Annotated in this window: 57 protein-coding genes and 1 riboswitch; of the genes, 28 read left to right on the top strand and 29 right to left on the bottom strand. The window is 60.7% G+C overall.

The window, feature by feature from the left end; genetic code table 11:
- Positions 1-131: 131 nt before the first annotated feature.
- The 6 genes from AC2FEE_RS09715 to ubiT form a co-directional block, all read right to left on the bottom strand.
- Positions 132-1235 carry a site-specific integrase gene (locus AC2FEE_RS09715; RefSeq protein ID WP_496864746.1) on the bottom strand — a complete coding sequence of 368 codons (1104 nt, stop codon included), beginning with the start codon at positions 1233-1235 and terminating at the stop codon, positions 132-134.
- A gap of 297 nt (positions 1236-1532) precedes the next feature.
- Complete coding sequence (locus tag AC2FEE_RS09710) at positions 1533-1727, bottom strand: tyrosine-type recombinase/integrase (RefSeq protein WP_496864954.1); 195 nt, start codon at positions 1725-1727, stop codon at positions 1533-1535.
- A 167-nt stretch (positions 1728-1894) separates the two neighbouring features.
- Entirely contained in the window at positions 1895-3142 is a 1248-nt protein-coding gene (locus AC2FEE_RS09705; RefSeq protein ID WP_496864745.1) for an NnrS family protein, read from the bottom strand.
- Positions 3139-4050 (bottom strand): ubiquinone anaerobic biosynthesis protein UbiV, encoded by a 912-nt coding sequence (ubiV, locus tag AC2FEE_RS09700; protein ID WP_496864744.1) that lies wholly within the window; start codon positions 4048-4050, stop codon positions 3139-3141. The genes AC2FEE_RS09705 and ubiV overlap by 4 nt, the downstream gene beginning before the upstream one ends.
- Before the next feature lie 3 nt (positions 4051-4053).
- Positions 4054-5031, bottom strand: a complete 978-nt coding sequence (gene ubiU / locus AC2FEE_RS09695) for a ubiquinone anaerobic biosynthesis protein UbiU (RefSeq protein ID WP_496864952.1) — start codon at positions 5029-5031, stop codon at positions 4054-4056.
- Positions 5031-5573 (bottom strand): ubiquinone anaerobic biosynthesis accessory factor UbiT, encoded by a 543-nt coding sequence (gene ubiT, locus AC2FEE_RS09690; RefSeq protein ID WP_496864743.1) that lies wholly within the window; start codon positions 5571-5573, stop codon positions 5031-5033. Before ubiT ends, ubiU begins: the two co-directional genes overlap by 1 nt.
- A 140-nt stretch (positions 5574-5713) precedes the next feature.
- On the opposite strand from ubiT, the gene AC2FEE_RS09685 reads away from it, so the two are divergent.
- Both AC2FEE_RS09685 and AC2FEE_RS09680 read left to right on the top strand, forming a co-directional pair.
- Positions 5714-7222, top strand: a complete 1509-nt coding sequence (locus AC2FEE_RS09685) for a UbiD family decarboxylase (protein WP_496864742.1) — start codon at positions 5714-5716, stop codon at positions 7220-7222.
- Positions 7219-7827 carry a UbiX family flavin prenyltransferase gene (locus tag AC2FEE_RS09680; RefSeq protein ID WP_496864741.1) on the top strand — a complete coding sequence of 203 codons (609 nt, stop codon included), beginning with the start codon at positions 7219-7221 and terminating at the stop codon, positions 7825-7827. Before AC2FEE_RS09685 ends, AC2FEE_RS09680 begins: the two co-directional genes overlap by 4 nt.
- Here AC2FEE_RS09680 and AC2FEE_RS09675 read toward each other — a convergent pair.
- Genes AC2FEE_RS09675 through AC2FEE_RS09660 form a run of 4 tightly spaced genes read right to left on the bottom strand, consistent with a single transcriptional unit; the run spans position 7802 to position 10922 of the window.
- On the bottom strand, positions 7802-8815 hold the full coding sequence (locus AC2FEE_RS09675) for a FecCD family ABC transporter permease (protein ID WP_496864740.1): 1014 nt from the start codon (positions 8813-8815) through the stop codon (positions 7802-7804). The genes AC2FEE_RS09680 and AC2FEE_RS09675 overlap by 26 nt on opposite strands.
- A 1-nt stretch (position 8816) precedes the next feature.
- Positions 8817-9764 carry an ABC transporter substrate-binding protein gene (locus AC2FEE_RS09670; RefSeq protein WP_496864739.1) on the bottom strand — a complete coding sequence of 316 codons (948 nt, stop codon included), beginning with the start codon at positions 9762-9764 and terminating at the stop codon, positions 8817-8819.
- Between the two features lie 19 nt (positions 9765-9783).
- Positions 9784-10569 (bottom strand): ABC transporter ATP-binding protein, encoded by a 786-nt coding sequence (locus AC2FEE_RS09665; protein ID WP_496864738.1) that lies wholly within the window; start codon positions 10567-10569, stop codon positions 9784-9786.
- Complete coding sequence (locus tag AC2FEE_RS09660) at positions 10566-10922, bottom strand: DUF1636 family protein (protein WP_496864737.1); 357 nt, start codon at positions 10920-10922, stop codon at positions 10566-10568. The genes AC2FEE_RS09665 and AC2FEE_RS09660 overlap by 4 nt, the downstream gene beginning before the upstream one ends.
- 94 nt (positions 10923-11016) lie before the next feature.
- Positions 11017-11206: riboswitch (cobalamin riboswitch) on the bottom strand.
- Between the two features lie 142 nt (positions 11207-11348).
- On the opposite strand from AC2FEE_RS09660, the gene AC2FEE_RS09655 reads away from it, so the two are divergent.
- The 3 genes from AC2FEE_RS09655 to AC2FEE_RS09645 all read left to right on the top strand — a co-directional run bounded on the left by AC2FEE_RS09655 (position 11349) and on the right by AC2FEE_RS09645 (position 12786).
- Positions 11349-12113: a DUF3299 domain-containing protein gene (locus tag AC2FEE_RS09655; RefSeq protein ID WP_496864735.1), complete on the top strand. Its 765-nt coding sequence runs from the start codon at positions 11349-11351 to the stop codon at positions 12111-12113.
- Positions 12110-12421, top strand: a complete 312-nt coding sequence (locus AC2FEE_RS09650) for a hypothetical protein (RefSeq protein WP_496864733.1) — start codon at positions 12110-12112, stop codon at positions 12419-12421. Before AC2FEE_RS09655 ends, AC2FEE_RS09650 begins: the two co-directional genes overlap by 4 nt.
- 131 nt (positions 12422-12552) lie before the next feature.
- Positions 12553-12786, top strand: coding sequence for a hypothetical protein (locus tag AC2FEE_RS09645; protein ID WP_496864732.1), 234 nt, complete (start codon positions 12553-12555; stop codon positions 12784-12786).
- A 128-nt stretch (positions 12787-12914) separates the two neighbouring features.
- On the opposite strand, the gene AC2FEE_RS09640 is transcribed toward AC2FEE_RS09645, so the two are convergent.
- Complete coding sequence (locus AC2FEE_RS09640; RefSeq protein ID WP_496864731.1) at positions 12915-13055, bottom strand: hypothetical protein; 141 nt, start codon at positions 13053-13055, stop codon at positions 12915-12917.
- 74 nt (positions 13056-13129) lie between these two features.
- On the opposite strand from AC2FEE_RS09640, the gene AC2FEE_RS09635 reads away from it, so the two are divergent.
- From AC2FEE_RS09635 to AC2FEE_RS09605, 7 genes are all read left to right on the top strand, one after another.
- Positions 13130-13543, top strand: coding sequence for a hypothetical protein (locus tag AC2FEE_RS09635; protein ID WP_496864729.1), 414 nt, complete (start codon positions 13130-13132; stop codon positions 13541-13543).
- Complete coding sequence (locus tag AC2FEE_RS09630; protein WP_496864727.1) at positions 13540-14187, top strand: hypothetical protein; 648 nt, start codon at positions 13540-13542, stop codon at positions 14185-14187. The genes AC2FEE_RS09635 and AC2FEE_RS09630 overlap by 4 nt, the downstream gene beginning before the upstream one ends.
- 628 nt (positions 14188-14815) lie before the next feature.
- On the top strand, positions 14816-15244 hold the full coding sequence (locus AC2FEE_RS09625; protein ID WP_496864726.1) for a hypothetical protein: 429 nt from the start codon (positions 14816-14818) through the stop codon (positions 15242-15244).
- Positions 15241-15906 carry a MotA/TolQ/ExbB proton channel family protein gene (locus AC2FEE_RS09620; protein ID WP_496864725.1) on the top strand — a complete coding sequence of 222 codons (666 nt, stop codon included), beginning with the start codon at positions 15241-15243 and terminating at the stop codon, positions 15904-15906. The genes AC2FEE_RS09625 and AC2FEE_RS09620 overlap by 4 nt, the downstream gene beginning before the upstream one ends.
- 31 nt (positions 15907-15937) lie before the next feature.
- The gene (locus AC2FEE_RS09615; RefSeq protein ID WP_496864724.1) at positions 15938-16264 is read left to right on the top strand and encodes an ExbD/TolR family protein; all 327 of its coding nucleotides are present in this window, start codon (positions 15938-15940) and stop codon (positions 16262-16264) included.
- A complete protein-coding gene (locus tag AC2FEE_RS09610; protein WP_496864722.1) occupies positions 16261-16638 on the top strand; it encodes an ExbD/TolR family protein in 378 nt (125 codons plus the stop codon). Before AC2FEE_RS09615 ends, AC2FEE_RS09610 begins: the two co-directional genes overlap by 4 nt.
- Entirely contained in the window at positions 16635-17795 is a 1161-nt protein-coding gene (locus AC2FEE_RS09605; protein ID WP_496864721.1) for a TonB family protein, read from the top strand. The genes AC2FEE_RS09610 and AC2FEE_RS09605 overlap by 4 nt, the downstream gene beginning before the upstream one ends.
- A gap of 12 nt (positions 17796-17807) precedes the next feature.
- On the opposite strand, the gene AC2FEE_RS09600 is transcribed toward AC2FEE_RS09605, so the two are convergent.
- The 5 genes from AC2FEE_RS09600 to AC2FEE_RS09580 are packed head-to-tail and all read right to left on the bottom strand — an operon-like array spanning position 17808 to position 22014.
- Complete coding sequence (locus AC2FEE_RS09600) at positions 17808-18350, bottom strand: DUF3833 domain-containing protein (RefSeq protein WP_496864720.1); 543 nt, start codon at positions 18348-18350, stop codon at positions 17808-17810.
- Positions 18347-18964 (bottom strand): DUF3833 domain-containing protein, encoded by a 618-nt coding sequence (locus tag AC2FEE_RS09595; protein ID WP_496864719.1) that lies wholly within the window; start codon positions 18962-18964, stop codon positions 18347-18349. The genes AC2FEE_RS09600 and AC2FEE_RS09595 overlap by 4 nt, the downstream gene beginning before the upstream one ends.
- Entirely contained in the window at positions 18961-20184 is a 1224-nt protein-coding gene (locus tag AC2FEE_RS09590; protein ID WP_496864718.1) for an MFS transporter, read from the bottom strand. Before AC2FEE_RS09590 ends, AC2FEE_RS09595 begins: the two co-directional genes overlap by 4 nt.
- Complete coding sequence (locus AC2FEE_RS09585; protein WP_496864716.1) at positions 20184-20729, bottom strand: hypothetical protein; 546 nt, start codon at positions 20727-20729, stop codon at positions 20184-20186. The genes AC2FEE_RS09590 and AC2FEE_RS09585 overlap by 1 nt, the downstream gene beginning before the upstream one ends.
- Positions 20680-22014, bottom strand: a complete 1335-nt coding sequence (locus tag AC2FEE_RS09580) for an NAD(P)/FAD-dependent oxidoreductase (protein WP_496864950.1) — start codon at positions 22012-22014, stop codon at positions 20680-20682. Before AC2FEE_RS09580 ends, AC2FEE_RS09585 begins: the two co-directional genes overlap by 50 nt.
- Positions 22015-22181: 167 nt before the next feature.
- On the opposite strand from AC2FEE_RS09580, the gene AC2FEE_RS09575 reads away from it, so the two are divergent.
- Positions 22182-22907, top strand: coding sequence for an SDR family NAD(P)-dependent oxidoreductase (locus tag AC2FEE_RS09575; protein WP_496864715.1), 726 nt, complete (start codon positions 22182-22184; stop codon positions 22905-22907).
- 18 nt (positions 22908-22925) lie between these two features.
- Here the strand turns inward: AC2FEE_RS09575 and AC2FEE_RS09570 are convergent, their stop codons facing one another.
- Both AC2FEE_RS09570 and AC2FEE_RS09565 read right to left on the bottom strand, forming a co-directional pair.
- Positions 22926-24578, bottom strand: a complete 1653-nt coding sequence (locus AC2FEE_RS09570) for a DUF6504 family protein (protein ID WP_496864714.1) — start codon at positions 24576-24578, stop codon at positions 22926-22928.
- 61 nt (positions 24579-24639) lie between these two features.
- Complete coding sequence (locus tag AC2FEE_RS09565; RefSeq protein ID WP_496864713.1) at positions 24640-24924, bottom strand: I78 family peptidase inhibitor; 285 nt, start codon at positions 24922-24924, stop codon at positions 24640-24642.
- A 130-nt stretch (positions 24925-25054) separates the two neighbouring features.
- Between AC2FEE_RS09565 and AC2FEE_RS09560 the strand changes: the two genes are divergently transcribed.
- The gene (locus AC2FEE_RS09560; RefSeq protein WP_480664907.1) at positions 25055-26167 is read left to right on the top strand and encodes an S-(hydroxymethyl)glutathione dehydrogenase/class III alcohol dehydrogenase; all 1113 of its coding nucleotides are present in this window, start codon (positions 25055-25057) and stop codon (positions 26165-26167) included.
- A 50-nt stretch (positions 26168-26217) separates the two neighbouring features.
- Here the strand turns inward: AC2FEE_RS09560 and AC2FEE_RS09555 are convergent, their stop codons facing one another.
- The 3 genes from AC2FEE_RS09555 to AC2FEE_RS09545 form a co-directional block, all read right to left on the bottom strand.
- Positions 26218-27156 (bottom strand): DMT family transporter, encoded by a 939-nt coding sequence (locus tag AC2FEE_RS09555; protein WP_496864711.1) that lies wholly within the window; start codon positions 27154-27156, stop codon positions 26218-26220.
- 146 nt (positions 27157-27302) lie between these two features.
- Positions 27303-27716 carry a group III truncated hemoglobin gene (locus tag AC2FEE_RS09550; protein ID WP_496864709.1) on the bottom strand — a complete coding sequence of 138 codons (414 nt, stop codon included), beginning with the start codon at positions 27714-27716 and terminating at the stop codon, positions 27303-27305.
- A 48-nt stretch (positions 27717-27764) separates the two neighbouring features.
- A complete protein-coding gene (locus tag AC2FEE_RS09545; RefSeq protein ID WP_496864707.1) occupies positions 27765-30683 on the bottom strand; it encodes an error-prone DNA polymerase in 2919 nt (972 codons plus the stop codon).
- Between the two features lie 234 nt (positions 30684-30917).
- On the opposite strand from AC2FEE_RS09545, the gene AC2FEE_RS09540 reads away from it, so the two are divergent.
- The gene (locus tag AC2FEE_RS09540; RefSeq protein ID WP_496864705.1) at positions 30918-31508 is read left to right on the top strand and encodes a peptidoglycan recognition protein family protein; all 591 of its coding nucleotides are present in this window, start codon (positions 30918-30920) and stop codon (positions 31506-31508) included.
- A 41-nt stretch (positions 31509-31549) separates the two neighbouring features.
- On the opposite strand, the gene AC2FEE_RS09535 is transcribed toward AC2FEE_RS09540, so the two are convergent.
- On the bottom strand, positions 31550-32542 hold the full coding sequence (locus tag AC2FEE_RS09535) for an ABC transporter ATP-binding protein (protein ID WP_496864948.1): 993 nt from the start codon (positions 32540-32542) through the stop codon (positions 31550-31552).
- An 87-nt stretch (positions 32543-32629) separates the two neighbouring features.
- Here AC2FEE_RS09535 and AC2FEE_RS09530 point away from each other — a divergent pair, with 87 nt between their 5' ends.
- From AC2FEE_RS09530 to polA, 4 genes are all read left to right on the top strand, one after another.
- On the top strand, positions 32630-32809 hold the full coding sequence (locus tag AC2FEE_RS09530; RefSeq protein WP_496864946.1) for a zinc-finger domain-containing protein: 180 nt from the start codon (positions 32630-32632) through the stop codon (positions 32807-32809).
- Between the two features lie 81 nt (positions 32810-32890).
- Positions 32891-33553, top strand: coding sequence for a YrbL family protein (locus AC2FEE_RS09525; RefSeq protein ID WP_496864703.1), 663 nt, complete (start codon positions 32891-32893; stop codon positions 33551-33553).
- Positions 33554-33697: 144 nt separating this feature from the next.
- Positions 33698-34021 carry an SH3 domain-containing protein gene (locus AC2FEE_RS09520; RefSeq protein WP_496864701.1) on the top strand — a complete coding sequence of 108 codons (324 nt, stop codon included), beginning with the start codon at positions 33698-33700 and terminating at the stop codon, positions 34019-34021.
- 102 nt (positions 34022-34123) lie between these two features.
- Entirely contained in the window at positions 34124-36919 is a 2796-nt protein-coding gene (gene polA, locus AC2FEE_RS09515; RefSeq protein ID WP_496864700.1) for a DNA polymerase I, read from the top strand.
- A gap of 43 nt (positions 36920-36962) precedes the next feature.
- Here the strand turns inward: polA and AC2FEE_RS09510 are convergent, their stop codons facing one another.
- The gene (locus AC2FEE_RS09510) at positions 36963-37193 is read right to left on the bottom strand and encodes a DUF2798 domain-containing protein (protein WP_496864698.1); all 231 of its coding nucleotides are present in this window, start codon (positions 37191-37193) and stop codon (positions 36963-36965) included.
- A 62-nt stretch (positions 37194-37255) separates the two neighbouring features.
- A complete protein-coding gene (locus tag AC2FEE_RS09505; protein WP_496864697.1) occupies positions 37256-38011 on the bottom strand; it encodes a hydroxypyruvate isomerase family protein in 756 nt (251 codons plus the stop codon).
- A gap of 182 nt (positions 38012-38193) precedes the next feature.
- Here AC2FEE_RS09505 and AC2FEE_RS09500 point away from each other — a divergent pair, with 182 nt between their 5' ends.
- Complete coding sequence (locus AC2FEE_RS09500; protein ID WP_496864696.1) at positions 38194-39129, top strand: DMT family transporter; 936 nt, start codon at positions 38194-38196, stop codon at positions 39127-39129.
- On the opposite strand, the gene AC2FEE_RS09495 is transcribed toward AC2FEE_RS09500, so the two are convergent.
- On the bottom strand, positions 39126-39704 hold the full coding sequence (locus tag AC2FEE_RS09495; RefSeq protein WP_496864695.1) for a DUF1285 domain-containing protein: 579 nt from the start codon (positions 39702-39704) through the stop codon (positions 39126-39128). The genes AC2FEE_RS09500 and AC2FEE_RS09495 overlap by 4 nt on opposite strands.
- Positions 39705-39768: 64 nt before the next feature.
- On the opposite strand from AC2FEE_RS09495, the gene AC2FEE_RS09490 reads away from it, so the two are divergent.
- Genes AC2FEE_RS09490 through AC2FEE_RS09475 form a run of 4 tightly spaced genes read left to right on the top strand, consistent with a single transcriptional unit; the run spans position 39769 to position 46446 of the window.
- Positions 39769-40776 (top strand): AAA family ATPase, encoded by a 1008-nt coding sequence (locus tag AC2FEE_RS09490; protein ID WP_496864694.1) that lies wholly within the window; start codon positions 39769-39771, stop codon positions 40774-40776.
- Positions 40773-41648, top strand: a complete 876-nt coding sequence (locus tag AC2FEE_RS09485; RefSeq protein WP_496864692.1) for a DUF58 domain-containing protein — start codon at positions 40773-40775, stop codon at positions 41646-41648. Before AC2FEE_RS09490 ends, AC2FEE_RS09485 begins: the two co-directional genes overlap by 4 nt.
- Positions 41645-44407 carry a DUF4159 domain-containing protein gene (locus AC2FEE_RS09480; RefSeq protein WP_496864691.1) on the top strand — a complete coding sequence of 921 codons (2763 nt, stop codon included), beginning with the start codon at positions 41645-41647 and terminating at the stop codon, positions 44405-44407. Before AC2FEE_RS09485 ends, AC2FEE_RS09480 begins: the two co-directional genes overlap by 4 nt.
- Positions 44404-46446, top strand: coding sequence for a hypothetical protein (locus AC2FEE_RS09475; protein WP_496864690.1), 2043 nt, complete (start codon positions 44404-44406; stop codon positions 46444-46446). The genes AC2FEE_RS09480 and AC2FEE_RS09475 overlap by 4 nt, the downstream gene beginning before the upstream one ends.
- Here the strand turns inward: AC2FEE_RS09475 and AC2FEE_RS09470 are convergent, their stop codons facing one another.
- Positions 46447-47211, bottom strand: a complete 765-nt coding sequence (locus AC2FEE_RS09470; protein ID WP_496864689.1) for a 2-keto-4-pentenoate hydratase — start codon at positions 47209-47211, stop codon at positions 46447-46449.
- Between the two features lie 202 nt (positions 47212-47413).
- On the opposite strand from AC2FEE_RS09470, the gene AC2FEE_RS09465 reads away from it, so the two are divergent.
- Together AC2FEE_RS09465 and AC2FEE_RS09460 are read left to right on the top strand one after the other, a co-directional pair.
- A complete protein-coding gene (locus AC2FEE_RS09465) occupies positions 47414-49621 on the top strand; it encodes a response regulator (protein WP_496864688.1) in 2208 nt (735 codons plus the stop codon).
- 9 nt (positions 49622-49630) lie between these two features.
- A complete protein-coding gene (locus AC2FEE_RS09460; protein WP_496864686.1) occupies positions 49631-50089 on the top strand; it encodes a VOC family protein in 459 nt (152 codons plus the stop codon).
- On the opposite strand, the gene yaaA is transcribed toward AC2FEE_RS09460, so the two are convergent.
- From yaaA to AC2FEE_RS09445, 3 genes are all read right to left on the bottom strand, one after another.
- Positions 50080-50850, bottom strand: a complete 771-nt coding sequence (yaaA, locus tag AC2FEE_RS09455; protein WP_496864685.1) for a peroxide stress protein YaaA — start codon at positions 50848-50850, stop codon at positions 50080-50082. The genes AC2FEE_RS09460 and yaaA overlap by 10 nt on opposite strands.
- A gap of 33 nt (positions 50851-50883) precedes the next feature.
- Positions 50884-52923, bottom strand: a complete 2040-nt coding sequence (gene recQ / locus AC2FEE_RS09450) for a DNA helicase RecQ (protein WP_496864683.1) — start codon at positions 52921-52923, stop codon at positions 50884-50886.
- Positions 52924-53001: 78 nt separating this feature from the next.
- Positions 53002-53289 (bottom strand): YggT family protein, encoded by a 288-nt coding sequence (locus tag AC2FEE_RS09445; protein WP_496864682.1) that lies wholly within the window; start codon positions 53287-53289, stop codon positions 53002-53004.
- Positions 53290-53419: 130 nt separating this feature from the next.
- Here AC2FEE_RS09445 and AC2FEE_RS09440 point away from each other — a divergent pair, with 130 nt between their 5' ends.
- Together AC2FEE_RS09440 and mepA are read left to right on the top strand one after the other, a co-directional pair.
- Complete coding sequence (locus AC2FEE_RS09440) at positions 53420-54787, top strand: MFS transporter (RefSeq protein WP_496864681.1); 1368 nt, start codon at positions 53420-53422, stop codon at positions 54785-54787.
- The coding region (gene mepA, locus AC2FEE_RS09435) for a penicillin-insensitive murein endopeptidase (protein WP_496864680.1) at positions 54784-55482 on the top strand (699 nt) is incomplete at its 3' end. The genes AC2FEE_RS09440 and mepA, both read left to right, overlap by 4 nt.

Genomic DNA, 55482 nt, shown 5'->3' with positions numbered 1-55482 from the left:
TCACGAAGGGTGCATGTTGCGACATCCTTCACTAGACGACTTAAGACCAACTCGCTGACGGCTTTTAAGGGCGCACAACGAACGTCCTTGCGCACAGCACGCGCGAGCCGAGCCGCAACTGATCCTGCCGCTCACTGGACGGCATCATCTGCCAGATGCGCATAGCGCAGGGTCGTCGTCAGGTTCTTATGGCCCATAATCTCCTTAAGAGTGAATGGGTCGATCCCGTCTATCATCGCTACCGAGGCGTATGTGTGCCTGAGGTCGTGTATACGGACGTCTTCCAGACCTGCCGCCTTACGTATACGCCGCCACGGCTTTTGCAGGTTGTTGAGCGGTCCGGTCTCTGACTCGCCCAATATGACGTAGGGGTTTCCCGGTTGCCGGGGCAGGTCCATCAGGATGTCATAGGCTTCTCTCGGCAACGGGATGCGGCGGCGTCCGGTCTTGCTGTCCGGCAATTCCAGATGGTGCGAGGTTACATAGTCCCAGCGCAGCGTCAGAATCTCACTGAGGCGGCACCCGGTGTAAATCAACAGCAGGAGGGCCGAAACCACGTATACGGTCTCTGCGCCGTCTTCCAGCGCCTCTGCCAGCACTTCGCCAAGTCGTATCTGTTCCGCGTCCGACAGGTAGCGTTTCTTTTCTTCTTCTTGGAACTTCTTGATCCGGCGCGCGGGGTTCGATCCCGGTTGCCGCAATCCCCAATCCTCGGCCAGATTGAACAGCTTCGACAACATCGCTGCCGCCCGGTTGGCCTGATAGGGGGTTTCGCGCAGCCCGTGGTGAAAGGTCACCACATCGGCGCGGGTTACCTCGGAAATCGGGATTGGGCCAAGTTTGGGGCGGATGAACCGGCGAATGACACTGTGATAGTCGCGGGCGGTGGTCGGCTTGCAATGCTGATGGACATATTCCTCTAGGAACCGGTCACAGAGACCCGCAACGGTCGGTGCGCGCCGTTTGGCCTGTCTCTCGGCGGAAGGGTCCGACCCGCGCGCCACATCGCCCAAAAGCTGCTTCGCCTGCGTCCTCGCTTCCTCGGCGGTCAGAACGCCATGTTGGCCGATGGTGATCCGCCTTGTCCGGCGCCCGGCCCGGTACTGAACCAGATAGGTCTTCTTGCCGGAAGGATAGACCCGCAGCCCAAAGCCGCGCATGTCCCGGTCCCAGACAAGGTATTCCTTGGCCTCAATGGAAAGCCCCTCTACCGCGCGTTTGGTCAATTTGAACATATCCAGAACACTCCTTGCTTCCGGAAGCTATACGGAAGCAAATGGCGGCGAATTCTGGAGTAAGTCATGAATTCAAGGCGCAACGATGGTCAACTTAAATTACTGTTTTTGCTTTATTTTTGTCAGTATAGCGAAATCTGGAGAAATACAGAGAAATGGCTCTGGCCGTTCTTTTAATCAGTGGGTCGCAGGTTCGAATCCTGAACGGCTCACCACTTTTCATAGATTGTCCTTTCGTTTTAGGGGCTTGTGGTAGGTTGTGGCGAACCTTTGTCACTGGTTCGCCAAATCTAGGGTTTAATTAGTTCTAGGACTTAGCTTGTCGACAGCGGAGTCGGCCATGCCTTTACGTTCTGCTTTTTCGGTATACAGCTGCACCAAAGACAGCGTTTTGTGACCGGTTACGGCCATGATTTCGTTGGCGCTGGCACCGGCTTCTGCCAGTCTTCTGGCGCACGCTTTTCTCAACCCGTGGGCTGAGCGTTGGGGCAGTCCAACTTGGTTGCGCTACTTTCGCATCATGTTTCCGAAGCTCTTTTCCGAGCGTATCTTGGCGGTGCCATCGGAAAGAAACCTGAGCTGCCCCTACATCAACAGAACTAACTTTCATGATCGGGCGAATGTGAAGAGAAACTCCATTCGATCACAGGAGCCATTGTTCATTTCTTTGCGCTATAGACCCCATTCTGTACCATTTGCCTATCTGTCGGCATGATCTGGGTATTGGGGTTTCTACCGCTGAGCACAGGTCGGACGGCAGGACCCACGAGTGCGCGGCGCAGGGCGAACAGGTAACACACCCAGCTGGAACACCAAAACAGGGCAGCGGTGTTTTCCAGAAGCTCGCCGGAAACAGTTACCGGAGCGGCAAGGCGGGTTACCATGGCGCACCACAGCAACACCATGGCACAGGTCAGACTGCGAGGTGCGCGTAACGAACCCTCTGATTTTTGGGATGCGGCTCGGCCAGTGAATGCCATGACCATGCCAGAGATCGCCCCAATGGTGAGGGCGTGCAGGGCATCGGCTGAAGGATAGGCTGCCGGAAGAAACCACAAAGAGCCGATAAGCAGCAGTCCAAGAGGGAGGCAGAGAAACGCAGCATGTAGCCCGAAGAGCAACGGGTTGTGCCATGTGTCGAAACTGCGCCAGAGCGACATCGCGCAAAGCAAGGAAACGGCGGCGATGATCAGCAAGGCATTTGCAAAACCGGGGACGTTGAACAACAGGGCAATCACGCTACAGGCCAGCAACGCGAGGATGATCAAGCGCAGCCCTTCGTTGTAAGGTAAGTCCAGCGCAGGCAAGCCTTGATGTTGACGCCAAGTTGAAGTGAAGGCAGGGACGGCGCGAACGCCGATGGCGGTGATCAGCATAGCAAAGCCGATCAGAACCGCGTGCACAAGGGACAGGCTGGCCGTGACATAGCCGGATTTACCGAGGGTCATGTAAGTAGTTTCGACCAGGCCCAGAGCCAGCACAGCGAAAGCAAACGGAATTTTGGCATAGGCGCCTGCGGCTACGATCCGCCAGGTCAGCAGTCCAAACAAGGCGATGAAGAACAGACCATTGCAGAACAGGATCAGGCTGAAGGGGAGGCGGTCAGCCAAGGCCGTTGTAACGCGGCCTAAAGCCCAGAATCCTATCAATAGCTTCAATATTGTGCCTTGTTCGGGGGGCTTGGCCACCCAGTTGGGCAGGGCGGTCAGCAGGTAGCCGCCGACAGCCAACGCGGCAAAGCCGAACAGCAGCTCATGTACATGCCACAGAACGTTCGGCTCAAACGCCGGGGCGGGCAGGTTCAGGCGCACGCCCAGAGGCCACCATCCGACGCAGACCAGCGCCCAGAGGGCCGCGCCGCTGAACATGGGTCGATAAGGCGCGGCCCAGAACGACTGTGCCGTCACTCTGCCGGAACGGCCCGGTCGGCGGACCAGTCCGCACCACATGCGCCCTGCAGAAACCCATCGGAAAAGCGTGCCTCCGGTGTAAGGGTTTGAAGGTCTGTGGCCGTCGATTTCGCCGAGGCGTCTCCTTGCAGAAGGGCGTGATAGGCGGCGCAGATGGCAGGGAAACCCTGCGATTGCGGAGAAAGCCGCAAGGCAGCGACACCTGCACGGGCCAGCGTGTCGGTCTGATAGACGGCGGCGGCGTGCGTGGAAGACAGGGTTTGCACACCGTTCATTGTCATGAACGGCTGACCTTCCAGCGTTTTTACCTCCAACCCGTCCGGATCGTCTTCGCAGGCAAATTGGCAGTTGTCTTTGGTGCGACCGAGCAGGCGTGCGTGATAGCAGCGGCCCGAGATCGCCAAAGGCAGGCGGCCATGGCCCCAAACCTCGATAGCAACGCCGAGATCGGCGGCGGTTTTGGCCAGCACCTCAACGCTTTCCAGTGGCAGTTCGGGGGGCAGACACACCCGTGTGGCACCCAGCGAAGCAAGCCATGTCAGCGTGCCTTCGTTGTAGACATTGACCAGCGGGCCAACCCAGAACGGCGTGTCTTTGGGAATATGCGGCAAGGCAGAGAGGTCGTTGACCTCCACCGGCAGGCCCATTTCCACAAGATCGGCGATCAGCTTGCGTTCGCGTTTCAGCGTGACCAGCGCAAGGCTGGTCAGGGCCACCTCTTTGCCTGCGTTTTGCAAGGTATCGATCGCTTCCGCGATGTGCTCCTGATAAAACGGCAAACGTTTGGAACAGACCAGTTCGCCCAAAACGACACGGGCAACAGGGGTGTCGGCCAATGAGGTGTGAAACTCCAGCCAACGGTCTTTGGACCAGAAGAACTGGGTTGGCCCTGCAGTGAGATCCATGGCTTATCTCCAGGTTTTCTTATAGGCGCCGGTGGTCATGGCCTGACCCTCGGAAAGACGGGCCAGCATGCCCTCTGGCAGCGGGCGGCCCGCATCGAGTGCATCCACGGCCGCGCGGAAATTGCGCACCACCTGCGCCACGTAAGAACGGGACCGCTGACGGCCCTCGATCTTGAGCGCGGTGACGCCTGCCTTTTGCAATTGCGGGATCAGTTTCTCGGCGTTCAGGCTGACCGGGTCTTCAAACAGGTGGCCGGTTTTTTCACCTGCACTGAAACACCCTTTGCACAGGGTCGGGTAGGGGGCGGCTTCATCTTTGTTGACGCGGTGAATGATGTAACCGCCCAGACGTGCATCCAGCACTCCGTTTTCGTCGCGGTACTCCACATGGCTTGCCGGAGAGCAAACGCCATTCATATTGGGCGATTTGCCGGTGGCATAGGACGACAGCGAACAGCGGCCCTCGGCCATCACACAGAGACCGCCGAAGACGAACACCTCGGTCTCAACCTCGGTTTCGGCGTTGATCGCGGCGATTTCGGGCACCGAGAGAACGCGCGGCAGCACCACTCGTTTTACTCCAAAGGTTTCGGCGTAATAGTTGATGACATCCGCATTGGCGGCGGCGGCCTGTACCGAGAGATGGCGGCGCAGGTCGGGATGGTGGCGCGCGGTATGGGCCAGAAGACCGGCATCGGCAAGGATCACCGCATCGGCCCCGCAGGATTCGGCGTCAGCCACGGCGTGGTGCCAGATCGCCTCATGCCCGGCGCGGGGAAAGGTGTTGATGGCGACCAGGACCTTGGCGTCATGCTGATGGGCAAATGCCACGCCCTCGCGCATTTCTGTGCGGTCAAAATTCAGGCCCGGAAAATTTCGGGCGTTGGTTTCATCTGCAAAGCCACAGTAAACCGTGTGTGCGCCCGCCTTGACAGCCGCGCGCAGGGCGGCGGGGGTACCGGCGGGACAGACAATTTCCATCACCATAGTTCTGCCTCTTCAGATCTGCTCAGGTTGACACCGGTTCTTCGCTCAATCATCGCAAGAACCCTCTGCATGGAATGCGCCAGGGGACCGGACAGGTCCGAGAGTTCCTGCGCGAAATCCAGTTCGGCATCATCGATGGCGTTGCGCAGGGCCAGTGCGGCAGCCGTATCGCCTTCGATCACGAGGTCGCGGGAAAAGAACAGCGCGTCCCCGTCATAGGCGCCATGAACAAGGCCCAACAGGGCGGCCAGCGGTCCAGCGATCCGTGCGGCACCGTCTGCCGGGCCGCGCGTGACTGACACACGCGGGGTGCCACCGTTCGGATCAAGGCAAATCACAAAAGGCAGGTCGGTCGGATCAAGGATGAACCGGGTGTGATCATGCTCTCCAAGCCTGCGGAACATGCCCGGGTGTTTTTGAGCAATCTTGCGGGAAAAGGCGGAAAGGATGGCCGACAAAGGGGCGAAAGGCAAAATGCGCAACGGATAGGTGGCCACCTGCGGAAAGCGCGGAATCTGAGGGGGCGATTGGGACAAGCAGGGCTCCTTTGGCACGGTCGACACGTCTCTTGCCGGCCACTCATAATTGTTTGCGCGCTTCCCCAAGTTGACCATTGTCAATTTCGCTGTGGAAATTCGCTGATAGTCAGGCCGGACTCTCTTGAACAGGAACTCCCGTGCGAACGTTGCCCTCCTTCCCCAGCTTGCGCAGTTTCCTTGACTGGTGCCGGGACGCCGATCAGTTTCTGACAGTTCCCGAACCTGTCTCTGTCCTTCATCAGATGACAGCGGTTCACCGCAACGTGCTGGAACGTGCGGGTCCGGTGTTGCAGTTCGATTGTCCGGTGATGGGCGCAGGTATCGCTTCAACAATGCCGGTTGTCGCAAACCTGTTCGGGACAACCGAACGCGTTTGCGCCGGGCTTGGGATTAAACCGGACGAACTGGACGAGATGGGCGCGTTTCTTGCAGCGCTTAAATCGCCGACGCCTCCGGACGGGGTGCGTGATGCTTTATCGCGCTGGCCGATGCTGAAAGCTGCCCTGGCGACACGGCCAAAGATCACAAAGTCCGCCCCGGTCCAACAGGTTGTTCTGGAAGAGACGGATATCGATCTGGCGTCCATACCGGTGCAGACCCATTGGCAGGGCGATGCGGCACCGCTTATGACCTGGCCGGTGGTCATCACCCGGCCGCACGGGTCCGATGCGGGCAATGTCTTGTCCTACAATGCGGGCATTTACCGCGCTCAGGTGTTGGACCGGGACAAACTGATCATGCGATGGTTGCCCCATCGCGGTGGCGCGGCCCATCACCGGAGCTGGGCGAAACGGGGCGAAAAAACCCCTGTCGCCGTTGTTCTGGGGGCAGACCCGGCCACGCTGCTGTCTGCGGCGCTGCCACTTCCCGAGACCGTGTCGGAAATGACCTTTGCGGGTGCGCTCAACGGGGCCCGCCCCCGCTTTGTCGCGGCCAGGTCGGTGCCCTTGATGGTTCCGGCCGAGGCCGAGATCATCCTCGAAGGTTGGGTGTCGCCGACGGATACAGCGCCGGAGGGGCCGTTCGGAGACCACACCGGATACTACAACCGGGCCGAGCCTTTCCCGGTCATGCAGGTCACGGCCGTTACCCATAGGCAAGACCCGCTTTATCTGTCCACCTATACCGGTCGCCCCCCGGATGAGCCCGCGATCATAGGCGAGGTTTTCAACCGTCTTGCGCTGCCCACCATTCGCGCGCAAATCCCCGAGATCCGCGACCTCTGGCTGCCGCCCGCCGCCTGTTCGTACCGCATGGCCGTTGTCAGTATCGACAAACGCTATCCCGGTCAGGCGCGCCGGGTGATGATGGCGCTGTGGGGGATGCTGCCGCAATTCAGCTATACCAAGATGATCGTGGTTGTGGATGACGACATCGACCCCGCAAACTGGGATGACATCGCCTGGGCGCTTGCCACGCGAATGGACCCGGGTCGGGATGTGATGACGCTGGAGAACACGCCGATGGACTATCTGGACTTCGCCTCTCCGCAACCGGGGTTAGCCGGAAAAATGGGCATCGACGCCACGACTAAAATCGAAAGCGAAACCACCCGAGAATGGGGAACCGTGATGAAAACGGCAGACAAAGACGCGGACTTTGCCGCCGATCTTGTTTCCCGTCTGATGAAAGGAGCGGCGTCATGAGCCAACACCGTGTGATCCTGGGCGTGGCCGGAGCCTCGGGTGCGGCACTCGGGATGTCGGTTGCGCGGCAATTGTCCGGATTGGACGTCGACATCGACCTTGTCACCAGCAACGCAGCCAAACGTACGCTTCTTGAAGAGTGTGGGGGGGATGCGTTTGAGACCCTCAGGGGATTGGCAACCCGCCACCATTCCATTGACAACATCGGCGCCAGCATTGCGTCGGGATCGGTCCCGGTGGCGGGGATGATCGTGGCACCATGTTCGATGCGGTCACTGGCGGCAATCGCGCATGGTCTGGATGACAACCTGTTGACCCGTGCGGCCAGCGTTCAACTCAAGGAACGCAGGCGTCTGGTCCTGCTGACCCGCGAAGCGCCGCTGACATTGGTACATCTTCGGAATATGACAACCGTCACCGAAATGGGCGCGATTGTCCTGCCGCCTGTACCGGCCTTCTATCTGAAACCGCAATGCGTGTCGGATATCGTCAACCAGATTGCCGCCCGCGCGATCGATCTATTGGGAGTATCCGCGCCGGTGGCAAATCAATGGGCCGAAGCGGGATTGATACCTGGCTCTAGTGCTGAGCCTTTGCGGTTCTGAACAGCAGCAGAAAAACAAACACCGAACCGATCGAGGTTGTCACGATCCCCACCGGCAACTCCTGTGGCGCCAGAAGAAGCCTGCTGAGAATGTCGGATCCCGTCAGCAAGGCCGCGCCCACAATTGCCGCGGTGGGCAGAAGCCGGTTGTGCAGCGGCCCGGCGATGCCGCGGGCAATATGAGGCACCATCAGGCCGACAAAGCCGATCACACCCGCGACCGAGACGAATACGGCGGTTGCAAGGGCCGCAGTGAAGAACATGCTGAACCGCAGGCCCTGAACCGGTACGCCCAGCGTTGCGGCGGTCAGGTCTCCGGTCAGCAGGGCGTCCAGCCAGCGGCTGCGATACAGCGAATAGGACAGGATCAGCAGCAGGCCGACGCAGACCAGCGGGAAGGTTTCCCAGCGAGCCAAACCCAGCCCGCCCAGCATCCAGAAGATCACCGAATGCGCAGCTCGGCTGTCGCCAGCGAAAATCAGATAATTGGTGATGGCCGAGAACAGGAAGGAAACCGCCAGACCGGCAAGGATCAGTTTTTCCGGTGCACTTGTGCGCAAGGCGTGCACCAGCGCAAGCACGATGCCCGACGCCACAAGGCCGCCGCAAAACGCCGCCAGCGGCAAGGTCCAGAAACCCAGAATATCACCAGTCACGGTGATGACGAACACGGCTCCGGCTGCCGCGCCCGAGGACAGACCAAACAGGAAGGGGTCGGCCAGATCGTTGCGCGTGGTGGTCTGCAGAACCACGCCGACAATCCCCAGCCCGGCACCGATCACTGCCGCGAACAGGGCGCGGGGCAGGCGCAGGTCGAACACGATCCGGTGCAGCGCGGACATCTCTCCGTCGATCATCCCGGTGCCCAACAAAACAGCGTTGAATGCGTCTGTCGCTGGAATGGATGTTGTTCCGTAGACGGTCGAAATCAGCAAAAGGGCGGTCAGAACGACCGCCCCCAGCACGAGCACAAGGCTCAATCTGTTCATATCAGTTGAGGCCCGGGTGCATGGCTTTTGCCATTTTCGAGATCGCCTCGATATTTGCCGGTCCAGGGGTCAGTTCCTCGTACCGCAGGCCGATCCAGCGCTCGTTTTTCACGGCGTCGGTTTGCGACATCACCGGATGTTCCTGCAGGAACTTGAACGTATCTTCTGCACCATTGCCGGTTTGATAGTCCAGCAGCACCAGGAATTCCGGGTTTGATGCGGCGACAGCCTCCCACGAGGTGCGGCCCCAGCTGGTATCCATGTCATGGGTGACGTTCTCGCCGCCAGCGGCCGCGATCATCGCATCAGGAATGGCGAATTTTCCGGCGGTGAAAGGGGCGTCGGCCGGACCATCCAGCAGGAAGACCCGCGGTTTGGCCAGATCGGCAGTCTGTGCTTCGATGGCCGCCAGATCCTTTTTCCAACCGCCGACCAGGGCTTCGGCCTTGTCGTCGACATGCATGACCTTGCCCAGACGCAGCACATCGTCGAACAACAGATTCATGCTGGCTTCGGGGCGATCCTTGTCCAGATGCACGCAGCTTTCGGTCAGGATCATGGTCTTGATGCCAAACGGCTCCAGCGTGTCGGGTGTCACGTCGCCGCCGGGTTTCATGCCGTAATACCAACCGGCGAAGAACAGGTCGGGTTCAGCCGCAACCAGATTTTCAACTGTCGGGTATTTCGGCGCAAGTTCGGGGATGTCACCGCGCAGGGTGTCGAATTCGGGGCTGGTCTTGTACCAGCCGGTGATGCCGGTCAGGCCCACGATCTTGTCCTGCAGGCCCAGGGCAAACGCCATGTCGGTCATGTTCATGTCATGAACGACCAGCCGTTCTGGTTGAGATTCGAAAACCAGCGGTTCGCCGCAATTGTCTACCGTCACTTCATGCGCGGAGGCGCTGCCTGCCATGGCGGTGATCAGGGCCGCAGACCAGATATGTTTCATTGGGGGGAGTTTCCTTAAGTTAGTTTGAAACGGGGGTTCTTCGGATATCCAGCGCCGGGATCACACGGCCTTCGTGCTGGAAACACAGGTAATCGACGCCAAACGTGTCGCGCACATGCGCAGGCGTCAGCACTTCGGCCACGGGGCCGAAACTGGTCAGACGTGTGGATTTCATCAGCGCCACGTGGGTGGCAAATTCGGGGATCATGACCAGATCGTGCACGATCATGACCACCGTGATGTCCAGTTCGGCCACCAGCGACAGCATTCGCCCCTTGGAGTCCGGGTCCAGATGGTTGGTTGGTTCATCCAGAAACAATAGCGACGGATTTTGTGCCAGGGCGCGGGCGATATGCGCGCGCTGGCGTTCGCCACCGGACAGCAAGGCCATCCGTTTGTCCGCCAGTGCGCCCAGCCCGGTCAGGTCCAGTATCCGGTCAAGCTCGACCGCGTGACCTTCGGCGGATCGGTCTGAGCGGATCGGAATCTGACCCAGCGCTACATAGTCTCGCAGCAGCAGCCGACCGTCCGGAAACTCCTGCTGGCTGACAACGGCGATCATGCGTGCACGGTCTTTGGACGACATCTGTTTCAGGCTTCGCCCATCGACAAGGACATCCCCCAGAACCATCTCGGCTGCACCGCACAAAAGGTTCAGAAGCGTTGTTTTCCCGGCCCCGTTCGGCCCGGCTATGGCCAAAATCGCACCCCTGTCCAGTTCGAAGGATGCGCCTTGTAGCAGGACATCGCCGTTGAGTGCGTAGTACTCGAGGCCACGCGCGACCAGAAACGCTGCGTTTGTCACGGGTGCACCTCCACGTTCAGACGGGGCATACGAGCCAAGGTTTTGTCGAACAATGCACGCGGACGGTCAGAAGCATTGGTCCAACCGTTCCCACTGTCGTGGAATTGCCCCGCAAACTGGGCCAGAGCATCAATATCCTGCGAGGATTTGACGTCACCAAACAGGTATTGCGCTTTGCCAACAGCCTGAAAGCCTACGGTTGTTGGTCGGTCACAACCAGCCATGCAGGAAACCATGCGTATGGAAAACCCGGATGGTAGCCGGTGCGTCAGCGCCTTTCGGATCGCATGCGCGGCGTCCGTGCCGTTGCAGGTCTCGCAAATCAGCAGGAAGTGTTCGGGATTGTTTGCCATTGCCCGCTCCGCTTAATGTCGAAGCGAGGTGGTGGAAATGTAATAACGTAACGTGTTCGTCACTTTACCTCCTTCCGGGACGCCCCGCCCCGGGTTGGTTGAAAACATGATGGCAGGTCTCCTGACTTGCGGGTCTTGGCTTGGCCATCCTTCCCGGCCTGTGGGCCAGTGGATTCATGGCTTCGCTCACCGCTTACAGTTGCGGGGGCAGTCACGGAGTTGGCGGACCTCACCGTATTCCCTTTTCATCCCCAATTGGGGGAACCATCATCAGATTGACTGCCCGAGATCGCCCAGTGCGTCAATATGAAAGTTTCATCCTGTTCGTTTGTTACCGGCCAGGCCTGAGGTAAAAGGGTGGCCAGTGAAGGACGTTGTTCGCAAAAACTGGCTGGAATGATCTTGGCAGGGAGATAAACTCAGAACATGCGACATTGGTTTCGCCTTGCACCGATTCTGGCGCTGAGCCTGTGCGGTTCTTCTGCGCTGGCGGCACCGGGGGCTGCTCTGGATTGGTCCGACTTGCCGGACCCGTCCGTTCAGGTCTTCGAAGACCCCTACCGCGATCTCACCCCGGAGCAGTTCGACGATGTGGTTTTCGTCGTGCGCCTGCGCGGCAGGCTGTATCAGGGTGTGGGCAGCTCCAATGAGCGGCTGAAATGGCAGGAGCTTCTGGTTGAAACCGAGGAGGCCCTGGCTGCGGATGGTATCGATATCGACTGGCTACTGGACCAGCGACTTGTCGTGGCCCAGCGCCGGGATCGCGCCGGTGCGGCCGGAAATCCTGAATTTGACGGTCAAACGGTGACGTTGGCGGGGTTTGCCATTCCGGCGCCGCCCGACGCCGACGGGCACCCCATTGCTTATCTGGTGCCTCAGCCTGGGATGTGCAGCCACTTGCCGCCGCCGCCGCCCAATCAGACGATCCGGGTACGGCTGAACGGCGACTGGGAGCCCGGTTACGTCCACGAGCCGGTCCGTCTGACGGGAAAGCTGACCATCGATCCGTCAGAGCAGAATATGATGGTGGTGGATGGATTGATGCCCATGCGCGCGACGTTCCGGCTGGAGGCCGATAGCGTCGAAACCCTGGAAACACAGGGCGGCAAGCTGGAGTGGACGCAGAGCATAGCCGATCGCTTCCGTGCTGCGGGCAACCGTAAAACCGGCGCGGGGAAGGCGTCTGAGTGACGGGATCACCGGATCGGCCCCACGAACTGCCTTGCCGATCGCCTCCTGAACAAATCCGCGCGGTAAAGGCTCTGGTCTGGGATTACGTGCCCGAAAACCGCACTTCGATCCACTTGCTGCGGCGCTGGTTTGGTAAAGGCAATTCGCACAGCCGTACCGCCCTGATCCGGCGCAAGGGCGTGGCGATGCGGGCGGTCAAAAGCGAGGGCGCGATGGGTCGGCGTGCTGTGATATTCCTGTGCCCGGGTTCGGTTCGCGCGCCAGATGGGTTCACGGCTTGCTCGAGGTGTACCGGGGAGCGGGCATGATAGCCGGGTTGTTGCGGTTTGAGTTCGCCGAATACAGCAACGCGGCGATTAATGTGGACCGGATCGGAGGGCGCTGAAATGGACCAACCTGCATTTTCGATCATCTTCCCGCCTGCAAGGCGGACAGGTTCGTGACTGAAACGCTCGACGGCGTGGGCGCCCAGAGGTTTGGGACGTTCGAGGTGACCTGCATCGACGATGGCTCGACCGACGGCGATCCGTTACGCGGCGCGTACAATCGGACGCTGGTGCCCGCGCTGGATCAACTGGACGCGCTGTTGCGCAAGACTTTTGTGGTCAATGGTCGGGGGCTGGTGCTCAGGACCGATGTTACCCGACGGGCCGGGGCTATGACGAAAGCCTGATTAAGGGCGGAAATTGGGAGTTCTGGTGTCGTGTGGCGCTGCTGGGGCCGTTTGCCGTGGTCGCGGGGCCACCTCTGCCGCAGTACCGTTAGGAGGTCAGAGGCACCAATCATCAGGCGCGCGGCTCACTACTTGCGCTCCGGGTGCCCAGCCTGCAGAAAGTGGCGGCCAATCCGGTCATACGGGAAAAATACGGGCCACGGCTGCGCCGCCTTCTGCGCGCCCGGCAGATCGACATTGTCGAGTTTGCCGGGGATAACGTTGTTCAACTCACCGTGATTGATACGCTGTTCGATGTCTCTCCGATTGTGCCGGCAACGGGTTCTTTCAGCGTGGTGCCCCGGTGGAGTTGCCCGACAATTGGCGTGTCGGCATTGGCGGAAAACCCGATGGCGTCGTGTCGGTTTGCCGCAATTTCGTCCCGATCCGTACGCTGGCAATTGCGAAATGCGAATGGCAGAGCACCAAGCGGCATAACCTGACATTTGTGCATGGTAGCGCGATCCCGGACGGGGCGCAGGTTCTGCTTGGGTGGCTATCCATTCCGCATAACGCACGCCCCTATGCCGAGGCCCCGCGACAGGCGGCGCATTGGGATACCCAGCAAAGGTCCAGTTGCGAATTCGCCCAGCCCTTTCGCGAAGGCCGCATCCGTCCGCGTAGTGGTCACCCCGAAGGTGGCCCGACGATCTGGCAGACCAATGTGCGGTTGGGTGACATTGGAGAAGGCTTTGGCAAGGCCGGGGCGACGGGATGACGGTTCTGCCGGACCTGAATCATGAGGCCTTGCGGGGTATCTCGTTGTGGCGCAGCACGCAGGGCGACGACGGCGTGCTGATCGGTGGCGTGGAATACTCGAACCCGGGGATATTTGGGTCGGTGTGGTGGAGCCTCGTGCAAATTGCCAATGCCTACGGTCCCGAGGACTGGGCCGCCTATGACTTTGCTCTGAGCGCCGCGAAGCTTGGGCATGTCATCAAGAACACTTGTGGTGATCCCATTCTGGGCGACGCGCTGATGGACGAGGCGGTTCAGGCCTGGCGCTGGGCGGAACAGGGCTTTCTGTCCGAAAAGCCCGGCGCGTGCGACCCCAAGGCGGAAGCCGTCAAATCTCAGGCGCGTGTGGCTGCGGCAGCGGTGCGTGCCGCGCCAGCGGGAATATGGACCCCAGCGATGTGTTCGAAGGCCACATCCCCTGTGTGCTGCGATCCGACAACCCGGCACGGGGTGCCAAAAAGAGGTATTATCCGCGCGTCCATGTCGAATACGTGCTGGCCGCGCGGGACGAAAAGTCGGCGGACCCCAAGATTGTTACGGCTATCGAAGGTTGGATTGGCTACCGCGCCAAGTGCGCCGATCGGATGGGGGGCCGATTTTGGCCTGCACAGTACTGACACCTAACCTTGGTCGCGCGGCTGGTTGCGGTTTGGACCCGGATCGAACTGGCGGGCTGGGGAATCCGTTCTGTGTCAAGCCGTTAACGGGGATCCGCCCCCTCAGATGGCGGATGCAATGGCCGACGGGATGTGGTTTGGACTGGGCTGCAATCCCTCCAACACCAGTTTCGTCCAGAGGCTGAGGTGCCGGGATTTCCCGGACCCGTTGATGCTGGACCTGGGCAGAGCTCCTCCGGTCCCGGGGCAAATCAGCTTTGGCCTAGAAGGCGGCAAGTTGCACCAGTGGGAACGGCCCTAGACCGCTGACGCGCTATTCCGGGCCGAACAGGGCGATTGGCCCATCCATGCGCAGATATTAGAACGCCTTAGCATCGCGATCTGTGCCGAACACGGGTTCAAGCCCAACGCGATGGAATGGCTGGTGGCCTGTGCGATGGTCTATCAGCCCAGCCCGGAACCTTCGCAATATCGTGCACTTGCGATGGAAGTCACGAAACGGCAGGGTTGAACGGGCCGTAAATCGCCCTTTATCACAAAGGTGTCGGCAACCCTTTCGCGCCCCAGCGGTCTTGGATATGACGGGTGGAACGCCGCGAAAGTCTTGCCTGCGTTGAACAATCGGGAGCGCATCTATGAAGTTTCGCCGTCCGGCCCTTGCCGCCATCCTCTGTGCGCTGCCTTTTGCGGCTGTGGCCGAAACCACGCAAGACGCGCCAGGCCTGATGGTCGAGCTGAATGCGGTGGAAGAGGTCGAAGGCGCCTGCCGCCTGACATTTCTGGTCGAAAACCAAACCAAAACGTCGATAGACAGCGCCAGTTATCAGGTGGTTATTTTTGATGCCGCGGGTGTTTTCGAACGGATCACCCTTTTCGGGTTTCGGGACCTGCCGGCAGAACGCCCCCGCGTGCGTCAGTTTGATATTCGGGGCACCACCTGCGAAAACATCGGGCGTGTTCTGATCAATGGCGTAAGCAGCTGTACTGTCGGCGGTGCTGACAGTGATATCTGTGACCAGACACCAACCTTGCACAGCCGAACCGAAGTGGAGCTTTTGGGATGAGTTTTCTTGACGCCCTGCGCGAAATCCTGGCCCTTGGCGGGCCGGTAGTCGCCATCCTGATAGCCATGTCCGTGGTGACGCTTGCGGTGACGCTTTACAAGCTCTGGCAATTTGCCGCTTCGGGTGTCGGACGGCACCGGGTGCTGTCACAGGCACTGGCGGCGTGGGATGCCGGTGATCAACAGACCGCCCGCGCGCGCCTGGCCAAAAGCCACAGTTATCTTGCGCCGCTGGTCGAAGTTGCGATGGACGCGCCGAATGCGCCCGGCCTGGATCAACGACTGGATGCCGAGGCCGGGTTGGCGCTGGCCGGGCTGGAACGCGGATTCCGCCTGCTGGATACGGTGGCGCAACTGGCGCCTTTGCTGGGTCTGTTCGGTACCGTTCTGGGCATGATCGAAGCGTTCCGCAGCCTGCAGACCGCCGGGTCTTCGGTTGACCCGTCGCTGTTGGCGGGCGGCATCTGGGTGGCACTGGTGACAACGGCCGTGGGTCTGGCGGTGGCGATGCCGACCTCGATGGTGCTGTCGTGGTTCGAAAGTCGCACCGCGCGCGAACGGGTGTTCGCAGACAAAGCCCTGCGCACGGTTCTGGTGCCGGGGCAGGCGATCCCGCTGGCCGAGGATGCGCACCCTATGGCGGCCACGCCCGGACATGCGTAACCCCGCACCCTTTGTCAGACGGCCCATGGCGATGACACCCCTCATCGACGTGATCTTTCTGCTGTTGCTGTTCTTTATGCTGACCTCGACCTTTTCGAAATACGGTGAGATCGAGCTCAGCAACGCCTCGGCTGGTGGCGCAACGACGGAAGCGCCACAAGACCGTGCGTTTGTCCAACTGGGCGCAGACCGGCTGGATCTGAACGGCACGCCTGTCACGCTGGAGGAATTGACTGCGCAGGTGACCACCGGGCAGGTGCTGGTCAGCCTCGATCCTGACACCACGGCGCAGCGGCTGGTGGACCTGCTGGTTCTGCTGCGCGGGCGCGAGGGCTTGAGCGTGCTGGTGCTGGAATGATCCGTCAAAGCCGCCCCCGCCGCAAACGCGACTCGACCATTGCGCTTATCAATGTCGTGTTTCTGATGCTGATCTTCTTTCTGATCGCGGGCACGGTGGCCACGCCGCTGGATCCCGATCTGAATTTGGTCGACACCTCTGAACTGGACGGGCGCGAGCCGCCGGATGCGTTGGTGCTGCACCGGGACGGCACGCTCAGCTTTCGCGGTGCGCCGATAGAGCCGGCAACTTATATGGCCGGGCGCGACCCCGCGCCGGTGCGGATCGTGCCAGATCGCGAAGCCTCGGGCGCGCGGCTGATCGAAGTGACCGGAGAGCTGCGCCGTTTGGGCGCGGCATCTGTGTTTGTTGTGACCGAGAAGGCGCTGGAATGATCCGGGGGTCCGTCGTCATCGCGGCCCTTGCCGCGCTGCTCTCTCTGGTTTTGCACCTGATGGGGCTAAGCCTGACCGCACCCAGATTGACCCAGCAGCCGGATGACGCAGGCCGGGCGGACTCGGTCGAGCTGAGCAACAGTTTCGAAGACCTAGTGGACACTATTGCCGAACCGGTTGAACCCGAACCACCCGAGGCCCCCGAGCCTGCTGTGGAAGAACCCCCGGAACCTGCGCCCGAACCCGCTGAGATTCCGACCAGCGAGGTGCATGTGGCCTCGGACGACCCGCAGAAGACCTTTGCACCTGATACCGGCACGTCCGAAATCCTGCAGCCGGTCGCACCCGAGCCGGTCGAGGCCGAGGCGCCTGAAACTCAGGACACCGCCGACGGCGACAAATCTGCAAGCGATGATGTGGAGGAGACCCCGCCGATTGAGGAAGCAGAGGTTGCCGAAGCGCCCGAAGGCAGCCCCGAGGCCACGGAGCCGGCAGAAGAAGCCCCGTCGGCACCTGAACCCACCGAAACCGAGCAGATCGCCGCCCTGCCGGAACCATCGGAAAACCCCGTGCCGTCGGTTGCTCCGGTCGTGCCCTCGGAGCGTGAGACGATCGAGGCTGATATCCCCGCCACTCCAGCTGAGCCATCTCCTGACACCGATGAAAACAGCGAGGAACCGGAGCAGGCGCTGACCTCTTCGATCCGGCCACGCCTGCCAGACCGGCGTTCGCAGCCAGACCCTCCGGTTACGCTGCGTGGGGCACGGGATTTCAGCGACCTGCAATATCCGACACGAGAGGTTGAGTCGCCTCTGACCACCTATCAGCGCCAGGGCAAGGATTTGTTCACCTCGGGCAGCAGCGGCACACGTTCGGGCGGGCGGGGTCCCGGAAACTCGGACAGAACCAACTATGCCGGGAAAGTTCTGGTGCATCTGAACCGCGCGCCGATCGTCTATACATCGGCGCGCGGCTTTGCAGTGGTGTTTTTCATGATCAATGCGGACGGAACTCTGGCCTATGTCGAAGTCGTGGATACCAATGGCTCACCGGATCTTGAACGGGCGGCCAGGGCGCAGGTCCAAGCAGCCTCTCCTTTCCCAAAACCACCCGGAGGCGTCAGCCGATCGCTATCTTTTGTCTATTCCAGCAAATGATCCACAGATGACTTACAGTTTCTCGAAAAACAGAATGACCTCGCCCAGCCGTACGCCATAGCGCGAAACATAGGCGCGGTTCAGCAGCCGGTCATCACTCAGCAACCACATCCAGTCGTCGAAATTCACCCGCATGGTGCCGTCCTTGACAGGCAGATCGATCTTGTATTTCCAGTTGAAAGTATCCCCACGTTCGATTCCGCTGGCGGTGCCCAACACGCCTGGAGCGGTGCCGGTCCAGCTGTTTTCGCCGGTTTTGGTCAGGGTCCAGATGCGTTGTTCGGTGGCGCCGTCGTCATAGACGAAATCCTCGACCAGCGTCAGGGTTTCCCCATCCCATGTGCCGTCGATTTCGACCGTAAAGCGACGGGGTACATTGCCCAGCACATCCTGAAACTGACCGTAGGCGACGGTTTTGCCCTCAAAGAACTCCTCAAGGTTCAGTTGCCGGTCGGACAGGAAGGTCTTGGGCACGCGCGGCTTCGCCGAACAGGCTGCCAGCGCGGCAAGCCCGATGACAGCGGGGACCAGGATCAGAAACCGGCGGGTGATCATTGCAATGTCCTCGTCTCCGCCGTGGCGTCATAGCCGTTCGAGCCGCTGACATGGGTGGACTTCACCTCGGGCACCGGGCGCATGGTGGCGACCAGCTCGGCCACCTTGAGGCCGAATTTGCGCATCTCGGACCGGTTCATGATCACGCCGTTTTCGGTCAGATACATCCAGTCGGTGACATCAAGCGTGTGCCCGCCCGCATCCATGGGCAGGATGATCCGATAGGTCAGTTTGACGGTCGACCCGGAAATGGTGCCGTGACCTTCACCCACGATATCTTCCGCCGTGGCGGTGAAGGTGTTGCCAGTGCCCAGTGTCAGATACCACTTGCGGGTCATCGTCTTGCCGTTGGAATAGGTGAAATACTCGGTCAGCGTGCCGGTGTTGCCGTCCCATTCCCCGACCATGCGGGCGACAAAGCTGTTCGACATCTTGCCATTGGGGCCATAGATCAGCCCTTCGGAGAGGATCTCACCGTTCAGGTTCTCCTTCATTTTGAACGCAGGCCCGCTGCCCGTGTAGTCCGATGGCGCTTGCGACCGGAAACTGAAAAACCGGCGCTGGGCGATGATCAGGACAAGGATGGTGAGCAGAAGGATAGCAACGACTGTCATTTGGCTGTGACCTCCGTAGGCAGCGTCAGAACGAGCCCGAACGCGCCGAGTTTCAGGATACAGGGCAGTACGGCATAGGCGAGGGTGAGTGTCCTCAACGCCTCCGCGGAATTCGCCTGCCCGGGCGTGAACCCGCTGCGCTCCAGCAGCGGCAGAGTGAAAAAAGCAGCCAGCGCAAGGCCAAGCTTGCCCGCGAAGGACCAGATGCCGAAAGCGGCGGAGGCGTTCAGCCCCGCGCGTGTCAGCACCACCGAGAACATGGCGGGCAGCACCACCATATCCGCGCCCAGCGCCGCGCCCGAAGTCAGGCAGATCAGGGCAAACCCGGTCAGGTTTCCGGCCGACAACATGGCTGCGCCGATGAAACCCGCAATCGAAAGCGGCATGGCGATCATCAGAGTCTGTTTCGGTCCAATTCGGTTGCTGAGCCTGGCCCAGAGCGGCACGCTTGCCCCGGCGCTGAGAAAGAACAGGATCAGCAGAGGCCCGGCCTTTCCGGGCAGCTGAAGCCGGTCTTCGACAAAGAACAGGAACAAAGTCGAGGTGATCGCCACCGGCAGGCTGTTGACCAGCGCCAGTAAGAGAAGCCGCAACGCTCCGGCTTGCCCGAGACCGGCAAAGGACAAGCTCTCACCGGTGATTGGAGCGCGGCGCCACATTGGCAGGGTCAGCGTCAGCGTCAGGATGGCGAGCGACCCCAGAAACAGGCCGAACGCCGGATAACCTTGCGCGCTGGCCCCGAAGGCAACGAACAGGGCGGGGGCGCTTGCGGCGAGGATAACGCCGGTCAATTGCCCACCTTCGCGCCATGCGGCCAGCGTCATCAGCTCTTTGGGGTCAGGGCGCTTGGCCAGCGTCGCGCTGCGACCATAAAGCAGGATTGTGCCAAGGCTATAGGCCGAGAACAAAAGAATCAAAACAGATACTAACACTGCAACATTGGCTCCATCGGACAAGCCAAACAGCAAGGGAAAACCGATCGCCAAGCCAATTGCAGCGGTGGCTGCAAACAGCACTTGGGCGTTTGGCCAACGGTCGATAGCCCAGCCAATCAGCGGGTCCTGCACCAGATCGACAAGTCGGATCACCAGCAGAACAGTGCCGATAACCCCCAACCCGATGCCCATATTGACGGCAGCAAAGCGCGGCAGGTGGATATACAGCGGGATACCCGCCGCAGCCAGCATCAGTGCATATAGACTGACCCTCGGATACAGCATCACTGCCCGCGCAATCTCTGCGTGAAGGCGGCGGAACGGGTGTTTTCACCCAAAAAGACAGACATGAAGCTGCGTTTGATGCCAGGATATGACATTGTGCAGGTCTTGCGCCCGTTCAGCCAGAAGGAAACCTTGTTCGGCCCCTCGGACACTGCCAGGTAACGATCTCCCTTTTTGACCGCCTTGAAACAAGTCTGAAGCTGATCGCGTACAGGTGCGGCGCGGCCAATGCGCTGCATTTCATCCAGTGTCGAATTGACCAACGCCTTTTGACTCAAGTTGCGACGATACTTCAGTTGCAGCCCGAAATCCTGATTCCAGCTGAACGCCTCACCACCCGGAGTGAACAACTGAGCGTCATACAGCGGCAGCCCCAGATAGCGAAAGGTCGCGGTGCCGCGCAGTTGCGGGTCGTCCAGTTCGGTCAAACCGGATGATGCCGCCAACCCGCCAGGGGCCAGCAGACAAAGGGACAGCAGCGCGGGACTCAGGATTTTAATAGTCTGCCGAGGCAGGGATGGCCGGATCTTTTGCAAGAATGCCATTGTCAGCTCCGAGTGTCTGCGGGGTGCCGTTCATGCGCTCGACAACATGCATCGCGCTGGCAATCCCGTCTTCGTGAAATCCATGCCGGTTATACGCACCGGCAAACCAGGTTCGGTTCTGTCCCTGCAACCCGCGGATTTGCCCTTGTGCTTTCAGGGCCGCTTTGTCGAACACTGGATGGGCAAATTCGACCTGATCATAGATTTTATCCGCGGGAATCTGTGACGACGCGTTCAGCGTTACGAACAGCGGATCGCTGTCCGGAATGTTCTGCAATCGGTTCATCCAATAGGTAACCCCGACGCTCCCTGCTTTCGAGCGGTAGGTCCAACTGGACCAACACGCCCGACGGCGGGGCATCTGGCTGGGATCGCAATGAAGGATGGCGGTGTTGGGTTGGTAACGAATAGACCCTAATGCGGCCTTTTCTGCATCCGTTGCCGCCGCGCCCAGAATGGCCAACGACTGGTCTGAATGGGTGGCGAGGATGATCTCGTCAAACAGGTCGGTCTGGCCTTGGCTGTGTACGGTCACGCCGGTTTCATCGCGCTGGATGCGGTCGACAGGAGACGCCAGCCGGATTTCGCTGCCACGACCGCGCAGCGCGGCGTCGATGCGGCGTACGTATTCAATGCTTCCGCCTTTGACAGTGTACCACTGATGCTGTTTGACCCGACCACTGGCCAGCAGTGCGTGGTTCTTGAAGAACTGAACCAGCGAACGCGCCGGGAACTGATCCACGAACTCTACCGGGGTGGACCAGATCGCACCGCACATCGGCATCAGGTAGTTGTGGCGGAACCAATTGCCCAAGCGCAGCTGGTCTACCAGTTCTCCGATTGTCGTGTCGTCATCCTGTGCGGCCTCGGGCGCCTCTTTGCTGAAGCGCAGGATGTCGGCGACCATCTTGTAATAGGCGGGACGCGCGAGGTTGCGTTTTTGCGCTGTCAGCGTGCGCAGGTTGTTCAGCCCGTATTCGATGCGACCATCGTCGATGGTCGCGCCAAAACTCATCTCGGATTTCGTGACCGGCACGTTCAACTCGTCGAACAACCGCGTCAGATAGGGGTAGGTGGCATAGTTGAACACGATGAACCCGGTATCAACGGGCTGATCCCCGTTCTTGCCGGCCATCACGGTGCGTGCGTGGCCCCCCAGTCTGGGCTCGGCCTCAAACACTGTCACATCGTTGTTTTCGGAAAGATAGTAAGCTGCCGACAGACCTGAGATCCCTGCACCTACTACTGCGATTTTCTTGCGTACGCCGCGGGTTTCGTCGAACATGCCATCCTCTTTGTGCGACATTTTACAATAGGATACGCAGTATATGCCGGGGTGGATCAATCAGATTAGAAGTTTTTCTCGGATGCACTACGTCGTGAGACTTGGTGATGTGATCCAGCCGTTTTGCCCAGCCGTAGTACTTGCACCACAACAGATATGGCCAGGGCATGAGCAGTTTTGACGGAAAAACCTTTTGGATTGTCGGCGCCAGCGAAGGGTTGGGTCGGGCGCTGGCCCAAGCGCTGAGCCGCGAGGGTGCACATCTGATCCTGTCCGCGCGCAATGCCGACCGTCTGGCCGGGATTTGCGCAGCGCTGCCCAATGCGCAAGCCATACCCTGTGATGTGACCGATCTGGACGCCGTGCGCCGTGCGGCGGTTGAGGCCGGAAAGGTGGACGGGCTGGTCTACAATGCCGGGGCCTATGAGCCGATGCGCTCGGGCGATTGGGATACCGAAGCCGTTTTGGCGATGACCGACGTGAACTATATCGGCGCGCTGCGGGTTCTGGGAGAGACGGTGCCGCGGTTTGTTCGCGCGGGCCGGGGGGATATCACGCTGATCGGGTCTCTGTCCGGCTATCGCGGGCTGCCTGCTGCAGTGGGATATGCCGCCAGCAAGGCGGCTTTGGTCTCGCTGGCTGAAACGATGCGGTTCGATCTGGCGGGCACCGGGGTGACGGTCAGGATCGTCAATCCGGGTTTCATCAAGACTCGTCTCACCGAGAAGAACAGTTTCAAAATGCCGATGCTGATGACCCCCGAAGATGCGGCAGGGCGGGTGGTCAAAGCAATGTCGCGCCGCCGCTTCCGCACCGATTTTCCGGCGCCGTTTTCCTGGGTGATACGATTGCTGGATTATCTTCCGGATTGGCTGGTTTATCGTAGCAAATAGACCCTAATAAAGGCATTTCTAACCAAATTGCCCTTGGCAGAACCAGCCCGCCGACATGGTGTTGCCATGACCGTAGAACAGCCACAGCCGCTCTCCCTGTTCGGTCACAACAACCCAGTAATCCCGTACACCGCTGCGCCAGTTGGGGTCATCCAGCCACCATTCCGGGGCGATCCGTTCCGGGCCAGTGGCCTGCGCGAGTTGCCAGTCGCGCCCGCGCCAGCGAAAGGTATTGGGCACGTCCGGGGTTTCCGGGGCCATCACCGGCTCGGGCTGCCACATCTGCAAGGGGCGCGGGCGCGGTGGGGCGGGCCAATCACGCGCGGGTTCGGACCATGCGGCGGCCAGCGTCTGCGCGGTTTTCTCGGGGATATGCGAGGCTGCCGGGTGGCGTCGGGTGATCGCGTCCAGCCCCACACGTGCGCCCAGCTTGCCGATCAGGTCGTCCACTGCGGTGTTGCCCTCCAAACGTTCGCGGGCCACGCGGCGAGCCTCGGCATGACCAGCCACCGTGCGGGCGTGGATGGGCTCAGACTGGATCGCCTCAAGCCGCAACATGTCGATGCCATAGCCCGCGTCGATCTTGTCAACCTTCATCTCTAACAAAGGGCGAATGCGGTGTTTGTCAAAGGACGGGCGGGCCAGGCCGACCTCGATGATCTCGGCTGCCTGGTCGGCGCGGTGCGCCTCAAGCCGCAGGGTGCGGACGCCGCGCCCTTTCTCTTCCAGCTTGGTGCAAAGCGTGGGTAGCACCCGGTCAATGGCGGCCATCACGTCTTCAACCAGTCCGATCGGGTTGGGCAGGGTTATCCGTACCGTAAAGTGATACGGCGGACGGGCGGGCGAGACCGGCTCGGGCGCGCTGCCCATGGCCTGATCCAGCCGCAGCACTAGCCCGCGCCCGAACCGTCGCGCCAAACTGGCACGCGGCTGGCCCAGCAGATCGCCGATCCGACGCAGACCCAGACGGTTCAGCTGCGCCACGGTCTGATCCTCCAGCCGCAGTGCCGCGATGGGCAGAGGGCTGAGCGCGCCATAGGACTGCCCCGGGGCTGCAATCCGCGCACCTCCGCCCAGGGCCATCACCTGCGGTGCGGCCCCGCCTTTGGTCCAGTGCCGCCGTTTGGTGGCACGGGCGCGGGTGGCACGAGCCTCTTGGCTTATGGCGTCGCCGTTGCGGTCGGACGTGGCTTCTTGTCCTGCGTATCGCGCCAGCGCCCAGGCCGCGCCCAGCGTGTCGGCGATGCCCATCTGTACGCTCAGGCCCATATCGGCGCAGTCAATCTCAAGGACGCTCAGCAACGCCTCTTCTCCACCGAACAAATGGGCGCAGCCAGACAGGTCAACGATCAGCCCGTCCGGCGATTCCTCGGCCACCCATGGGCTGAACTTGCCCGCCCAGCGGCGTAAGGCGGTCAGAAACGCGGCCTCGGCCGGGGCATTGCGAGGGCGCGTTACAAGGTTTGCACACATGGCATGAGCGTCGCGCACCGGCTGACCCGCGCGCAGACCCGCGGCTTGCGCATCCGCGTTCAGCGAGGTGATGACCTGCATGTTCGACTGCTCGGCCACCACGGCCAAAGGCCCATCCTGCAGGCCCCGCGCGGCGCGGACCAGCCGTTCAGCCCCCAGACGGGGGAACCACAGTGAGAGTATTCGGCGTTTGGGCATCGGCAGACATCAAAATGTTCCCATTTTGTTCTTATCGCAGAATCATGCCCTGAGTCCACGCTTACCCGCAGGTCAGGCGCTGAATGTTTCCGGCTCCGTTCACAAAAACATTAAGGCGGTCGATGCGATAATCCTGCGTGGCGATGTCATCCGGACCCAGAACGCGCGACCGTTCGGGCAACTGGGCCTGAATGGTCGAAACCGGCTGGCCAACAGAATCCGTAAAAGCTTCGCCCTGGCAAAAGGCCAGATCAACCGGTGCAGCTTCGGGGGAAAGGCGGACGTCTTCAGGCGGTGTCTCGGCACAGGCGGCCAGCAGGATCAGAATTGGAATAAAACGGCGCATTGGCGTTCCTCTTTGCGGCAATGTCGTTTCTGCAATATCAAATCATTAGCCGATCTGTCACCAAAGCGCAGTTGAAAACGCCCTGCGATTGACGCAGGGTCGGGTCAAAGATGACAGGGAGACAATGATCATGCGCACCCGTGCCGCCGTCGCCGTTCAGGCGGGCAAACCTTTGGAAGTGATGGATGTAAACCTCGAAGGCCCCAAGGCGGGTGAGGTTCTGGTGGAAATCAAGGCCACCGGCATCTGCCACACCGATGAATTCACCCTGTCGGGCGCCGACCCCGAAGGTCTGTTTCCGGCTATTCTGGGCCATGAAGGCGCAGGTGTTGTGGTCGAGGTCGGCCCGGGTGTAACCAGCCTGAAGCCCGGTGATCACGTGATCCCACTTTACACCCCAGAATGTCGTGAATGTGAATACTGTCTGCACCCCAAGACCAACCTGTGCCAGGCAATCCGAGAGACGCAGGGCAAGGGGCTGATGCCCGACGGGACGTCCCGGTTCTCGACGTTGGATGGCGATCCGATCCTGCATTACATGGGCTGCTCGACCTTCTCGAACCACACGGTCCTGCCCGAAATTGCGCTGGCCAAGGTGCGTGAGGACGCGCCGTTCGACAAGATCTGCTATATCGGCTGCGGCGTGACCACCGGCATCGGCGCGGTGATCAACACGGCCAAGGTGGAAATCGGCAGCCGGGCTATCGTGTTCGGTCTGGGCGGTATCGGCCTGAATGTGATCCAGGGCCTGCGCCTGGCCGGGGCGGATCAGATCGTCGGCGTTGACCTGAACCCGTCAAAGGTCGAAATGGCGACCAAGTTCGGCATGACCGATTTCGTAAACCCCAAAGAAGTCGAGGGCGATCTGGTCCCCTATCTGGTCAACCTGACCAAAGGCGGCGCGGATTACACATTCGACGCCACCGGCAACGTCGGCGTGATGCGCGATGCGCTGGAATCGGCGCATAAGGGTTGGGGTGAATCGATCATCATCGGCGTGGCACCTGCGGGGGCCGAGATCTCGACCCGTCCGTTCCAGCTGGTCACCGGCCGGTCTTGGCGTGGTACTGCGTTCGGTGGCGCCCGTGGTCGGACAGACGTGCCAAAGATCGTTGACTGGTACATGGAAGGGAAGATCGAGATCGACCCGATGATCACCCACACAATGGGTCTGGATGACATCAACCACGGCTTCGACCTGATGCATCGGGGTGAAAGCATCCGATCGGTTGTAGTCTACTAAGGCTCTAAATTAAGGATTTTTCGAAACGGCGCGCTAATTGGCGCGCCGTTTCATTTCCCTGGTCGGCTTGCGCCGGTGTCGGATCGTGGCGACCGTACACGCAGAACCGGAGTGTTGGCTGACGAAGTGTTTGCCCGGCTTTCACGCCATACGACAAACACACCCGATGCGATGATGATGCTGGCCCCGACAGCAACCCAGCCATCCGGACGTTCACCAAAAAAGATCATACCGAACAGAGTCGCCCAGATGATCTGGCTGTACTGGCTGGGGGCCACGACGCCCGCAGGGGCCGCACGGTAGGCAAGGATGATCAGATGTTGCGCGATCACAGAGAACACGCCGACCAGCGCCATCATCGCCAAATGCAAAAGGGATGGCGGTTGATAGACGGCGGGTTGTGCGATGCTCATCACTGCAATGGCCAGAAGCATCGGATAGAGGATCAGCACGGCCGAGCGTTCCTCATTTCCGATCTTGCGCACCAGGACCGAGCCGAAGGCGCTGCAGAAGGCAGCGGTCAGGGCGGCCATGTGCCCCAGCGTAATATCGGTAGCGCCGGGACGCAGGACGATTAGAACGCCGATCAGGCCAACGCCGACGGCGGCCCAGCGCTGGGCGCGGACGACCTCGCCCAGAATCGGGATCGACAACACCGTGACGATCAGCGGGAAGGAGAAAAGCAGTGAATAGACCTCTGCCAGCGGCAGGACCGAAAACGCATAGAAGGCGCAGACCATGGATGTTACCATCAGGGCCGAGCGCAGCAGAACCAGCCACGGGTGGTGCGGCAGGAAGTTCCCGGTCGTGCGGTCGGTCAGGATCGTCACCGCCATCGGCACAAAGGAAAACAGCGTGGCAAAAAAGATGATTTGCATCACCGAATAGGTGCCGCCCAGAATCTTGATCAGCGCGTCATGGCTGGCAAAGACCGCAAAGCCCGCAAACGCATAGCCAAGACCCCGGAGGGTGGTGTTCTGAGTGCTCATCGCTGTGGCCTCGGGTGATATGTCGGTGTGGTGGCACTATGCCGTTGCAGCGCAAAGGGGCTGTCTTGCCCCTGAGTAAACGCATTTCGCCAGCCCGGATAGCCCCTAATTTATCGCTAACATCGCAAAGCCGCCATGTTGTGAGATCAACGCAGAACCGGCGGCGCGTCCTTGGGTTGGCGCGCCGATTGCACGCCCGCCTTCATTCCCACTCCGATGCGCCGAGCCAGTGCGACCCACGGGGTTGCCGTTTCCGGCGGCAGTGTCCGGGTGGCGACCTCTTCGAACAGGTCCAGCCAATGGGCGAAGAGTTCGGGTTTCACGCCGGGCCGTTCGATATGAACACGCTGCGGATTGCCGTCATAGCTGCGTTCAAACAGGATGGCGTTGCGCCAGAAAGCGGCGATCTTTTCCTCATGCGCGGGCCAGTCGGTGACGTGGTTGGCAAAGACCGGACCCAGCACCGAGTCCTGCCGAACCCGGGCATAGAAGGCGCGGACCTGCGCGTTGATTTGGTCCGGGGTGGCCGGAAAGCGTGGAGGCAGGATGGGTCTGGTCATGTAGGTACCGAATTCGACTCTGTTCTGGGCCAATATCTGGTTGAGGGGTCAAGCGACAGGCGTGGTTTTGTCGCGCGGGTCCGGCGTCAGTAGATGTCGCAGCAGGGCCACCGGATGCGCCTTCAGGCTGAGGCGGGTGGCGACGTAGTCCTCGACCACCTGCTCGCCCAGTGTCATCTGTGGCAGATAGGCTTCGGGCTCGTCCAGCGCCTCGCCTTCCAGATCCTGCGAAAACAGCGGCAGGGGTTTGGCCGTCGCAATCGCCTTGGCCTGCCACAGCGCCTCGCGCCGGGTCAGGCCGCAGGCGGTGAAGGCATCGGCCTCGGCCAGCCGCTCGATCACCGATGGCCCCAGGCCGGCACGGCGCCAGACGTCATCGACCTGATGGTAACCGTTGCCGCGCGCGGCGGTCAGCCAGCTGGCGTCTTCCTCACTGAGGCCTTTGATCTGGCGGAACCCCAGCCGCAGGGCCAGCCCGCCCTGGCCGTCGGGTTCCATCACATTGTCCCAGAAGCTGGCATTGATGCAGACCGGGCGCACCTGCACCCCGTGTTCCCGTGCATCGCGGACGATCTGGGCCGGTGCGTAGAACCCCATCGGCTGCGAATTCAGCAACGCGCAGGCGAAGATGCCCGGGTGATGGCATTTGATCCAGGCCGAGGCATAGACCAGCAACGCAAAGCTGGCCGCGTGGCTTTCGGGGAAACCGTAAGAGCCGAAGCCCTCAATCTGTGAAAAACACCGCTCGGCGAAATCCTGTTCATACCCGTTGCGCTTCATACCGCGTAAGAAAAGCGCGCGGAATTCGCTGACATTGCCGTGCTTCTTGAAGGTTGCCAGAGACCGCCGCAATCGGTCGGCCTGTTCCGGGGTGAAGCCCGCGCCGACAATGGCGATCTGCATCGCCTGTTCCTGAAACAGGGGCACGCCCAGCGTTTTGCCCAGCACCTCACCCAGCTCATCCGACGGGAAGCTGACCTCCTCCTCCCCATTCCGTCGCCGGATATAGGGGTGGACCATGTCACCCTGAATGGGGCCGGGTCGGATGATGGCGACCTCGATCACCAGATCATAGAAATTGCGCGGTCGCATCCGAGGCAGGAAGTTCATTTGCGCCCGGCTTTCCACCTGAAACACACCCACCGAGTCCGCCTTGCAGAGCATGTCATAGACCACCGGGTCCTCGGGCGGCAGAGCGGCCAGCGTATAGCTGGTTTGGTGATGTTGCCCGATCAGATCAAAGGCCTTGCGGATACAAGTCAACATCCCAAGGCTGAGCACATCAACCTTGAGAATGCCCAGACTGTCGATGTCGTCCTTGTCCCAGCAGATAACAGTGCGGTCCTCCATCGTGGCGTTTTCGATGGGGACCAGTTCGTCCAAGCGCTCCTCGGTGACGATGAAACCGCCGACGTGCTGGGACAGGTGACGGGGGAAGCCGTCGATCTGATAAACCAGCATTAGAGTCTGTTTCAGCCGTCGATCCTCGGGATCGAGGCCAATCTCGCGCATGCGCTGGGCTTCAAGCCCTGAGGCTGAGAAGAACCCCCAAAGCTGCGAGGACAACGCCGAAATGGTATCTTCGGTCAGACCCATGGCGCGCCCGACCTCGCGAATGGCGCGCTTGCCGCGATAATGTACGACCGTGGCGCACAGCCCCGCGCGTTCGCGGCCATAGCGGTCATAGATATGCTGGATCACCTCTTCGCGGCGTTCATGTTCGAAATCGACGTCGATATCAGGTGGCTCGTCGCGCGCTTCCGAGACGAAGCGTTCGAAGACCATGGTGCCCATCTCGGGGCTAACCTCGGTGATGCCGAGGCAGAAACAGACGACGGAGTTGGCCGCCGAGCCGCGCCCCTGACACAGGATGCCGCGCGAGCGGGCGAAATGGACGATGTCGCGCACGGTGAGGAAATAGGGTTCGTATTTCAGCTTGCCGATCAGGGTGAGCTCATGCGCCAGCATCTTTTGCGCCTTTTGGGACGCGCCCGCCGGGTAACGCCATTTCAACCCCTCATGCGCCAGACGGTGCAAACGTTCGGTGGGGGTTTCCTGTTCGCTGCCCTCGCTGGGGTATTCATAGCGCAGCTCGTCCAGCGAGAAGGTGAGCTGTTCGCTGAGTTCATGCGCGCGGGCGACGGCCCCCTCATAGCCTTTGAAGATGCGCAACATCTCGGCCTCGGACCGCAGGCGTTGTTCGCCATTGGCCAGCGCCTCGCGGCCTAGGTCGTCGACCTTGCGGCGCAGGCGGATGGCGGTCAGGACGTCGGCCAGCTTGCGGCGGCCCCCGTGATGCATCAGCGGCGTGGCGCTGGCGAGGGTGGGGATGTCGAGTTGCTGTGCTTCAGTCTCTAATAAAGAGAAATATCCACTATCCGCGCCATCATACCGGGGATGCATCAACAAGTGCATCCGCCCGGCAAAGCGGCGCGTCAGTTGTTGCGCCTGTGTCCGCCACACGCTCGCGCCGCTCGGAGACCGGGTCGCTTGTGGCCAGAGCAGCAGGTGAAGGCCGTCGGAGAATTCCATCAGGTCCGACAGATACAGGATACAGTCGCCTTTCTCGGCGCGCAGGCGGCCTTTGGAGAGGATGCGGCAGAGGTTACCCCAGCCCTGCCGGTTCTGCGGCAGGGCGGTGACAGTGGGCGCGTCGGTGAAGATCAGCCGCGCCGCCGGGATCAGGCGCGGCACCGCGTGGACAGGGTACGAGGGCGGTTTGGGGATGTGGTCGGGGCAGGGCGGGCCTAGGGAGGTGTTCTGCGCCTCCCATTCCAGCCTTTCGCGGACCTTGCGGGCGATCTCGCGCCCCTGGGTATGGGCGCGGACAATCCCGGCAACCGAGTTGTCATCAGCGATGGCAATGGCGGGTAGGCCCAGGGTGACGGCGCGCTCCATGTACTCCTCGGGGTGCGAGGCCCCGGTGAGGAAGGTGAAGTTCGACGTGATCGACATCTCGGCATACATGGCGATTCCATATTATATTCACGTTTTGTTCTTTTTCGAGTCCTTTGCTGAGATTGAAGGGAAGCCCGATTTCCCAAATGGCGACTGCCGACCGAAACACCGTCAATTGCAATGCGTGTACGCTGGCGTTCTTAGGGGCAGCTTGACCCAGACAGTGGCTGCCGGGAAAGACGGCGGGAATTGTGCTATAATACGCCCCTCTATTTTACAGGACGATTTTGGAAGGAATTCATTATGGCCGTATCCAAGCCACAGCGAATCGTTATGCACTGGACAGCAGGGCAGTATGAAATGTCCGGTAGCGATTACGACAAGTACCACGAAGTTGTTGAGGGTGATGGAACGCGCAGACTGTGCAAGCGCAGACCAGAAGCCAACAACAATGTGAATGACGGAGATTATGCCGCGCATGTCAGGGCCAAGAACACAGGGTCAATCGGTCTGGCAATGTGTTGTATGCAGGGTGCAAAGGAAAGGCCCTTCAAGAAAGGGAAATACCCGATGACGGAAACCCAGTTGGGTGTGTTCATAGACATGGTTGCCGAGTACGCGGAAACCTACGACATCCCGATAGATCGCCGACATGTTCTTTCGCATGAAGAGGTTGATGTCACATTGGGTGTGCCACAGGACAAGTGGGATATCATGTGGCTGCCTCACATGGCCAAGCCCGGAGATGTCGTGGAAGTCGGCGATTTCCTGCGCGAAGGTATTTCCAGCGCTCAGAACAGGAAATTCAACGCGACCAAGCCGGTTTTCGCAAGTTTCGACGAGGATGATTTAGTCGAGAAGATCGTTGCAAGGATCAAGACGGAACTCGCCTGATTGCAGTCCGTGCCGATGGTCTCAGCGACGGGATGTCAGCGTCATAACTTGACCCTGTGCATTCCCTGGCGCGGCTGGTTCTGATCATCCGCCGGGGCGTCCTCGGCATGGGTGGAGGTCAGCGCAAGGAACACGTCCTCAAGGTCTGCTTCCTCGGTACGGACGTCGCGGATACGGATATTTGCGGTGCGAAGGGATTCCAGCACCTGCTCGGCGCTGGTCTGGGCGCTGCGGTATTGCAGCACCAGATGGCCATCATCGCGCAGGGCGGCTTCGACGCCCTCGGTTACGGGCAGATCGGTGATCGGGCTGTCGGGGGCGATCACCATGGTGCGGCTGTCCATGCGGCCCAGCAGATTGGCAGTGCTGTCCTGTGCGATCTTTTCGCCATGGTTGATGATGGCGATCTCGTCACACATCTCCTGCGCTTCTTCCAGATAATGCGTGGTCAGGATGATGGTCATGCCCTGTTCGTTCAGTTTGCGCACATTGGTCCAGAGCATCTGACGCAGCTCGATATCCACGCCCGCGGTGGGTTCGTCCAGCACAAGGATCTTCGGGTGATGCACCAGCGCCTTGGCCAGCAGCAATCGCCGCCGCATTCCCCCGGAGAGGGTGCGGGCATAAGCCTCGGCCTTGTCGCTGAGGCCGACCAGTTCGAGAATTTCGTCGCTGCGTCGCTGTGCCTTGGGAACGCCATACAGGCCAGCCTGAACCTCCAACGCGCCACGGGGGGTGAAGAACGGGTCAAGGTTCAGCTCTTGCGGCATGACGCCGATTGCAGCGCGGGACTGGCGCGGGTTCTGATCCTGATCGAAGCCCCAGATCGACACCTTGCCCGCAGATTTCACCACCAGCCCGGCCAGAATGTTGATCAGGGTCGACTTCCCGGCCCCGTTCGGCCCCAGCAGGCCAAACACCGAGCCACGCGGAACGGTCAGATCAATGCCTTTCAGCGCGTGTTTCTCGGGCTGGCTCTTGCCGCCCCGATAGGTCTTGCGCAGCCCGTCGATCCTGATTGCCGCATCGGTCATGTGACCCTTGCCCCCGGTTTGCTCATCGCTCATAAACGCACCTATTACATGCCCGCGAGGCCGACAACCGAAGAAGGATCGCAAGCCGTGACAATCGAAGCGCCGGAAACCAAGATCGTCGAAACCGCCCGTGTTGCCTGTGATGGCGGCGAAGGCGCATTGGGCCATCCGCGCGTCTGGTTGCAGATCCCCGAGGATATCGGCTGGGTCGAATGCCCCTATTGCGATTGCAAATACGTGCTGGCTGGGACCGAGGCCAAAGTCTGATATAGTGACATGTTCCCTGCTGGCTTGTGATCCGTCAAAGCCCACAGGTGTTTTGGTGACTCAGGACAGCTTGGAGGCTGGATGCTCTTTTCACTGCAGCTATTGCAGTTATCCGATCAGGACCTTCTGGCAAAAGGCGGCCACAGAAACGTGTATGCCTGCCCGGGCCAGCCAGAGCTTTTGATCAAGGTGACACGGCCACGCACGCGCCCAAACCGTTCCTTCTCCAAGCGGTTGATACGGCGCATCCTGCCGGATTCGGCCTTTCGCAACGCGCTGAAAGAGCTTGAATGCGAGATGAAGGCGGCGCTGAAAAGCGGTGGTGATATCGCCCAGTTGCCATTGGCGCGGTCTTTTGGCGTGGTGCAGACGGATGTCGGGCCGGGGGTTGTGGTTGAACGGATACAATCCGAAGACGGGGAACTTGCGCATCACCTGTTGTGGATGAGTAAGCATCACTTGTTGGACGACGAGACCCTGGCCGACCTGAACAGTTTCGTGCAGAAGCTTTTCGAGTTTCAGATCGTGGGCAGGGACATTCACGAACAGAATATTGTCTACGGTGTGCGCAACGATGCCCGGATGTTCCTCCTGATCGACGGATACGGAGAGCGCAACCTCATCCCGCTGCGGTCGCTAAGCCGCCGGTTGAACGACCGCTCGCTGAACAAGCAGATGCAACAGATCGCCGAGCGCACCGATTTGCATTGGGACGAGACGCTGAAGGTATTCAGAAAGGCTTGAACCGTGCGCGACTTCGGCACTGCACGGAGCTGAGCAAAAGATTTGAAAGATGCAAGTGACCCGAACCGTTTCATAGACGAATGACGGGGCTTGCGTTAAAGTTCCACGACTATTTTTTTGACAGTCAAATTGGAGTTTATTGAGATGACGCGTTTTTTGAGCGCAGCGTTTTGCGTGTTATTTTCGACAACAGCCTATTCGCAACAGATTGTGCAACCAACCGGGCCAGCCATCACTGATACCGGGTGCCTGGTCAAAGGTCTAAACCCGAATGGAGACGGATTTCTGGCACTGAGGACCGGGCCAGGTACGTCATACCAGCAGATCGGTAGCCTCAGGAATGGTGACGCGGCCTATATTCGTGCCTGCGACGGGAAATGGTGTTACGTTGAAAACGGTGCGATCAACAACGTCGAATCTCAATTTCGGGGCTGGATACATACCGGGTGGTGCGAGTTCTATCCCTGAGCCCGGATCAATGCCGACTAAGGCCTGACCCGCGCGATCTCCTACTGGTATCCGCCTGCATTCCATGGCAGGACGGACATACCAAATGACAGGAGTTCGGGCATGAGTGGGTTTGGAAAAGGCTGTCACTTGCATCTTATCGACGGATCGGCCTTTATTTTCAGAGCCTATCATGCGCTGCCGCCTCTGACGCGGAAATCCGACGGGTTGCCGATCGGAGCCGTGTCCGGGTTCTGTAACATGCTGCAGAAGTATGTCGAAGGGAACGCGGGGCCGGATGCGCCGACCCATGTGGCGGTGATCTTTGACAAAGGCTCGCACACGTTCAGAAATGATCTCTATGACCTCTACAAGGCCAACCGCGAGGCGATGCCCGAGGACCTGCGCCCGCAGATGCCGCTGACCCGCGAGGCGACGCGCGCCTTCAACATCGCCTGCAAAGAGCTTGAGGGCTATGAGGCCGACGACATCATCGCCACTCTGGCGGTACAGGCGCGTGAGGCCGGCGGCCGGGTGACTATTGTCAGCTCCGACAAGGATTTGATGCAGCTGGTTGGCGATGGCGTGGAAATGCTGGACGCGATGAAGAACAAGCGCATTGACCGGGACGGCGTGTTCGAGAAGTTCGGCGTTGGCCCCGAACGGGTGGTCGATGTGCAGGCGCTGGCCGGCGACTCGGTCGACAATGTGCCGGGGGCGCCCGGGATCGGGGTCAAGACGGCGGCCCTGCTGATCAACGAATATGGCGACTTGGAAACGTTGCTGGATCGCGCCGAAGAGATCAAGCAACCCAAGAGGCGCCAGACCCTGATCGAAAAACGCGACCAGATCGAGCTGTCGAAAAAGCTGGTGCAGTTGGATGAGCAGACACCGCTGGAATTCACGCTGGATGATCTTGAGGTGAAAGACCCCGAGCCCGATACCCTTCTGGGCTTTCTGGCCGAGATGGAGTTCCGCACACTAACCAAGCGGATCGCTGACAAATTGGGGGCCGAGGCTCCGGTCATCGTCGATGCGCCCGCGCCAGTCGAAGAGGTTGAAGCCAAGGTCATTCCATTTGATGCATCGAAATATGAATGCGTGCGCGACGCGGGTGGGCTGCAGAAATGGATCGATCAAACCTATGAGCGCGGTTGGGTCGCGGTGGATACGGAAACCACCGGATTGAACGAAATGATCGCTGATCTGGTGGGAATTTCACTGTGCGTTGAGGCCGGAGAGGCGTGCTATGTCCCGCTGACACACCGCGATGGTGCGGCGGATGACCTGTTCGGCTCGGACGCGCTGGCCGAGGGGCAGATGCCGCTGGATGAGGCCCTAAACCTGCTGAAACCGATGCTTGAGGACCCATCGATCCTCAAGATCGGGCAGAACATGAAATACGACGCGAAGATTTTTAAGCGTTATGGCGTCGACGTGGCGCCGATCGACGACACGATGCTGATGTCTTACGCCATGCATGGCGGTGAGCACGGGCACGGTATGGATACGTTGTCCGAACGGTATCTGAGCCACACGCCGATCCCGATCAAACCGCTGCTGGGCTCGGGCAAGTCGGCCATCACCTTCGACAAGGTGCCGATTGACGAGGCCACCGCCTATGCCGCCGAGGACGCAGATATCACCCTGCGCCTGTGGATGCTGTTCAAGCCGCAGCTTCATCAGGTGCAGGTGACGACGGTGTATGAAACACTCGAACGCCCCTTGGTGCCGGTTCTGGCCGAGATGGAGATGCATGGCATCAAGGTTGATCGCGATGTTCTCAGCCGCATGTCCAACGCATTCGCACAGAAAATGGCCGGGTTAGAGGCTGAAATCCACGAGTTGGCTGGTGAGAATTTCAATGTCGGTTCCCCCGCGCAACTGGGTGAAATTCTGTTCGACAAAATGGGTTTGGAAGGCGGCAAGAAGGGCAAGACCGGGAAGTACTCGACCGGGGCCGATATTCTCGAAGACCTCGCGACCGAGCACGAATTGCCGCGCCGGGTGTTGGACTGGCGGCAGTTGTCCAAGCTGAAATCGACCTACACCGACGCGCTTCAGACCCATATCAACCCCGACACCGGCCGGGTGCATACGTCTTATTCGATCACCGGGGCCAATACAGGTCGTTTGGCCTCGACCGATCCGAACCTGCAAAACATTCCGGTGCGCACCGAGGAAGGACGACGTATTCGTGAGGCGTTCATTGCCGAGCCGGGCAACGTGCTGGTCAGTCTCGACTATAGTCAGATCGAGCTGCGTATTCTGGCGCATATCGCTGATATTCAGGCTCTGAAACAGGCTTTTGCGGATGGGTTGGACATTCACGCCATGACCGCGTCAGAAATGTTCGACGTGCCGCTGGATGAGATGACACCGGATATCCGCCGTCAGGCCAAGGCAATAAATTTTGGCGTGATCTACGGCATCTCGGGCTTTGGTCTGGCGCGCAACCTGCGCATTCCACGGGCCGAGGCGCAGGGGTTCATTGACCGATACTTCGAACGTTTTCCGGGTATCCGTCGCTATATGGATGATACGGTCGCGTTTGCTAAAGAGCATGGCTATGTGCAAACCCTGTTCGGGCGCAAAATTCACACGCCGGAAATCAATGCCAAGGGCCCCCATGCGGGCTTCTCACGCCGCGCGGCGATCAACGCTCCGATTCAGGGTACAGCGGCGGACGTGATCCGGCGCGCGATGGTGCGGATGCCGGGTGCGATCAACGGGCTGCCGGCCAAGATGCTGCTGCAGGTGCATGACGAGCTGCTGTTCGAAGTGGACGAAGGCGCGGTGGATCAGGTGATTGACGTCGCGCGCGACGTCATGGAAGGCGCGTCTGATCCCGCGGTGAAGCTGGATGTGAAGCTGAGCGTAGATGCCGGGCAGGGCGCGAACTGGGCCGAGGCGCACTAGGGGGCGCTGCTCATCAGGCCCGACGGGCCCTCTTTGCAGCGGGTCAGTCCTGTGGACTGACCATGCGGTTCACCAGCCGTTGCACGGAAGGGCCAAGCGACAGGATGACGATGAAGGCGATGGGCCAGCAGAAAGCCCAGGACGCCAGCCAGTCCGCCAGGGTGTTGGGCGTAAATCCAATGGCTTTCACGGTCGCGATGCCGGTCACGATGCAGGACATCAGGCCGGACATGATCAGGCTGAACAAGGCGCGGGAATAACGGGCAGAAATCATTTTGGGCATCCTGAGGGTCGAGATGACCCTGATGTGCTGTATTTTCCTTTAAAAGGCCAGAGCTAGACCTGCATCCAGCCCAGACTGTCGGAAGTGCGGGGTGTTGAGGGCGTGTACTCGGCGCTGACCCAACCGGCATAGCCTGTGGCATCCATGGTGGTGAACAGGTGGCGAAAATCTGTTGGACCATGTCCCGGTTCGCAGCGATCCGGGGCGGCACCGAATTGGGCGTGAACGACCCGAGGGTGAAAGCGATCCCAAACCGACTGCGCATCGCCGTGGATCATATGGGCGTGGAAACTGTCAAATTGCAGACCGACATTCGGGCGGTCCACAGAGTTCAGCACCTGCGCTGCCAGATCGTAGTCGTTCAGGAAATAGCCGGGCTGCGACACCGGGTTCAGCGGCTCGATCGTGAATTGCTGATGCGGGGCGAAATCGGCGGCCCATTGCAGGTTGCGCACGAAACTCTCCTGCGCATCCGGCCCGGACGCATAGCCCGACATGATGTGGATCAGTCCCGGCTTCAGAACATCGGCATAGCGCAGCACGCGGCGGATATCGGATTGGAACCGCGCCTCGCCCCCCGGAACGGCGGCAAAGCCGGGCTCACCGCCGGTGTAGTTGGGCGGCGGGGCGTTGATCAGCACCAGTTCGAGCTCGTTGGCCAGCAGGGCCCGGCGGGTTTCCTTGGCGGCCAACTCGTAAGGAAACAGGATCTCGACCGCTTTGAACCCGGCCTCGGCTGCGGCCTGAAAGCGCTCAAGATAGGGAAGCTCGTCAAAGAGCAGGGAAATATTGGCGGCAAATCTGGGCATGGGCGGTCTCGGGCTGTTGCTGGTCAGAACTTAGCCGGGGGATGATTTGGGCGAAAGAGGATCAAAAACGACAGATTGTCGAAAATCGACCAGAACGCCCCAGGCAAATCAGAGACGTTCCGAATTATACGGCGAATCATTTCAACTGCGCCGTGCCAACAGAAGGTAAGAACCCCATGGCAATGAGCCCTGACCCCGTGCGCGGGAACACTCTCTCTGTGTCTGCCGGAGGCAATTCCGCTTTGTCCGGCAATGGTTTGGCCGTTGCCTCGATGTTGACATGGGCGGCAGGATTCCCGGCGGCTGAGGTGCTATTGCAGAGCTGGCCTCCGATCGCGTTGTTTGCCGCACGCCTGGCGCTGGCGGTGGCGGTCATGCTGCCGATCTGGTTCATTCTCGACGGGTCGGAACGTGTCTTGCGGGCGCGTTGGGGACATGCGTTGTTTGTTGGCGGAATGCTGGGCGTGGGCATGTTCCTGATCATTCTGGCGCAAAAGATGACGGATCCGGTGACCGTGGCCATCATCGCCTCGTGCGCGCCTCTTTTTGCGACGTTTATCGAGCTGGCGACGGGAACAAGGCGGTTGCGGTGGAACTTTGCCTTCGGCGTGATCGTTTCGATTGTTGGCGGGCTGATCGCCACCAGTGCCGTGGCCCCGGCGCAATTGGGTTTGGGAGCGGCCTGTGCTATTGTATCCACCGGGTTGTTCTGCTGGGCCTGTATGGCGACCGCGCGGGACTTTCCTGAACTCAGTCAGACCGGACGCAGCACCATTACCTTTGCGGGTGGATTGGTTGTGGCGCTGCTGCTGTTCTTCGGAGCCGGTCAATTGGGGCTGGAAGTCATGCCGACCACTCCGATTGACGTTCAGCAGATCGGTATGCTGGGGATCTACGCGCTGGTGGCGATGGGCGTGAGCCAGGTTCTGTTCATCTCATCGGTCGGACGGTTGGGCGTGGCACTGGCTTCGTTCCACATTAACATCGCGCCGCTTTACGTGATGCTGATCATGCTGGTGCTGGGGGAAGAGTGGAACTGGACCCGCGCGCTGGGTGCCGGAATCGTAGCGATGGCGGTTGTGCTGGCGCAGGATCGGAAGGTTGCGAGCCCCGCTTAATCCGGCAGATCGTTGGATTTGATCAGTGGGAAAAACTGCCCGCCGGACCACACGCCGAACCAATCGCCATTGTGCTCGGCGATGTCCACGAGACGATAGAAACTCTTGCGGTCGATCCGAGCCTCAAGATTAGCACGAACCAATACATAGGGTGACGGTTCATCTGTTTCGGGGTCGAAGACAATGCGGATTGGGTGATCCGGTCCGGCCACCGCCGTGTCGCCGACATGGGTGGAAAAGCTCAAGTTTTGGGCCTCGCCTTCGCCGTCAATGTCGAAATCAACGGCTACAAAGGGGGCGTCCTCGACGGTGATTCCCACCTTTTCGACCGGGGTCACCAGATAGTATTTCTCGTCTTCTTTCTTAAGAATTGAAGAAAAAAGCTTCACAAGCTCGAAACGGTTGATGGGCGAACCCAAATAACTCCATGTGCCATCTTTTGCGATCCGGATGTCCAGATCGCCGCAAAACGGAGGATTCCATAGGTGAACGGGGGGCAATCCCTTGGTTTTGGCTGCTTTGACTGATGCAGCAAGGCCATCAGGCGAAGGTGTCACAGGTTTTTGTCCGCTCATTGCTTTTGCCATTTCCTCTCAGCGCGATACACTTCAATCATAATAGTCCACGGAAGGGAAAGTCATGACCGAACCTGCCGACCTCGTGTTCGAGATCGAAGCGTTGGAAACCAAGCTGCAAGAGGCCAAATCCTCGATCACCCGCCGCTTCATCGGGCAGGAAAGGGTCGTGGATCTGACCCTGACCGCGCTGCTGTGTGGTGGTCACGCTTTGTTGATCGGTCTGCCGGGTCTGGGCAAGACGCGGCTGGTCGAAACCCTGTCAACTGTGATGGGGCTGCACGGCAATCGCATCCAGTTCACACCGGACCTGATGCCTGCTGATATTCTTGGATCCGAAGTTTTGGACACCGCCGAAGACGGCAGCCGCCATTTCCGGTTCATCTCCGGCCCGATCTTCTGTCAACTGCTGATGGCGGACGAGATCAACCGTGCCAGCCCCCGCACCCAGTCGGCGCTGCTGCAGGCGATGCAGGAACGCACCGTGACCGTAGCGGGTGAAGATCGCTCGCTGGGTGAACCCTTCCACGTGCTGGCCACGCAGAACCCGATCGAACAAGAGGGCACCTATCCGCTGCCCGAGGCACAGTTGGACCGGTTTCTGGTGCAAATCGACGTGGACTACCCGGATCGCCAGACCGAACGCGATATCCTGTTGGCGACCACGGGCGTCGAAGAGGAAGAGGCGCACAAGATTTTCACCAAAGAGGAGCTGTTGGCCGCACAGGTGTTGTTGCGCCGGATGCCGGTGGGAGAGTCGGTTGTGGAACTGATCCTTGATCTGGTCCGCGCCTTCCGCCCCGAAGAGGCGGGCGCGTCCGAACGTGTGGCCGAGACCGTTGCCTGGGGCCCCGGCCCCCGTGCGGCGCAGGCGCTGATGATGACAGTGCGCGCGCGGGCAATGTTGCAGGGGCGACTGGCCCCGAATGCCGAAGATGTGCTGGACATGGCGCGTCCGGTGCTCAGCCACCGGATGGCGCTAAACTTCGCGGCGCGGGCGCGTGGTGACAGTCTGGCCGATCTGATCGATTCCACCGCTGCCGGGCTGATCCGCACCGAGGCCGCGGCGTGAATGCCGCGCTGACCCTTCGCGAAAGATCCGAGGCCGAGGCATCCCGGCTGCCGCCCCTGTTGGCGCGGGCGGAACATCTGGCCGGAACGGTGTTGCTGGGCGATCACGGGCGTAGACGCTCGGGGCTTGGCGATGATTTCTGGCAATACCGCCCGGCACAGATCGGCGACAGCCGCCGGATGATCGATCACAGGCGTTCGGCCCGCGGGGATCAGCAATTTGTGCGCGAACGGGAATGGCAGATTGCGCAATCGGTGATGCTGTGGGTCGATCAGGGCGCGTCGATGCGGTTTGCCTCTGATAAGGCACTGCCCACCAAGGCTGATCGCGCGCGGCTGCTGGGCCTGTCCACGGCCATATTGCTGGTGCGAGGCGGCGAGCGGGTCGGCCTGACCGGCACCACCCTGCCGCCCCGGCGCGGCAATGCGCAGGTCATCCGTCTGGCGCAGGCCTGGTCCGAAGATTCCGATACCGACTATACCCCGCCCGAACACCGCGCCATGATCCCGCATGCCCGCGCCGTGTTCATTTCCGATTTCCTCGGCCCCTTGGACGAGGTTGAACTGGCCCTGACCAAAGCCGCCGACCGGGGCGTGCGGGGCGTGCTGCTGCAGGTTCTCGACCCGGGCGAAGAGACCTTTCCCTATCGCGGCCGGACAATCTTCGAAAGCGTTGGCGGTTCAGTTCGGCATGAAACCCTAAAGGCCGGAGATCTGCGCGACCGTTATCTGGAGCGTCTCGCCATACGTAAGGATGCGCTGACGCAGCTTTGTCGTGCAACCGGTTGGCAACTGGGTCTGCACCATACCGGTGACAGTGCACAAGCGGCATTGTTGTGGCTCTATCGGGCCTTGGACGGGGGCACGCGATGACGGTTCTGGCGGGCATCGGCTTTACTGCCCCATGGGTGCTGCTGGGTTTGCTGACCCTGCCGATCCTGTGGCTGATCCTGCGCGCCGTGCCACCTGCGCCGATCCGCCGCCTGTTCCCGGCGGTGACGCTGCTGCTGGGGCTGAAGGATGACGAAAGCGTCTCGGACCGCACCCCGTGGTGGCTGATGCTGCTGCGGATGCTGGCGGCGGCGGCGATCATCATCGGGCTGGCCGGGCCGGTCCTCAACCCCTCGCGGGATGAAACCGGGACGGGGCCTTTGCTGCTGGTGCTGGACGCCAGCTGGGCGGGGGCAACTCGGTGGTCGTCAACGCTGGATCAGATTGACGTGCAACTGATCGAGGCCGGACGAGCAGGGCGCACCGTGGCCATCCTGCGCCTGACCGAACCCGAAACAACGGTGTTTCAGGCGGCTGAGGCATGGCGTGGGCGCCTGCCCGGCCTGACGCCAGCCCCGTGGCAACCGACCGAAACACAGATCGATCAGGCTCTGACCGCGCTGGATCAGCTGGGCGGAGGTTTTGATACCCATTGGTTCAGTGACCGTGTGGCTTATGAGGGCCATGACCGGCTTCTGGCGGCGTTGCAGGCACGGGGTGCGGTGACCGTGTACCAGTCCTCGGCACCGGTGGTTGCGATCCTGCCTGCCGCTTATCAGGACGGAGTGATCCAGCTGACCGCCCAACGCGCTGTGCCTGGACCTGACAACAGCATCACTGTGCTGGCGCAAGGCCGCGATCCGGCCGGTGCTATGCGTGTCCTGCAATCGGCCGAATTGGAATTCCCAAGCGGCGAAACGCAGGCGCAAGTGGATTTGACCCTGCCATCCGAACTGCGCGCGCGGATCACCCGGTTCGAGATTCAGGGCCAACGCTCGGCCGGGGCGCTGACCCTGACCGATGACAGCCTTCGCCGGCGCGAGGTCGCCCTGATCGCGGGGACTCTGAACCGCGAAGGGCTAGAGCTGCTCTCGCCGCTGCACTACCTGACGCAGGTCCTGAAACCTACGGCGGATTTCGTCGAAGGTGGGTTGCTGGAGGTTCTGCCTGCCAACCCGGATGTGATCGTTCTGGCCGATGTGGCGAAACTGTCCGTCGGCGAACAAGTCGCGCTGGTCGATTGGGTTGAACAGGGCGGGCTGCTGCTGCGCTTTGCAGGCCCGCGCATGGCCGCCAGCGATCTGGGTCGCGATGCCGAGGATGTCCTACTGCCGGTTCGCCTGCGCAGCGGAGGCCGCTCGGTTGGTGGTGCGATGAGTTGGGGCGAGGCCAAGGGGTTGGCACCCTTCCCCGAGAACTCGCCTTTCTATGGTCTGCAGGTGCCTGAGGATGTGAAAGTCACTACGCAGGTCATGGCGCAACCAGACCCTAATCTGGCGGATCGGGTGATTGCATCGCTGTCGGATGGCACACCGCTGGTTACGCGCAAGGCGCTCGGTCTGGGGCAGGTCGTGCTGTTTCATGTGACGGCGGATGCGGAATGGTCCAGCTTGCCACTGTCCGGCCTGTTTGTTGAGATGCTGGATCGTCTGGCTGTGGCCTCGGCGGCCAAATCCCGGCAGGAAGCCCAGATGCAGGGCACAACGTGGGAGCCGATCCAGGTCATGGACGGGTTCGGCACCCTGTCGGACGCGGGCAACCTGGCCGGTGTTGACGGGACCGAACTGGTCTCGGGCACGGTTGGACCGGATTTGCGGCCCGGCTTGTACGAAAGCGGCAAGCAGAAGCTGGCGCTGAATGTCCTTTCGAATGATACGGAGCTGAAACCGGTGAACTGGCCCTCGGATGTGCCAATCAAGGGGCAGGAGGTGACCAACGAGACGCCGATCGGGGGCATTCTGCTCAGCCTCGCGCTGTTGCTGCTGACGGTGGATGTGATCGCCTCGCTGGCCTTGTCCGGCCGCCTTGGTCTGGCCAAGGCGGCAGCGGCCGCGCTGGGTGCGGTGCTGCTGGTGCCCGAGGCGCAGGCGCAGACGCCGGAAGAGACCGAATTCGCGCTGAATGCAACGCAGGAACTGGTGCTGGCCCACGTTTTGACCGGCAATGCGCAGGTTGATGACGTGGCAGGTGCAGGGATGCGTGGATTGGCGCAGACGTTGTTCTATCGCACCTCGGTCGAACCGGCGGAACCCATCGGGGTTGATCTGGAACGCGATGAGCTGGCGTTTTTCCCGTTGCTCTACTGGCCGATCACACCGGATCAGCCGCAGCCTTCGGTCGAGGCCTATGTCAAACTCAACGCCTATCTGCGGTCGGGCGGTATGATCCTGTTCGACACACGGGATGCGGATGTGGCGCGGTACGGTGCCGCCAGCCCCAATGGGCGCAAGCTGCAACAACTCGCCGGACCTTTGAATATCCCATCGTTAGAGCCTGTTCCTCGCGACCATGTGCTTACCCGCGCCTTCTATCTGCTGCAGGATTTCCCGGGCCGTTATGCAGGTACCGATGTGTGGGTTGAGGCTGCGCCGCCGGATGCGGAACAGATCGAAGGGATGCCCTTCCGCAACCTCAATGACAATGTGACGCCGGTGGTGATCGGCGGCAACGACTGGGCCTCGGCCTGGGCGGTGGACCGCAACGGGCAGGCTCTGCTGCCAGTGGGCCGCGGCTATGCTGGGGAGCGTCAGCGTGAGCTGGCCAATCGCTTTGGCGTCAATCTGGTGATGCACGTGCTGACTGGGAACTACAAATCCGATCAGGTGCACGTGCCTGCGCTATTGGACAGGTTGGGACAATGACCGGAACTGTCATATTCGATCCGCTGATCCCATGGCCCGTCTTGGCCTTTGTCGCCACGATTGCTGTTGCTGGTGTTCTGTTGGCCCTGTGGCGCGGCCTGTCCGGCTGGGCCTTGCGCGGGCTGGCGGCGTTGATTGTTATCGCAGCGCTGGCGGGGCCGGTCTATCAGGTCGAAGACCGCGCGCCGCTGACCGATATCGTGCTGATGATCGAGGATGAAAGCGCCAGCCAGACCCTCTCGGATCGGGCCGATCAGACTGCGCGGACGGCTGAAGAACTGGCCGCTGAAATTGAGTCCCGCGACAATACCGAACTGCGCCGGATCAAGGTGGGCGACGGCAGCGGCGACGAAGGCACTCAGGTCATGGCTGCGCTGAACGAAGCCCTCGCCGAAGAGCCACGCGCCCGGATCGCCGGTATCCTGGTGGTGTCGGACGGGATTGTGCATGACGTCGATCAGACCCCGGACCTGCCCGCGCCGATGCACCTGCTGCAGACAGGGCGGGACAGTGATTGGGATCGCCGACTGATTGTCCGCAACGCCCCCGCCTTTGCCATCATAGGTGAACCCGTGACCCTGACCCTGCGTGTCGAGGACAGCGGGGCCGCACCGGCCGGGGCCGTGACCGCGCCGCTTGAGCTTTCGGTGGATGGGGCCGAGCCCGAGCAGTTGAACATCCCCATTGGCATTGATGTCGAATTGCCCATCACGCTGCCCCATGGCGGCCGCAACGTCATCCAGTTCACGGTGCCCGAGGCCGAGGGCGAGTTGACCGACCGCAACAACACCGCACTGATCCAGATGAACGGAGTTCGCGACCGGTTGCGGGTGCTGCTGGTCTCGGGCGAACCGCATCCCGGCGGACGAACCTGGCGCAACCTGCTGAAATCCGACAGCTCGGTCGATCTGGTGCATTTCACCATCCTGCGCCCGCCCGAGAAACAGGACGGCGTGCCGGTGGATGAGTTGTCGCTGATCGCCTTCCCCACGCGCGAGCTGTTTTTGGAAAAAATTAACGATTTCGACCTGATCATCTTTGACCGCTACAAGCGGCGCGGCATTCTGCCGGCGATCTATCTGGACAACGTCACCAACTATATCAACGAAGGCGGCGCGGTTCTGATCGCCGCCGGGCCGGATTTTGCCAGCGCCGACAGCATCTTCCGCTCACCGCTAGCGCCTATTTTGCCTGCACAGCCCACTGCACGGGTAATCGAGGAACGCTTTGTGCCCATGGTCACGGATCTGGGGCACCGCCATCCGGTGACGACCAATCTGGGCGATTCTGAGGATTGGGGCGCTTGGCTACGCCAGATCGATGTGAACCACCGGACCGGTGAGCTGTTGATGACCGGCGTGGACGATCGCCCCTTGCTGGTTCTGGACCGTGTGGGCGAAGGGCGCGTGGCGTTGCTGGCCTCGGACCATGCCTGGCTCTGGAGCCGAGGGTTCGAAGGCGGCGGGCCGCAGTTGGAACTGCTGCGTCGTCTGGCCCATTGGATGATGAAAGAGCCCGAGCTGGAGGAAGAAGCCCTGTGGGCCGAGGCCAACGGTCAGGTCATGCGCATCATCCGCCAGACGTTGGAAAATGAGGTCGGGCCGGTGACCATCACCCGCCCCAATGGTGAAACGCTTGAGGTTACACTGGACGAGGTGTCTCCGGGCCGGTTCGAGGCGCTGTATTATGGACCCGAGATCGGCCTTTACCGTCTGCAGGAGGGCGAACAGATGGCGGTGATCGGACTGGGCCCCGCCGCGCCGAAGGAGTTTGAACGCACCATTGCCACTGCCGAGATACTGGAGCCCGTGCTGGATGAGCTACGCGGCGGTGCAATGCGGTTGGAGGACGGGTTGCCTGCGATCCGCAATGTGCGCGCCGGGCGTCCGGCCTCGGGGCGCGGTTGGATTGGCCTGACTCCGCGCAATGCGTATGAGACGCGCGACGTCACGCAGGCCGGGCTGCTGCCGCCGTGGCTGGTGCTGCTGCTGGCTGGCGGGTTCCTGCTGGCTGGTTGGCTGCGCGAGGGGCGGCGCTGATTATTCGAATACCACGCTAACTGTGGGGTCGCCGGGCAATCCGGTATAGGTGGCCGATGCTCCGCCCTTGCCCTTTGCAGGGGGCACAAGCGGCCCGAAAGACCCGACCGAGATCAGGTCTCCGGGCTGAAACTCGATACCTTTGGACATCAGCCACAGGGCGGCATTCGCCGGATGCCCCAGAACCGCCGCGCCGGGAGCCTGTGCCAGAACCTCTCCATCCGTGGCGCTTAGCGTGACGGTCATGTCCGCCAGCGCCAGCGTCATCGCTGCAGGGTCAGAAACCGGGATCTCAGACCCCAACACGCCAAGTTTCGGTGCAACCGCGATGGCGGTCAGGGTCACCGGAGTGATCGGTTCACCCTCGGCCAGCGTTAGATCGGGCAGTTCGATGAAGGGTCGGATCGCCGAGATGTTGTGCATGACCTCGGCAGGTGTGGTGGCTTGGTTGATGCCTGAATCTCCGACAACCAGAACCAGATCGGCCTCGAACACCGGACGGGCGCCCCATGTGATTGGTACCGTTGCCCCGTCCTCCAGCATCATATCGCGGAACAGGACACCCTGAACCGGCTCGGAGGCGCCGAACCGTTCCTGCGCTGGGGCGCTGGTCAGGCCCGCCTTGTAACCGATGACCGGACCCATATGTGGCTCTAATGCGGACACAAGTTTGGCCTGGGTGCACATTGCGTCCTCCATACTGCCGCTTGCGGACAGAGCAGACGTGGGGGTATTGGCCAGGTAGTCCTGAACATATTGATCCATCTGCGCATCCGTGGCGCAATTACCCGTTGCTGACGATGCAAAACAGGTAAGTGAGCAAACTGCTGCAGTAGAAAGAATAAAACGCATGGGGACCTCCGGTTTTCAAAACACTGACACGGGGCGCGCGGCTCGGGCAACGGCTTAAACACTTTTTCACGCTCTGCCCGGATGCTTGTCGCGCAATGGTCCGGGATCACCAAAGATGAGTCTTGCAAACAAACTGGCACAGGAACGGCGCGCGCGACTGGCGGCCGAACGTCTGCTGGCGATGAAACAGTCTGAGCTTTCGGCAGCCAATCGCAAATTGGGCCTGCACGCAATGGCGCTGACCAAACGCATCGACGAGACTCAGGCCGAGGTTGAAACAGTCCGGGATGAGAATGAAAAGGTCAAATCCGATCTGACAGAAGCTAACGCCAAGATCGAGGTGGCCGAGCGCCGCCTGTGGCATTCGATGCAGACCATTCCGGACGGTTTTGCTTTCTTTGACCATCAAAACCGCCTGATCGGGGCCAACGCGACTTACTTCAGCCTGTTTGACGGGCTGAATGAGGTGCAGCCCGGCATCACCTACGCGCGGATCCTCGAGATTCTGACCCAAGAAGGATTGATCGATACCGGGACGGAAAAGACGGCGGACTGGCAGACCAGAATGCTGGAGCGCTGGGCGCAACCGCATCCGGATCCGATGGTGGTCAAGCTGTGGAATGGTGAGTATTTCAAGATGATCGACCAGCGCGGCAATGGCGGCGATGTGGTCAGCCTAGGCCTGAACATCACCGCCTCGGTCCGGCATGAGGCCGAACTGAACGCCGCGCGCGAACGGGCCGAGACCGCAAACCGCGCCAAATCCGCCTTTCTGGCCAATATGAGCCACGAAATCAGGACGCCGATGAACGGCATTGTCGGAATGACGGAACTGCTGTCGGAAACCCCGCTGGACGAGGAGCAGCGCCAATACCTCAACACTATCCGCAACTCGGGCGAGGCGTTGCTGGTGATCATCAACGACGTGTTGGATTACTCCAAGATTGAGTCAGACAAGCTGATCCTGCACCCCGAGCAGTTCGATTTCGAACGCTGCATTCTTGAAGTCGTGATGATGTTGCAACCCAGCGTGCGCAACAAGGGGATGTCGCTGCTGGTCGACTATGACCTGTTCCTGCCGACCCTGTTTGTGGGCGACCCCGGCCGCGTTCGGCAGGTGCTGACCAATCTGGTGGGCAACGCGGTCAAGTTCACCTCCGAGGGGCATGTGTTGATCCGTGTAACCGGGGTGCCGAATGCAGAAACGAATACCTGTGATATCCACGTGGCGATCGAAGATACCGGTATCGGTATCGAGGCCGACAAGATCGGGCACATCTTTGGTGAGTTCAATCAGGTCGAAGACGCAAAAAACCGCGAATTTGAGGGCACCGGGCTGGGGCTGGCCATCACCAAACGTCTGGTCGCGCTGATGGGTGGGACGGTCTGGGTCGAAAGCGAACCGGGGCAGGGATCGTGTTTCGGCTTCCGGGTTTCTCTGCCCACGATCGAAGGTCCTCAACCCTTGCCGCCCGACCTGGCGGATCGCCTGCGCCATGTGATCGTGGTCGAGGATCTAGCCGTGAACTGCGCTATTCTTTCGAAACAGCTGGGACGGTTGGGGTCCCGTGTCACGGTCTGCGCCTCGGGGAGGGAGGCGCTGGCTGCCGTTGATCACAGCGTGGATCTGCTCCTATGCGATAACGACCTGCCGGATATGGACGGCCTTGAACTGGCGATCACGCTAAAGGACAGGGGCTGGGGCGATTTGCCGGTGGTAGTGATGTCGGCCAATCCAGGGGTCATCCACACCAATCGGACCCGACATCTGGTCGAAGGGGTGTTGCAGAAACCCATCCCACGGGCCGAGTTGTATTCGCGCCTGAACACACTGGGCCGCCCGTCCGATGCATCGGACTCGGGGCCGGAGGTGCCGGAAACCCCGCCTGCGCAGCCCTGCGAACGCCAACGACGGATGCGCGTGCTGGCGGCCGAGGACAACCGGACCAACCAGTTGATCCTGCAAAAGATGGTCAAGGATCTGAATATCGACCTGCAATTCGCGGGCAACGGGGTCGATGCGTTGGACATGCATCAGGACTTCGATCCGGACCTGATTTTCATGGATATCTCGATGCCCAGAATGGATGGCAAACAGGCCACGGCAGAAATCCGGCGGCGTGAGATTGAAACAGGGCGGCACGTGCCGATTGTGGCTCTGACCGCTCATGCCATGGCCGGGGATGATCAGGGTATCCTGTCGGCGGGGTTAGATCATTATCTGACCAAGCCGCTGCAAAAACGGAAAATCCACAAGATGATCCTGGATCACCAGCCCCAGGGGGTACTGTCCGTCGTTGTCGAAGACGCACAGGTCGACTAGCCTGATCCCATGTCAGAACGTGGATTTCAGCCTCGTGCATTGGGCGAAATTGCCATTCGTTGCGCCGACATGGGAGCGATGGTGGCGTTCTATGAAGATGTGATTGGGCTAAAGCGCCTGACCGGCGATCACAACAGCGCCATCACCTTTTTCCGCATTGCCGAGGGGTTCGGCGGGCATACGCAGGTGCTGGCTCTGTTTCATCACATGGCGGCCCCGCGGCCCGGGTTGCATCCCACCGGTGCCGACAGGCCAGCGACCGGGGCTGGATCATCGCTGCATCACATCGCGCTGTCGCTGCCCTTTGCCGAACAAGAGGCCGTAATGCGCTGGTATGACAAGATCGGCCAGCCCTACCGCGTTGAACAGTTCGGCTGGATCGGATGGCGCGGCGTTTTCACCGAAGATCCCGAAGGCAACACCGTCGAACTGGTTGCCTATGACCTATCGATGCTGGATCAGGCCTGATAGGGGCGGACGAAGACGGGTTTGTCGTCTTCCGACAGGTCAGAGTGGTATTCATACCCTCCGGTGTCGAAATCAAGCAGACTCTTGGGATCGGTCAGGCGGTGTTGGATGATGTAGCGCGCCATCGCACCGCGGGCCTTCTTGGCAAAGAAGCTGACGATCTTTGGGGTGCCTGCCTTGTCTTCCATGAAGACCGGCGTGATCACCCGCAGTTTCAGCGCCTTCGCATCGACCGCGCCGAAATACTCCTGACTGGCGCAGTTCACCAGAACATCCGAGTTGATCTCGGCCCCTTGTGCGTTCAGCGCCTTGCTCAGCTGATCGCGCCAGTATTCGTACAGGTTCTTGCCCCGCCGGGTTTTCAGCTTGCTGCCCATTTCAAGCCGATAGGGCTGAATCGCGTCCAGCGGGCGCAGCACGCCGTATAGGCCGGACAGAATGCGCAGGTGATCCTGCGCCCAGGCCATTTCAGCTGCGTCCAGTGAAGCCGCTTCCAACCCCTGATACGTATCGCCTGCAAAGGCCAGCGCGGCGGGGCGGGTCACATCCGTTTCAGGGGTATCGGAAAAGGCGCGGTACCGGTCTCGGTTCAGACGCGCCAGATCGTCGCTGAGGTCCATCAGTTTCTTCAGATCGCCCAGCGTCAGGTTGCGGGCGGTTTTCGACAGCCGGATCGCGTCGTCCTGAAAGTCGGGCTGCGTGACCTCGACGTCCCGCTCTGCCCAGTCCAGCCGCTTGGCCGGGGAAATCACTACCAGCATATCCGCCCTCGTTTTTTGCCTGTCCCGCGGTATCTAGCCTGCCTGTTGCAGCACGTCCAGAAACGCGGCGCCAAACCTTTCGTGACGGCGGTCGCCGAGAACCTGTTCCAACCCGCGCGGATCGTCGGGCCGCAACTGTGCAACCTTTGCCAATTGTGAAGCCGAGCAGGTCAGCGGCTTGTCAATTCCGTCGGGGCCGCGCGACAGTTGTGATTGAACCTCGAGCAGCCGGTCGTAAATCTCGCCCTGATCGCGCCCGGCCAGCTTGCGGCGGGCGGGGTGCACGGCTTCGACCGCGCCAGCGATCACTTCAAGGAAGGTATCGCCATAGCGTTCCAGCTTTTTGGCCCCGACGCCACCGATGCGGGCCATGTCGTCCAGCGTTGCAGGGCGGTTTTCGGCCATCTCGATCAAGGTGCGGTCAGGGAAGATTACATAGGCCGGCACCCGCGCTGATTCTGCCAGCGCGCGCCGCTTTGCTTTGAGCGCGGACAGTAGCGGTGCGTCTTCCTCAGAAACCATCGCTTTGACCGCTGGGCGACGGGTCGCCTTGCGGATCGTGTCCTTGCGCAGGTTGATCTGTTCCTCACCCTTCAGGATCGGCTTGGCGGCCTCGGTCATGCGCAGGGCACCGTGACGCTCGGGATCGGGACGGACCAGATCGTGACCCATCATCTGCCGGAAGATCGCCTGCCATTGCGGGCGCGACCAGTCCTTGCCGATCCCCCACGTAGTGAGGGAATCATGACGGCGCGCTCGAATCTTGTCGGTCTCATTGCCCAGCAGGATGTCGATCAGATGGCCTGCGCCGAACCATTCCTCAGTCCGCAGGATCGCGGACAGGGCCATGCGGACGGGAGTGGTGCCGTCGAACACTTCAGGAGGGGTGTCACACAGATCGCATTTGCCGCAGGGTTCGGCCTCCTCGCCGAAATAGCCCAACAGAGTCTGACGGCGGCATTCCAACGCCTCGGCCAACCCCAGCAGAGCGTTCAGCCGTGCGTGGTCGGCCATGCGGCGTTCGGGCGGGGCGAGCCCCTCGTCGATTTGCGACCGGCGCAGGCGGATGTCATCGGGGCCGAACAGGGTGAGGGTTTCCGCGGGGGCACCGTCGCGCCCGGCCCGCCCGATCTCCTGATAGTAAGCCTCGATGGATTTGGGCAGGTCTGCGTGGGCAACCCAACGGATATCGGGTTTGTCGATGCCCATGCCAAAGGCAACGGTGGCGACGACGATCAGGCCGTCTTCTCGAGCGAAACGGGCTTCAACGATACGGCGGTCTTCGGGATCCATCCCGCCGTGATAGTGGCATGTAACGTGGCCTTCGGCGCGCAGGGCCTGGGACAGCGCTTCGGTCTTGTTGCGGGTGCCGCAATAGACGATGCCCGATTGCCCTTTGCGGGCGGCGGCGAAGTCGAGGATCTGCTTGCGTGGTCCATCCTTTGCGGCAAAGGCCAGGTGGATGTTTGGCCGGTCGAACCCGCGCAGGAACTTGCGTGGCGCGGTGCCGTCGAACAGCTTTTCGACTATCTCATCCTGCGTTTCCGCATCCGCCGTAGCGGTAAAGGCCGCCAACGGCACACCCAACGCGCGCCGCAGCTCTCCGATCCGTAGGTAGTCGGGGCGGAAATCGTGACCCCATTGGCTGACGCAGTGGGCTTCGTCCACGGCGATCAGGCTGACATTGATCCGGCGCAGCATCCCCAAGGCCGATCCGGCGGCCAAACGTTCGGGAGCCATGTAGAGGAGTTTCAGCCGTCCGGCCTCCAACGCCTGCCACACCGCATCGGTCTCTTCGGGGGTATTGCCCGAGGTCAGCGCCCCGGCCTCGACCCCGGATTCCTGCAACCCGCGCACCTGATCGCGCATCAAGGCGATCAGCGGAGAGATGACCACCGTCACCCCGTCACGCAGCAGGGCAGGGAGCTGAAAACACAAGGATTTACCGCCCCCGGTGGGCATGATTGCCAGCACGTTTTCGCCTGCGGTCACGGCGTCGACAATCTCTTCCTGACCGGGTCGGAAATCATCGAATCCAAAGACATCTCGCAGCATTGGCGCGGCGTCGAACATGTGCGGGGTGGCCCTGTTTTAAGGTTTATCTGCTCTTAAGACAGGACAATCACATACTAAGATTCGGTGAACAAGAGGTCAGACGAAATAGACCATATTGTTAATCAGGATGATCCGCAGCGCGTAGACGCCGACCAGCACCACCAGAGGCGTCAGGTCCAGCCCGCCCATCGCGGGCAGAAAGCGGCGGATCGGGCCATAAATAGGCTCTAAAATCCGGTTGAGGCCGTACCAGATTTGCGCGACCAGCTGTTGATGCAGGTTGAGCACCTGAAAGTTGATCAGCCAGCTCATGATCACATGGGCCAGAACGATGAACCAGACAATGTCCAGGATCAGCAACAGAATTTGGATCAACGACAGCATGGGGCCTCCGGTAAGTACATGAAACGAGAGGTAAGCGCCCCCGCGACAAAGAGCAAGCCCGTGCCAACAGAACGCTTGCGCAACGGGGCAAAGCCCCGTCTTATGAACGCAACGATAATCAGGGGCGGTTATGGCAGAGATTTCCAAGCGCAAGCGCATTTGGGGCTGGTGGTTTTTCGACTGGGCCAGTCAACCATACCACACCCTTTTGGTCACCTTTGTTTTCGGCCCCTATTTCGCCGGTGTTGCGGCGGGATATTTCTTGGGCACTGGGCTAGAACCTCAGGCCGCGGCAGCGCGGGCGCAGACGGTTTGGGCCAACTGCCTGACGATCACCGGGCTGATCATCGCTTTCGGGGCGCCGTTGCTGGGCGCGATGGCGGATGTGTCGGGGCGGCGCATCCCGTGGATATTTGCCTTTTCGGTGATGTATGCGGTCGGCTCTGCCGCCCTATGGTTCACGATGCCCGATGGATCGAACATGTGGCTGATGCTGTCGGCCTTTGGGTTGGGCTTTGTGGGCGCGGAATATGCGCTGATCTTCATCAACTCGCAGCTGCCCGATCTGGGGGATGACAAAGAGGTCGGAGAGATCTCGGGCTCGGGCTTTGCCTTTGGCTATTTTGGCGGGCTGATCTCGCTGGCGATCATGCTGGCCCTGTTTGTCGAACAGCCCAACGGCAAGACGCTGATCGGAATGGACCCGATGTTCGGGCTGAATGCGGCCATGCAAGAGGGTACGCGGTTCGTCGGTCCTTTCGCTGCCGGTTGGTTCGTCTTGTTCATGGTGCCGTATTTCCTGTGGGTGCGCGATGACCCGGACAGCAATAAGACGGGCAGCTTTGGTGAGGCGTTGCGCCTGCTTGGCAAATCCATCTCGGACCTGCGCCATCGGGTCAGTCTGGCGACCTATTTGGGCTCGTCCATGTTCTATCGCGATGCGTTGAATGGGCTTTACAGCTTTGGCGGCGTCTATGCGCGACTGGTGCTGGAATGGGGCCTGATCAAGATCGGTGTGTTCGGGATCGTCAGCGTTCTGGCCTCGGCCATCTTTGCCTGGATTGGCGGCAAGATGGATAAGAAATACGGCCCTAAACCGGTCATTCTTGTGGCGATCTGGGTACTGATCTTTGTCTGCATCACGGTTGTGTCGATGGATCGGACGCAGGTTTACGGCATCCCGCTGTCCGAAGGGTCGGGCCTGCCGGATCTGGTGTTTTTCGGCTGTGGTGTGCTGATCGGCGGTATGGGAGGCATATTGCAATCGGCCAGCCGGTCCCTGATGGTGCGTCATACCGATCCCAGGGCTCCGGTCGAGAGCTTTGGTCTTTATGGTCTGTCGGGCCGCGCCACCGCCTTTGCCGCGCCCTTGCTGATCGGGATTGCCACAACCGTCACCGGCAGTGCACGCTTGGGGGTGTCACCGATCATTCTGTTGTTTATTCTGGGGCTATTCCTGATGCGCTGGGTCAAGCCGGAAGGGGATCAGAGCAGATGACTATACTACGTTTTTTGGCAATACTCGCCGCAATCACTTGGGCAGGCATAGCCGGGGCACAACCCTTGGCCAAGCAATTGTTCGGGGCGCAAAAACAAAGCTCACAGCAAAAACCGGCCGCGTTCGGCAGTTATTCGCGCGGATGTGCTGCCGGGTCGGTGCAACTGCCCGAAACCGGGCCGACATGGCAGGCCATGCGCCTGTCGCGCAACCGTAACTGGGGGCACCCGCAAGCGATCGACTATGTGCAGGACCTGAGTAAGTTTGCAGCCCGGCAACCGGGGTGGAATGGTCTCTATATCGGGGATATCAGCCAGCCACGCGGCGGGCCGATGACATCCGGCCACCGCTCTCATCAGTTGGGACTGGACATCGATATCTGGATGCTGCCCGGTAACAACATGCGGCTGTCGCGCAAGGCGCGCGAGAACATCTCATCGATTTCCCTGCGTCGTGCTAATGGGGCATTTGTAAACGGTAACTGGACCAAGCAGCACCATGCCGTGCTGCGTGAAGCCGCCAAGGACAAGCGCGTGGCGCGGATTTTCGTCTTTCCCGGTGCCAAAGTGCAGATGTGCAAAGATGAGAAAGGCAATCGAACCTATCTGCGCAAGATCCGTCCGTGGTGGGGTCATCACTACCACTTCCATGTGCGCCTGAAATGCCCCAAGGGTTCGCGCGGCTGTGTCAACCAG

It is taken from the genome of Ruegeria sp. YTSC199 (assembly GCF_059609725.1).
Note: the sequence above shows the minus strand (reverse complement) of the source record. Positions and strands in the feature narration are given on the sequence as shown.

What these genes read in the sequence shown, in the direction of transcription:
- recQ (WP_496864683.1), bottom strand. Translation starts at nt 52,923, where the DNA reads ATGTTCGACGCCGCGCCAATGCTGCGAGATGTCTTTGGATTCGATGAT.
- AC2FEE_RS09565 (WP_496864713.1), bottom strand. Translation starts at nt 24,924, where the DNA reads ATGCGCCGTTTTATTCCAATTCTGATCCTGCTGGCCGCCTGTGCCGAG.
- AC2FEE_RS09525 (WP_496864703.1), top strand. Translation starts at nt 32,891, where the DNA reads ATGCTCTTTTCACTGCAGCTATTGCAGTTATCCGATCAGGACCTTCTG.
- AC2FEE_RS09680 (WP_496864741.1), top strand. Translation starts at nt 7,219, where the DNA reads ATGAGCCAACACCGTGTGATCCTGGGCGTGGCCGGAGCCTCGGGTGCG.
- AC2FEE_RS09535 (WP_496864948.1), bottom strand. Translation starts at nt 32,542, where the DNA reads ATGACCGATGCGGCAATCAGGATCGACGGGCTGCGCAAGACCTATCGG.
- AC2FEE_RS09555 (WP_496864711.1), bottom strand. Translation starts at nt 27,156, where the DNA reads ATGAGCACTCAGAACACCACCCTCCGGGGTCTTGGCTATGCGTTTGCG.
- AC2FEE_RS09510 (WP_496864698.1), bottom strand. Translation starts at nt 37,193, where the DNA reads ATGATTTCTGCCCGTTATTCCCGCGCCTTGTTCAGCCTGATCATGTCC.
- AC2FEE_RS09520 (WP_496864701.1), top strand. Translation starts at nt 33,698, where the DNA reads ATGACGCGTTTTTTGAGCGCAGCGTTTTGCGTGTTATTTTCGACAACA.
- AC2FEE_RS09625 (WP_496864726.1), top strand. Translation starts at nt 14,816, where the DNA reads ATGAAGTTTCGCCGTCCGGCCCTTGCCGCCATCCTCTGTGCGCTGCCT.
- AC2FEE_RS09550 (WP_496864709.1), bottom strand. Translation starts at nt 27,716, where the DNA reads ATGACCAGACCCATCCTGCCTCCACGCTTTCCGGCCACCCCGGACCAA.
- AC2FEE_RS09465 (WP_496864688.1), top strand. Translation starts at nt 47,414, where the DNA reads ATGAGTCTTGCAAACAAACTGGCACAGGAACGGCGCGCGCGACTGGCG.
- AC2FEE_RS09670 (WP_496864739.1), bottom strand. Translation starts at nt 9,764, where the DNA reads ATGAAACATATCTGGTCTGCGGCCCTGATCACCGCCATGGCAGGCAGC.
- AC2FEE_RS09655 (WP_496864735.1), top strand. Translation starts at nt 11,349, where the DNA reads ATGCGACATTGGTTTCGCCTTGCACCGATTCTGGCGCTGAGCCTGTGC.
- AC2FEE_RS09715 (WP_496864746.1), bottom strand. Translation starts at nt 1,235, where the DNA reads ATGTTCAAATTGACCAAACGCGCGGTAGAGGGGCTTTCCATTGAGGCC.
- AC2FEE_RS09500 (WP_496864696.1), top strand. Translation starts at nt 38,194, where the DNA reads ATGAGCCCTGACCCCGTGCGCGGGAACACTCTCTCTGTGTCTGCCGGA.
- AC2FEE_RS09595 (WP_496864719.1), bottom strand. Translation starts at nt 18,964, where the DNA reads ATGACAGTCGTTGCTATCCTTCTGCTCACCATCCTTGTCCTGATCATC.
- AC2FEE_RS09570 (WP_496864714.1), bottom strand. Translation starts at nt 24,578, where the DNA reads ATGCCCAAACGCCGAATACTCTCACTGTGGTTCCCCCGTCTGGGGGCT.
- AC2FEE_RS09560 (WP_480664907.1), top strand. Translation starts at nt 25,055, where the DNA reads ATGCGCACCCGTGCCGCCGTCGCCGTTCAGGCGGGCAAACCTTTGGAA.
- AC2FEE_RS09540 (WP_496864705.1), top strand. Translation starts at nt 30,918, where the DNA reads ATGGCCGTATCCAAGCCACAGCGAATCGTTATGCACTGGACAGCAGGG.
- AC2FEE_RS09545 (WP_496864707.1), bottom strand. Translation starts at nt 30,683, where the DNA reads ATGTATGCCGAGATGTCGATCACGTCGAACTTCACCTTCCTCACCGGG.
- AC2FEE_RS09445 (WP_496864682.1), bottom strand. Translation starts at nt 53,289, where the DNA reads ATGCTGTCGTTGATCCAAATTCTGTTGCTGATCCTGGACATTGTCTGG.
- AC2FEE_RS09495 (WP_496864695.1), bottom strand. Translation starts at nt 39,704, where the DNA reads ATGAGCGGACAAAAACCTGTGACACCTTCGCCTGATGGCCTTGCTGCA.
- AC2FEE_RS09480 (WP_496864691.1), top strand. Translation starts at nt 41,645, where the DNA reads ATGACGGTTCTGGCGGGCATCGGCTTTACTGCCCCATGGGTGCTGCTG.
- AC2FEE_RS09610 (WP_496864722.1), top strand. Translation starts at nt 16,261, where the DNA reads ATGATCCGTCAAAGCCGCCCCCGCCGCAAACGCGACTCGACCATTGCG.
- AC2FEE_RS09630 (WP_496864727.1), top strand. Translation starts at nt 13,540, where the DNA reads ATGACGGTTCTGCCGGACCTGAATCATGAGGCCTTGCGGGGTATCTCG.
- AC2FEE_RS09660 (WP_496864737.1), bottom strand. Translation starts at nt 10,922, where the DNA reads ATGGCAAACAATCCCGAACACTTCCTGCTGATTTGCGAGACCTGCAAC.
- AC2FEE_RS09605 (WP_496864721.1), top strand. Translation starts at nt 16,635, where the DNA reads ATGATCCGGGGGTCCGTCGTCATCGCGGCCCTTGCCGCGCTGCTCTCT.
- ubiU (WP_496864952.1), bottom strand. Translation starts at nt 5,031, where the DNA reads ATGGAAATTGTCTGTCCCGCCGGTACCCCCGCCGCCCTGCGCGCGGCT.
- AC2FEE_RS09575 (WP_496864715.1), top strand. Translation starts at nt 22,182, where the DNA reads ATGAGCAGTTTTGACGGAAAAACCTTTTGGATTGTCGGCGCCAGCGAA.
- AC2FEE_RS09470 (WP_496864689.1), bottom strand. Translation starts at nt 47,211, where the DNA reads ATGGATCAATATGTTCAGGACTACCTGGCCAATACCCCCACGTCTGCT.
- AC2FEE_RS09675 (WP_496864740.1), bottom strand. Translation starts at nt 8,815, where the DNA reads ATGAACAGATTGAGCCTTGTGCTCGTGCTGGGGGCGGTCGTTCTGACC.
- AC2FEE_RS09590 (WP_496864718.1), bottom strand. Translation starts at nt 20,184, where the DNA reads ATGCTGTATCCGAGGGTCAGTCTATATGCACTGATGCTGGCTGCGGCG.
- AC2FEE_RS09600 (WP_496864720.1), bottom strand. Translation starts at nt 18,350, where the DNA reads ATGATCACCCGCCGGTTTCTGATCCTGGTCCCCGCTGTCATCGGGCTT.
- AC2FEE_RS09460 (WP_496864686.1), top strand. Translation starts at nt 49,631, where the DNA reads ATGTCAGAACGTGGATTTCAGCCTCGTGCATTGGGCGAAATTGCCATT.
- AC2FEE_RS09615 (WP_496864724.1), top strand. Translation starts at nt 15,938, where the DNA reads ATGACACCCCTCATCGACGTGATCTTTCTGCTGTTGCTGTTCTTTATG.
- AC2FEE_RS09440 (WP_496864681.1), top strand. Translation starts at nt 53,420, where the DNA reads ATGGCAGAGATTTCCAAGCGCAAGCGCATTTGGGGCTGGTGGTTTTTC.
- AC2FEE_RS09620 (WP_496864725.1), top strand. Translation starts at nt 15,241, where the DNA reads ATGAGTTTTCTTGACGCCCTGCGCGAAATCCTGGCCCTTGGCGGGCCG.
- AC2FEE_RS09580 (WP_496864950.1), bottom strand. Translation starts at nt 22,014, where the DNA reads ATGTTCGACGAAACCCGCGGCGTACGCAAGAAAATCGCAGTAGTAGGT.
- polA (WP_496864700.1), top strand. Translation starts at nt 34,124, where the DNA reads ATGAGTGGGTTTGGAAAAGGCTGTCACTTGCATCTTATCGACGGATCG.
- AC2FEE_RS09585 (WP_496864716.1), bottom strand. Translation starts at nt 20,729, where the DNA reads ATGGCATTCTTGCAAAAGATCCGGCCATCCCTGCCTCGGCAGACTATT.
- ubiV (WP_496864744.1), bottom strand. Translation starts at nt 4,050, where the DNA reads ATGGATCTCACTGCAGGGCCAACCCAGTTCTTCTGGTCCAAAGACCGT.
- AC2FEE_RS09490 (WP_496864694.1), top strand. Translation starts at nt 39,769, where the DNA reads ATGACCGAACCTGCCGACCTCGTGTTCGAGATCGAAGCGTTGGAAACC.
- AC2FEE_RS09475 (WP_496864690.1), top strand. Translation starts at nt 44,404, where the DNA reads ATGACCGGAACTGTCATATTCGATCCGCTGATCCCATGGCCCGTCTTG.
- yaaA (WP_496864685.1), bottom strand. Translation starts at nt 50,850, where the DNA reads ATGCTGGTAGTGATTTCCCCGGCCAAGCGGCTGGACTGGGCAGAGCGG.
- AC2FEE_RS09505 (WP_496864697.1), bottom strand. Translation starts at nt 38,011, where the DNA reads ATGCCCAGATTTGCCGCCAATATTTCCCTGCTCTTTGACGAGCTTCCC.